The sequence below is a fragment of the Nostoc sp. genome (assembly GCF_036917435.1).
In the GTDB taxonomy this organism is placed as follows: Bacteria; Cyanobacteriota; Cyanobacteriia; order Cyanobacteriales; family Nostocaceae; genus Nostoc.
In genome coordinates this window covers 115,344-173,014 of the sequence record NZ_JBALDM010000018.1, presented here as the reverse complement: position 1 = coordinate 173,014, position 57,671 = coordinate 115,344, and the positions used below count along the sequence as shown (strand labels likewise).

The window sequence follows — 57,671 nt, the reverse complement described above, 5'->3', positions numbered from 1 at the left end:
TCTGTAATATTTGACTCAAAGCTAGGGTCTAGCCGCAAGACAATTTCTCCTTCCAGACTGGGACGATTCTTCTTAATTAACCCTGCACGTCCTGCCCAACTTTTTACTCTTCCTACTTTGACATTACCTAAACTTGTTTTCTCCATCAAATTGGGCAAGCTATCATCTAAGCCTTTATCTTGGGCAGCAGCATGAAGAAGCCTACTTATTTCATCTTTTTTGAGCGCAAAAGAACCATTAAAATGTAATTGTAATTTAGCCATAATATCCTTTTAAAATAAAATTTTATACAGAATAATTCAGTAGGAGTTTTGTATGACTGGGCGTTGATATTTATATGTGTAATTGGATATTATACCAAATTAATTCAGGACTTACCCATGACACGTTTACTAAAGAACGGTGCGTGACGCTATGAGATCCTCATCTATATACAGGGTTTTGCCGCAGCGTCACACACCCTACAAATATCATGTGCCAGTTGCGTAATACCAATTCTCTATGAAGATGCGCCTAATTATTTTGAGACATAGTGAATTATCTTTAAAAAACCTCTGCGTACCTTAGCGCTAACCTCCGCGTACCTTTGCGTTAAAAAAATCTAGTATTTGAAGCAGCTTTATAAAGAGACGGTATCAGTTCTGTAATTAACCATTTGTTATTTCTCGTTACTTATGTGAAAGCATAATGTAAAGTATTTCTTTAACCTTTAATCATGGAATCGCCAATCGAAAGAATAAAACTTTCTCAAACAGCCAAAGACCAACTTACCAAACTTAAGCGCAGCACCAAAATCGACCAATGGAATATCCTATGCCGTTGGGCGTTTTGCCGTTCCCTCGCAGAATCAACCACACCCTCCCCTGTCCCAATTCCTCAAGATAGCAACGTCGAGATGACTTGGCGCGTCTTCGGCGGCGAAATGTCCGATATACTCCTCCTCGCCCTCAAGCAACGCTGTCATAATGACGGCTATCCCACCGACAAAGAAACCCTCGCCACCCAATTCCGTTTGCATTTGCATCGCGGTATTGGCTACTTAGCAGGCGATCCAAATATCAAGAAAATTGAAGATTTAATTGAACTGGCGGTCAAAGATTGAAAGTATATTAGTTGACTGTTAACTGTTCACTGTTAACTGACAACTAATTATTATGCCTGAAGCGCTAGAAATTGAGCGTCATCGAGCTGCGATCGCTCGCCCCGACATCTCTCGCCCTGTACGATTGGCAATGGAATGGGCAATCCTCAATCCAGACACCACTTTTTTTGACTACGGTTGCGGCTATGGTGGTGATGTGCAGCGAGTAGCAAACTTAGGTTACACCAGCGCAGGCTGGGATCCTTACTACCATCCCGATGTCCCACGCACCGCCGCCGATGTGGTCAATTTGGGTTACGTCCTCAACGTTATTGAAGATTCAGAGGAACGCCGTCAAAGCCTTATCCAAGCTTGGGAACTCGCCAGCAAAGTTTTAATTGTCGCTGCTCAAATCCTGATTAACGCACCCAGCAAAACCCAACTTGCTTACAATGATGGCATTGTGACGCGTCGCAACACTTTTCAGAAATATTACGAGCAACAAGAACTTAAAACTTATATTGATGAAGTTCTAAATGTCGATGCAGTACCGATCGCACTAGGCGTATATTTTGTTTTTCGAGATGAAGCCGAAAAAGAAAGCTACAAAGCTATCCGCTTCTTTTCTAAGACTTCTACACCGCGAGTCCGCATCCCCAGTAAGCGGTTTGAAGACTATCAAGAACAGCTGCAACCACTCATGGCGTTTTTTACCAAGCGCGGTAGACTACCCGTGAAAGGCGAATTGGAAAATGAACAAGAATTGCTAAGTGAGTTTGGTAACTTCCGCCGCGCCTTTGGTGTAGTTTTGCAAGCTACTGATGAGGCTGAATGGGATGCGATCGCTTATCGTCGTTCTCTCGATATCCAAGTTTATCTCGCTCTGACTCACTTTGATAAACGTCCCGCATGGCAAAAGCTAGCCCCAGAAATGCGCCACGATATCAAAGCTTTTTTCAGCAGCTATGAGGAAGCTTGTCAAGTAGCCGACCAAAAACTTTTCAGCTTAGGTAAATCTGGAGTAATTCAAGCTGCGTGTGAAAAAAGCAAAATAGGTAAACATACACGCGGTGCCCTTTATGTCCATATTTCGGCACTTGCAGCACTCGATCCCTTGCTGCGAATCTGTGAAGGCTGCGCTAGCCGCACCATTGGGCGTGTAGATGGAGCCACATTGATCAAATATCACACTGATAAGCCGCAAATATCCTATCTGTTTTACCCTGATTTCGACACCGATCCCCATCCGGCGTTAAAAGCCAGCATCGGTATTGACTTAAAAACTCTCTTCATAACTCACCGAGACTATGCAACAAGAGCAAATCCGCCAATTTTGCACCGAAAAGAAACATTTGTTACTAGCGACTACCCACGCTACGAAGAATTTGCTAAACTCACCCAACAAGAACAGGAATTAGGATTGCTCAAAGACAAAAGCGCTATCGGCACTCGTGAAGGTTGGGCAAAATACCTTGCTGCATACGGGGTAGAAATCAAGGGGCATGAGATTTATTCAATTAAGGAAAATTAAGGAATAATCACACTGTTAGAGCAGCATTGATATGTATCTTAAATAAAGAAAATATTAGCAGATTTGTGTGCTTATACGAAATTAGACAGCAGGTATGGCAAGATAACTGCAATTCAACTTAGATAACAAGGAATCTTCAATATTGTGCAAGTAAATAAATCGCTGCTACGAATTTTTGGCAGCCAGAAGATGGGAGCTTTGTTATTTCTTGGCTTCTCATCAGGGTTGCCGTTGTATTTAACCAGTCAGACATTACAAGCGTGGTTGACCAAAGAAGGGATTGGCTTGGCAGCGATCGCCGCTTTTAGTTTAGTTAAGCTACCATATTCTTTAAAATTTCTCTGGTCGCCTTTACTAGATAGATTTGTACCGCCTTTTTTGGGGCGACGTAGAGGTTGGCTGGTAATTACACAAGTAGCATTACTGTTAAGTATAGCTACAATGGCTTTACAACACCCATCCCAAGGGCTACAACCTTTAATAATTGCTGCTGTGGCCGTTGCCTTTTTTAGCGCCAGCCAAGATATTTTAGTTGATGCTTACCGCACTGATGTAGTGGCAGCAGAAGAAAGAGGTGCTGGGGCATCTATTTACTTGTTGGGTTATCGCATTGCCATTCTAGTAACTGGTTATGTCACCCTATTTTTAGCAGATAGGATGCCTTGGCAAACCGTTTACTTGTTGATGTCGCTGTTGATGCTGGTAGGTTTGGTAAGTTCTATTTTTGCACCAGAACCAGTACTGCGCGATCGCCCACCTCAGACTTTATCCGCCGCCGTCAAATTACCCTTCATTGAATTTTTCCAGCGTCATGGCTGGCTACAAGGACTTTTAATTTTGGTATTCATTGTGATCTACAAGCTGGGAGATTCTTTACTAAAGAATGTATCCACCCCATTTTTGTTAGATAAAGGCTTACATTTCACTCAAACCGACATCGCATTTCCTGGTGCATTGGGAATTTTCGCCACTATTGTTGGCACTTTGGCAGCAGGAGCAATAATGACTAAAATTGGTGTTAATCGCTCACTCTGGATATTTGCTATACTCCAAGCTGTCGGTAACTTGGCTTTTTTTGCGTTAGCAGTAGTTGGTAAAAACTTCTATCTCATGTTAGCAGCCGTTAATATCGAACAATTCTGTGCTGGTCTAGAAACTGCTGCTTTTGTAGCATTTTTGATGAGTCTTTGTAACCAAAGCTTTTCAGCTACACAGTACGCCTTACTTTCCAGTTTACAAGCTTTTAGTAGAGATATTGTCACGGCTCCAGCAGGTACATGGGCACAAGCCACCGGTTGGTCTACATTCTTTCTACTGACAGCAATAGCAGCTTTGCCAGGATTACTATTATTGCCATTTTTTGCCCCTTGGAATCCCAAGCCAGTGGTAGTATTATCCAGACCAGGACTTGACGACGAAGAAGAGGATATATGGGGAATCAAGTAGTTATTGCTGTAGGCACATTTATTCTCTTACTTACTGGTTTATTACTTGGCTATGTTCTCTCCCAGTTAGTTCTGGGATTTCTGACATTTAATCTCCTAACTTTTTTTGGAACACTCAGCCTAATTTTAATTTTTGGTACACTTTATTACGTTTTATTTTGGCAGTTACGAAGAGATCAGTCTCGACCATCAACTATAAATCAAGGGATACCAAACCAGGTAGACGATGGTGTATCTGATAGCTATCTCAAAAATAGGCTAATTGCTAAGTTATCTGGTGACACTGCCGCAGCCGAACGGTTAATTGAACAGGCAAAGGAAACTTATCCTGGAATGCCGGAAAATTGGTATTGCGAAAGAGTGCTTGATGACTTAGAACGCGGTCAATAATACTAGGGGAGTAGGGAGTAGGGAGTAGGGAGTAGGGAGTAGAGGGAGATGAGGGAGAATTATTTAACAAGTTTCTTCCCCAATTCCCAATTCCCAATTCCCAATTCCCAATTCCCAATTCCCAATTCCTAAATACAGAAAATTGCTAAAATAAAGAATACTTCACAAATCTTCAGCTAGATTAGCATAAAAGTTTCTAGCTCTCTTTGCAATTAAAATATGGCTATTTTTCGTCAATACATCGCCCCACTGCTTGCAGTTTTGGTATTTCTCTTTGCCCTAGTCGCAGTCAGCGCCCGCATCTTTTTACCATCCGATATGGCAGCACCTGCACCAATTGAAGAGGTAGGGATAAGTTCTCAACCCACTCCTGCTAATTTGCCACCCGCACTTCAAAACTCAGCTAGTTAACTCAATAAATGCCAGAAGTGTCTGAGCAACTACTACCAGGGTATATGATTCGCCGTGGTTCCACATTGGAGCGATCGCTACTGCTTAAATTCATGCACCGAACTTACGAGGATCTCTTTCCCAATGAAGATTTTTCTCACCTAGAACAAACTCTTAAGCAATACTTTTCTAGCGATACGCCTTTGTGGTGGGTAGAAGAAGAGGGGGAGCGCGGGGAGATGAGGGAGACAAGGGGACAAGGGGACAAGGAGAATAATTATACTCAATCCCCAATTCTCAATTCCCAATTCCCAATTCCCAATCCCCAATTCCCAATCCCCAATTCCCAATCCCCAATTGCCTGCCTTTGGGTAGGCAATGCCATAGATCAAGTGCAGGGTAATCGTCATGCTCATATCTTTATCCTCTACGTTGTGCCAGAATATCGGCGACTGGGTATTGGTACAGCTTTGATGCGATATGTGGAGAATTGGGCTATTCAAAGAGGCGATCGCCAAATTGGATTACAAGTGTTTCAATCCAACAAACCAGCATTAAATCTTTACAATCAGTTAGGTTATCAAACCCAATCCCTGTGGATGGTAAAATTCCTGGGTGCAGAAAAATAAACTAGAGGATAGCCATAATATACTTTAGCGTTTGAGTATATAGCGGTTCTCGTTTGGATAAAACTCAACGAGGGGAAAAGAAAGTGTATAATTACGCAACTTATAAAGTTTTAACTTATTGGCACGGGGGATTATATGTTAATCCCTTTTCGGGATTGAAATGAAATTATGTATGACGAAGACGATCTAAGCCTACTCGATATTGAGGAGGAACTAGAAAGCCCCCTAGATAAAATAGAGCCGCTAACTGCCGATTCAGTTGTGGTTAAGCCCGATCCGGAATTGATGCTAGCCCTCCTAGAAAATCCCCAGCCCCAGGAAAGAATGTTAGCGGCGCGTGCTTTTTGTGATGTAGAAGATGCGCGTGCTACACCCCATCTGATTCGCCTGTTAACTGATATCTGTCCCTTAGTCAGGGTGAGTGCATCTTATGCCCTCGGACGCAATCCTAGTTCAGAAGCAGTGACTCCATTAATTGCTCAACTAAACAGTGATTGGAATGGCTATGTGCGTAAAGGCGTTGTTTGGGCTTTAGGAAACTGTCGCGATCGCCGTTCTTTACCACCCCTAGCAGATGCCTTAAGAACTGACATTTCCGCAGTGCGTTTGTGGGCTGCTAGCGCCTTAGCACAGATGGCAGAAGTGGGTTATGAAGCAGTTATAGGGGCAATACCACCATTAATTGAAGCCTTAGTCAACGATCCCGTTGCAGCAGTACGGAGTAACTGTGCTTGGGCAATTGGTCAACTTTGCCGCGAATTACCTTCTAATGTAGTTTATGCCACAGCGATCGATGCTCTAATTCAAGCCTTTGCTGAAGATAAAGATTTGGGAGTCCGAGAAGACGCGAAAGCTTCACTCTTAGGAGTAGGCGATCCCCGTGGCTTACAGCTGATTGAAACCATAGAACAAGAAGGGTGGTTTTGATTTGGGCATTGGGCATTGGGCATTGGGCATTGGGCATTGGGCATTGGGCATTGGGCATTAATCACTTGAATCCCAACTCCTCACTTTTGTACAGACGCGATTAATCGCGTCTCTGACTAACCTTCAGCTACATTTTTGACCAAATTTAAGTCATAAGGACGCTCAGTATCATCCTCGCCCAAATATTCACCATTTTGAATTTCCAGAATAACTAGGGGGATATGTCCAGGATTTTCTACCTTATGTAGGGTTGCTGCGGGAACATAAGTTGATTCGTTTCGATTCAGTAATATTTCTGCATCGCCACAAGTTACCTTGGCTACACCGGAGACTACAACCCAATGTTCATTACGATGATAATGGATTTGTGGTTTAATTCCGTGCCTGGGCTTGATTTCAACACGGCTAATTCTATAAGTATTTCCCTCTTCGATCACCTCCACCTCACCCCAATAGCGTGTACCTGAATGTGGAGGCAATTCGTTGATATTTGACTGAGTATTATTTTCATTGGGAGTCATAATCAATTTCTCAACCAGATGAGTATTAGTATTTTTCTGTAATTTACCGTAAATTTACCGTAAACGGGATAAAAGTTGTTTACCCCCCTTTATACTGAATCCGGTAAATCCGATTATTAGCTTCTTCTGTTAGTAGTAAACTACCATCTGGCAACACGAGTAAACCTACAGGTCGTCCCCAAGTGGTTGGTACAGAAGGATTTAGCAAAAAGCCTGTGAGAAAGTCTTCGTAGTAGCCAAGCGATCGCCCCTTAGCATCAAAGGGAACAAATACAATTTTATAACCAGTGCCGCGATCGCGATTCCAAGAACCACGAAAAGCAACAAAAGCACCGTTCCGGTATTTTTCTGGAAACGTTTTACCATCATAAAACTGCAAACCTAATGCTGCTGAATGCGCTTGGAACAGCACATCTGGCGTTTGGGTACGGGCTGCTAAATCGGGGCGTTTACTTTTGCCATCTGTTTTTTGACGCGGATCGAGGTTGTTTGGTGTCAGATAAGCATAAGGCCAACCATAAAATGCCCCCTGTTTAACCCGTGTCAGATAATCTGGAACCAAATCATCACCAATTCCATCGCGTTCGTTAATAGTGGCGTAAAGTTCCTTAGTTATAGGATGAAAATCTAAACCAACCGGGTTACGCAAGCCAGAAGCGAAAGTTTGCTGCTGGGAACCATCTAAATTCATTACCTGTATCGAAGCGCGTGGTAGGGGTTCTTCATCCACATTACTTCCCGATCCAACGGAGACATATAATTTATTGCGATCGGGCGAGACAACGACATTGCGCGTCCAATGGTTGTTATAACCTTGAGCAGGCAAATCAGCGATTTTTTCCCCTTTACCCGTAATTTTGTTTTGGCCTTGGGTATAGGGAAAACGCACTACAGCATCTGTGTTTCCTAGAAAAAAGAAATTATTTGCAAAAGCCATTCCAAATGGTCTATTGAGTCCGTTGTCACTACTAGCAAAGGTTTCTCGAACGTCGGCTACACCATCACCATTGCTGTCACGTAACAAACGAATGCGGTTTTGCCCCGTTTCAGTCACCAAGACATCGCCACTGGGAGTTAAAGCTAGCCAGCGTGGGGCATCTAAACCTTCGGCAAAGACGTTAACTGTAAAGCCTCGTGGTACGCGCAGCACCGGATTTTGCGGAATAGGTACAACTTCAGGGCGCTTGGAAGCACTTTCTGTTGCGAAGGGTGCTGGTAAATTCTTGAGATTTATCCGAATGGGCGTAGGTGAAAGTGCTTCAGTGCGGACAATATTTTTTGGCTGTGTAGAATTCTGTGTTTGTTGTGTAGAAGATACAGATATTTGTGGTGTGGGATTATCTGAGGAAGCGCGAGTCTGGTTACACGCTGCTGCCAAAGTCAATAAAAAAACTGGTAGCAAGAAACGCGCAAAGACTTTCATGACAGTAGACACCATGACATAATTTTCTTACTTTAGACTTAATACTTGATCATTGCCACCTGTCTAAAGTCCGATTTTTCTTACTTAGTCAACCTATGAGAAGATTAGGTGCTGGGAAAATAATTCCCAATTCCCAATTCCCAACATTCATACATATAAACATTTGTTAGTCAATAAAAGTTTTTCAAATTCTGCTGCTGACAGTGGACGACTAAATAGAAAACCTTGCATAGAATTACAGTTATGTTGGCGCAAAAAATCTAGTTCCGCTTCCGTCTCTACACCTTCAGCGATTACATCTAGATTGAGATTGTGAGCCATTTGAATTAATGCTTTAGTAATGGCTGATTTCTGTGGATCGTTAGCAACATTATGGATAAAATAACGGTCGATTTTTAATGTGTTAATTGGTAAGTTTTTCAGATAAATTAAGGAAGAATAGCCTGTACCAAAATCATCGATCGCAATTTTTATACCCAAGGATTGTAATTTGGTCATAGTAGCGATCGCACTATTTACATCTTGCATAATCATGCTTTCAGTTAGTTCTAGCTCTAAATCATCCGGTTGCAAGTTATTCATTGCTATAAAATTGACTATTTTCGGAATAAAATCTGGTTGATTAAATTCAATTACTGACAGATTCACAGCAATAATCAATGATTTAATTCCGGCATCTTGCCAGATTTTTATTTGCTTACATACATTTTTTAATACCCATCTGCCAATAGGAACAATTAAACCACTAGACTCTGCTAACGGAATAAATTGTGTTGGATAAACCATACCTAATTCTGGACTTCGCCAGCGTAGTAAACTTTCAGCAGCTACTATTTTTCCAGAAGAAATATCGATTATCGGTTGATAATAAATTTCAAATTCCTGAAATTTATGTTGTTTGATAACCCGGTGTAAACTAATTTCTAACAACTGCATTTTAGGAGACAAATTATTAATTATATTCTGAGGAGATAAGTACTTTTTTAAAGTAGCGTACTTTTCCAAACGATTTATAATTGCACTTAATAATTCAGCCCTAGTAAATGGCTTAGTTATATAGTCATCTGCCCCCATGTCCATACCTTGACGGAAGTCAGATTTGGCAGATTTCGCGGTGAGAAAAATGAAGGGAATTGTTGCCGTTGATCGATCTTGGCGTAATGCTGTTAGCACCCCATAACCATCAATTTCTGGCATCATCAAATCGCAGAGAATTAAATCAGGAACTTCGCTAATAGCCAAATGTACACCGATTCTGCCATTAGCCGCAGTAATAGTTTCAAAATCCTCTGCTTCTAGCAAATCTAAAATATTTTCACGGACTGCTTCATCGTCTTCTATTATTAAAATTTTGGGCATAATTTACCTCAATTTATCTTTTATTATTTAATTACAGAATGACAGTAAACTTTGTACCAAATCCCAGCGTAATCGAATGGAGATAGCTAGCCCAAAAGCCAGGACATTCAAGTTTTTCCCAATAACCTGCAATAGCGACAAAATTTTCGCTAAGAAAATATCCTGAACTTTTGGAAGTGTAAATTATTTCTCCGATGGAGAAGAGTATATATCGCAAATGTTGTTGGCTGACAATTAGCGTCCACCATATTTCCCAATATGAACGCCCAATTACGTCTTGTGGTTTTAGTCTGCAAAAGTTGAGTACTGTTTGCTTTACCTCAAGCACGATGCCTTCTGTTATGAGCAATCCGATAAACTGGAAAGTGCCGTTGAATACGGCGTGAAATCGCCTTTCACTCTCATGCAATGATACTTCTGCTACACGGGAGGTACTATCCACACAAACTCCAATGAGGGGAGCCGATTTGTCGTGTCTGTCAGTACTATAGCGTGTGCTAGTAACCATTTCTACTTGGGTAATTGTCTCTCAACAAGAAACCCGAATCGCCCGTCATAGTCATCGCATCTACATCTAACTAGTGGTGTTTTCAGCACAACCAGCGAGCTATAAACAGTCAGCTCTTAATTTTAAACCTTGTAGCTCAATAAGCGAAGGTAAAGTTTGCATAGATTTTTACAATAGTCATTGTCAAAAAATAGCTATATAAAGCTGCTTATCTGAAGTATTCTCCAATATTTTTACCCTAAAGAAGTGATTTTATTTGGTATATAAAGACGACAAAAATTGTGTTAAGAATTACAAAGTAGCTCATACAGCAGATTGCAACTTGGTGAAGTACAGATCATCGTAGGGGCACAACATGTTGTGCCCCTAACCGTGTACTTAATTTACCCGCAATACGCTGTATATAGTTAGTTGGACATAGCGTATAGGGCATTAGACATTTTTTGAACTTACGCAAAACCACACGTAGTAGGGGCAATTTTTTGCGTAAGTCCTGATCTTTATGCTTTCCCTACTCCTCTGCCTCTTGACTAGGGATGCATCTGCACTCGTCGTTCGCCATAACGCAATAGCCTTTCTATAGTTACAAGCCGATTTTCCCAAACTTTGACTTGATAGGAATTCGACTTAATTTCTTGGCTCATCAATACCCGAAATTGAGACTGGAATCGAGTTAGAGATGCTTTTGCCACTAGCAACTTACTAGGAGAAGGGGAAGCAGCAAGCTGATTTAAAGCACTGCGTAAAACTTCTGCCTGGTTGTTAAAATCTGATATTGTCTGGGCAGGTCTTTCTAGTGGGTCATTTTGAAAAACAAATTTCCATTCTCGTTGCAGCGCGGTGTAACGGATGGCGGCAGTTTCAAAAGGTTGGCGGTGAGGAATCGGTTCTCTTTTTGTAGATTGAACTCTACCTTGGGTGCTAATAAAAAGTTTTTGTAGATCGTTGTTAAAATTCTCTGCGGCAAAGAGTGCGTAACCACTAACTGGCAAGTCCCTTACTAACTGGAGTTGATCGAATGTCCCGATTGTTGGTAAAGAAAGTAAGCGAATTCCCGGTACTAACAATGTAGCTCCCAATTGTTTAGAGGCGATCCAGGGTTGGGCTAGTCGTTGGAAGCGAGAAGTATCCAGAGCATAAGTCATGGGAACGATTAAATCCACATCTCCCCGCCTTGCCCAAGTTTCCCAGTTTTGTTGAATTTTCTGAATTCGCTCTTGTTCTGGTAGAGGAAATACTGCAACCGACAAAATCAAATTCGGTCGTTTTTGTCGCAACTGCTCTGAAACTTGGGCAACAAAACTATCAACTTGCTCGGTGCGAAATGTTGTCCACTTTTGCCATAGTTCTGGTTGACTGGGGGAAATATTTATCGGATCTACACCAGTAAGTTGCTGAAACTGCTCTCTTGCAGCTTTGCCATAGCCGTAAGTTCGACCTGCTGATGGATCTTGAAAGGGGTAGCGAATGTAGTCTAGCTGTAAACCATCCACGTCATAGCGAGTAACGATTTCCTCATACAGCTTGAGTAAGTATTGCCGCACTTCGGGGTTGGCTGGGTCAAAGAATGGTTTAGTTTGCCCAACGGGAATCATATTGCCAAGATTATCGTAGTTTGCCCAATCGGGATGAGCCGCCAGCACTGGGCCTGGATAATTTGGATTAAGGTTGAGAATCTGATTGTGCCGTTGATTGCCAGCAGCAAAAGTCCAAACCCAAGCGTGTAATTCCATGTCGCGCTCATGGGCTAATTTCACTGCATCTTCTAGTGGGTTCCATCCATGAATTAATGGGTTTTGCTCTTTTGCAACTTGGCTGGGATAAATTGTATAGCCAGCATTAACAGTTTCAAAGAAGACAGTATTAATCCCAGTTTGGGCTAGGCGATCAAAAATCTGGGCTAGTCCCGCCTTGCTACCAGCACGAACAATTGTCCCTCGATCTAACCAAACTGCCCGAATTTCTGGTTGAGCCAACCTCCGATCGACGGGAAATTGCTGCCACAAAAGTGTCTTTGCTACCAGCCATTGCTGACGAGCCAAAGCATAGTTTTTTTGAGCAATCAATTGGGGTAAGTTCTTGGAAATTACCCTTACTTGTGCCAAGGCTTGGTCTTTGGTTCTAGCTAGCCCACCCAATTTAGTTGAGGCTAATTGTATTGGCTGCTCCTTGACAGATTGGGGGGTGTAGGTGTGCAAATTCCTAGAGGACTGTTTTCCCTCAGATATCCCAACGCCTTCTTTAACTGCATCGGCTGACACCGCTAAATTAGCGCTTTCCACCCGACCAATGAGATTTTCTAGCTCTTGCTGGAGAGCGATCGCTTGATTGCTGTCAATCGGCTCATTGGAGTTAGGTGCAACATCTAGACGCACCGCCTGTTCTAACTGATCGATCGCCTCTTGGGAACTTGGGGGTTTAACTATAGGAAGCGCTCTTGGTGTGGGAGCAGTGGCAGTTTTAGGAGGAAGGGATGAGGGGGATGAGGGGGATGAACTGCTCTGTTGCTCTCTTGGTGCAGAGGCTACTGTTGTAGAGCAGTTTGGCGAACCTCCTGCTACTTTTTTCATCCGATTCGATGGTGCTGGCGCTGTCAAATAATGATTTATAGAAGCTTTTAACCAGGCATTATCTAATTCTGCTGCTGAGGCTGTATCTGTTCCCCAACGCCAGCCCAAAAAGGTGGTACGCTCGGTTGTCACTACGGCGGCTGGATTATCTTTGGAATTCCAAATAGCAGTAGATTGAGCGCCCATATCATTAGGAATCACAACGCCGCCGCGTATTTTGCCAAAGAGTTCAGTTTGATTTGCCCATTCTGAGCTATTGGTTTTTGTGGGTTTGATCTGTTCTATGTCACTGAGGCTGAATCCCCAATAACCTCCCAAGAGCGATCGCAATAACTGCCGCACTCCTGCCGATGACAAACTACCCACAGGGCCACTAGCAATCAAGCGCCCTCCGTTACTCATCCATTCTTCGAGAGCGATCGCTTGGGTTGGCGTTAATGTCTCGACGTTTGGCAAAAATAATACTCTGCGATCGCCCCAGTCTGCACTATTCTTCACATCATCTAGAGAAATTACACAATATTTCATCCCTATTGTCTGCAAGCGGTCAGTTATCCCTGTCCATTGATTCGCATTTTCTTGGCTATGCACTACACTCAATACAGGTTCTTCAGTCGCCGCCGTTACTGGCAAAATACTAAAACTATTTAAAATTAAAAAGTTAAAACTTAAAATGAAGAATCCGGCTTTCTTTATTTGGAAATTTGCCTTTTCATGAAATTCTTTCCGATTCTTCACTACTGACTCCTCAGTGGATTAATTATTAATCATTACTTCTTATTTATCATCCAGCATAACAACAAATTACCTCCGAAAAACAACTGATCTTTGATAACTAAACCTGAGCATAATTAAAAGTACAGTTTTTGATTAAATCTTCTACACCTGCAACTGGGAAAATTTTTGTATTTAGTCTCCTAGCTAATTCCTCAATGCTCATGTCATCTAAAAACACTAATTCACCATTTTTTAACATGACATTCGGTAGCAAAATCCCATCACCTAAATCTTGATTTTCCAAATTTAAAAGCAAATCATGACCAGTTAGTAATCCGGTTACACTGATGGTTTGTCCCCAATAATCACTACATAAAGCACGCATATTCACTTCTAAACCTTCAACACAATTTAAGCGTTTCAAAATAGGTTGAAATGCTTTTTCTACGGCGTTGCCAACTACCCAAGTCAACTTTCTTTGAGGATATACTTTTGACGGAAGTAATTCTGCTGCAACGGTGGCAAATTGCTTGATAAATAGTTGAATCGAACCAACTCCGTTATCAATTTGAGGATATTCTTCATATTCTGACTCGCTGGGTAATTCCTCGCCTGCAATCAAAAACCACTCATCAGCTAACCAAACGACGCTAGAACCAAATTGTTGGCGAAATTGCCGTGAAAGCATTTGCACTTGGGAAATCACCTCTTGGGCTTTTTCTTTAGTTACGGGTATGAGTTCATCTTCTTGAGGGCGAAACCGTGTCAACCCAACTGGCACAACTGCCACCGATACCACTGCAGGGACTTCACCAGTATGAAAAGATGTTAAATCTTTGAGGGTTTTTTCTAAATGATTGCCATCATTTATACCAGGACAAACAACAACTTGAGCGTGAATTTGTAATCGCCTTTTTTGAAACCACTTTAGTTGTTGTAAAATTTGTCCCGCACGCTGATTTTTTAGTAGTCTAATTCTTACATCAGCTTCTGTCGCATGGACAGAAACATACAACGGAGACAAGCGCATTTGTTCAATTCGCTGCCACTCTCTCTCTGTCAAATTGGTTAGGGTAAGATAAGAACCGTACAAAAAGCTCAGACGGTAATCGTCGTCTTTCAAATACAAGCTGGTGCGCTTACCTGGTGGCTGTTGATCGATAAAGCAAAATGGACAGCGATTATTACACTGAATTAAGCCATCAAATAGGGCGGTTTCAAATTCTAGCCCCAAGTCTTGATCGTAATCTTTTTCAATTTCTAGGCTATGAGTTTTACCAGTAGCATCTAAAACTTCTAGTTCTAAAACTTCATCAGCACACAAAAACTGATAATCAATTAAATCGCGGGGACGTGTACCATTGATTGCAACGATCGCATCCCCAGCTTCAAAGCCAATCTCTGCGGCTATTGAGTCTGGGATAACCTTGGTAATTCGGGCAGGATTAATATTCATTGGGAATTGGGAATTGGGCATTGGGCATTGGGCATTGGGAATTGGGACTTCCAAATTAAAAAATATCCAAAAATCTCATACAATAATCCTCTCTCTTCTTCATCTCTCCGTGTCCTCTGCACGGCAGTCGCTCATGGGGGAAACCCCCAAGACTGCGCTGCCTTGTCTCTGTGGTTCGTTTTCTTGGATACTTTATTTCTTGGAAATCCCTTAAACAAATGACAACTATGAAATTATCCTTTCCAGCCTGCTGCGATCGCAGCTAAAATAGCACTACCGAATGCTAATCTGTACCAAACAAAAACCAATGTGTTTTTGGTTGCTAAGTACTTGATTAAAAATGCAATTGATAGGTAGGAAAAAATAAAGGTTGAAATAATCCCTACAATTAACAAGCCCACAATGTTATCGGGCAACTCGTGGGCTTGAAATAATTTGAAGATTTTCAAACTTTTATACAGCGTAGCAATGGTAAGAGTTGGAAATCCTAACAAAAATGAGAATTTCGCTGCTGTATCGCGTTCTAATCCTAAAAATAAGGCAGTTGTCAACGTCGATCCAGAACGAGAAGCGCCGGGGATTAAAGCAAGTGTTTGTCCCAAGCCAACTAAAATCCCATCCCGAATCTGCAATGAATCGAAGCCTCGCTTGCGAGTGCCAATTTTTTCTGCCAACGCTAGTAAAAGTGCCATGATGATTGACATGATGGCAATAATTAAGGCGCTTTCTGGGAGAATGTCTTTCAAAAGAAAGCCAAAAATTAAGGCAGGCAATGTTCCTACTAAAATTCCCACAATAATTTTCCACTCTTCGCGTTGCCAGTCTTTCTCTTTTAGTGCTTCGATTCCACCTCTGATAATACTAGAAATCAGCGACCAGAAATACCCCACAATTGCGATAACGCTGCCAAATTGAATGGCATCCACAAAATCTTTAGAACCTAACTCTTTCCAACCAAATATTTTGGTAAAAATCAGCAAATGTGCAGTGCTACTAATTGGCAAAAACTCTGTAATACCTTGAACAATACCCAAAATAAAAGCTTGAATAAACTCCATAGCAATTAATACCTTTTTCCTTTTATAGACATCATTATGAACATTGATTGTCTAGATGATGTTGCTTTATATACTCTCTACTGCACCTAATCTTATAGAAATTCGATTTTACCGATCGATAACATCATCCAAGACGCTGACTATGTTCTTACACCCACTTGAATAAGTCAACGAAATTTTGGCAATTCATCAAACTTTAATATTTAGCAGGTTGATGCCCTTCACTTTTTAACTGTTAGATTTTACCTTTCATCTCTCTGTAGTCCCCTATATACAAGAAACTACAGAGCAGCTTTGTACATAGTGGAACTTGAATGGATTAGTCTGACGCAGAATGTTTTGTCTGGTTTGCAGCCGCGCTCCCCGAAATTTCAGTATAATTACAATGCCCCAGGGGGGGATTTTAAAATGTGATATCTTAAATAAGATAAAGTTTAGTAACAAATATTAAAAACTTTGATTAATAATACACTGTCGTCCTACACTGCTTCTACCCCTTCGATTGATACTGAGTTGAATTTGGCTGATACTGGGCAGAATGGCATCAGGCAATTGGAATCTGCACTCTCTTTACCTTTATCTATTTCTGCTCGACAAAATTGGTTAGTATTTGCGGCGGCGGTGTTTTTGGTATCAGTGCCAGTATTTGTAGAAGCGCCAATAGTGCGATCGCTACCAACTCTCAGTTTAGCGCTGACAGCATTTTGGGTGTGGCTAAGTTTTACATTAATGTCACGTCCTGCAACTTATGTCTGGGGAGATTTACTATTAGGATTTAGCTGGAGTTGGTTAGCAGGGGCGATTTACTGGGGCTGGTTGCGTTGGGAACCTGTATTGCATCTACCAGTAGAATCTATAGGATTGCCATTTGCTTGCTGGTGTCTGGCGAAGAATTGGGGCAAGGTTGGTAGCTGGTTTTATTTAGGCTCTTTACTCGGTACTGTTTTAACAGACGTGTATTTTTATCTAGCAGACTTGATGCCTTACTGGAGGCAAATTATGAGAGTAGATGCAGATTTAGCACCACAAATTTTACAAAATGCCCTGATGCAAGTACAAACACCTTGGGGACAAAGTTGGGCGATAATTCTCGCCTTAGTGCTGCTAACAGTCGGAATTTTCGCTTTAGGTGGAAAGCAAAGACATTGGTATGCCTTTGGTGGTGCAGTTTTAAGCACAATTTTGGTAGACAGCCTGTTTTTGTTAGCTGCGATCGCCGCATGAAGAAGGTACGCTGAAGAATCGTCTAGGCTTCTCTTAGCAAAACTTTTTCTAGTCAGTCTACGGCACATCAAGAATGATGCTATAGATAATTAATTAGTTAAGAAATATTACATAACAGTCCATCACCCTCAAATTTTCTTGCTAGGGTATTCGGTATTTAGACATCGCACGGTTTTCTGTCTCTTTAGAAGCTAGAATCAGCCACCCCGAAAAGATTTCATCTTGCAGGGAATCCTAGCAGAATCATTGATAGAAGGCTATTACAGCTATTTAGACACTCCGATCCCGATAAAAATTTTGTCAAAACCACAATCAAACCCAGTAACAGTAAATATTGTGGATATTAATACGCTGTATATTAGTTTCTGATGACTGCTGTGTTAATTAAGCTATCAGGTTTTGTCCTTTGTCCTTTGTCCTTTATCCTTAGCACTCTGACTAATGACTAGTGACTAATGACTAATGACCACTGTTAGCTTAAAACTTTTATTTCTGTTTGATGGAAAGAGGTAGAAAATCGTGAAAGGATTGGCGCGTTTATTAACAGTGTTTAGTTTGTTACTTAGTTGCTGGGGATGGTTGGGAACAACTCAGATAGCCCAAGCTGCTAGTTTCAACAGTTTTGCTTTTCCCCAAGTCCCAATTTTGGCAATTGAGCGGCAGAATCGGGCAGATAAGAAGCTAGCAACGGAATTTGGTAAAAAAATTGATTTGAATAATACCAACGTCCGAGCTTTTCAACAGTATCCAGGGCTTTATCCTACCCTGGCTAAAAAAATCATCACAAATGCTCCCTACAAAAATGTAGAGGATGTATTGGATCTTCCAGGATTGAGCGATCGCCAAAAAGCAACCTTGCAAGCCAACTTGGATAAGTTTACCGTCACAGAACTAGAACCTGCCTTCAACGAAGGAGACGATCGCTTTAACAACGGCATCTACAGATAACTGAATTGCAGTTAATGTAGCAAATAAAAGCCCACTCCTGATTCTAGGGAGTGGGATTATTCTATTACAGATGAATGTAAGTAGGGAGTAGAGGGAGAAATAGTAAGTTTTCCCTCCATCCCCTTCCCCCTGTCCCCTTCCCCTTCCCCCATTAACCTTGCCTCAGATAGATATTCCTAGCCAATTTGATGTCTTAGTAGTCGGCGCTGGTGCTGCTGGACTATACACAGCGCTGTGTCTACCAGAGTCGTTGCGAGTCGGCTTGATTACCAAAGAAACTGTTGCTTTGTCCGCTAGCGATTGGGCACAAGGTGGTATTGCCGCAGCCGTTTCCCCGGAAGATTCTCCCACGCTACACATTGAAGATACGATCCTGGCAGGCGCAGGTTTATGCGATCGCACCGCAGTAGAATTTCTCGCCCAACTTGCCCCTAACTGCATTCAATCTCTAGTTGACTTGGGGGTTGCTTTTGACCGTCATGGTCAAGCCTTAGCTTTAACTTTAGAAGCTGCCCATTCTCGAAATCGCGTTCTCCACGCTGCGGACACCACAGGGAGGGAAGTTACAACCACCCTCACCGCCCAAGTATTACGTCGCCCAAATATTCAAGTCATTCAGCAAGCTTTAGCTTTGAGTTTGTGGATTGAACCCGAAACCGGTCGCTGTCAGGGAATAAGCCTGTTTTATCAAGGTGCGATCGCATGGATTAAAGCTGGTGCTGTGATATTGGCAACTGGCGGCGGCGGTCAGGTATTTGCCCAAACTACTAACCCAGCTGTGAGTACTGGTGATGGAGTAGCGATCGCATATCGGGCTGGGGCCATCCTCCGTGATTTGGAATTTGTGCAATTTCACCCCACAGCCCTAACAAAACCTGGTGCCGATCGCTTTCTCATAAGCGAAGCTGTACGCGGCGAGGGCGCACACCTTGTTGATAATGAAGGGCGGCGTTTTGCCTTTGACTACCATCCTGCGGGTGAACTCGCACCCAGAGATGTGGTCAGTAGAGCAATTTTTAGCCATTTACAACTTACCGCCGTTGATTTAGCCACTGCTCATGTGTGGTTGGATATGCGCCCCATCCCCGCCGACAAAATTCGTCACCGCTTTCCCAACATCATTAAAGTTTGTCAGCATTGGGGAATTGATGTCTTCCATGAACCAATTCCTGTAGCGCCTGCTGCCCATTACTGGATGGGTGGAATTGTTGCGGATCTAATGAATCACACAAATATCCCTGGTTTGTACGCGGTGGGTGAAACCGCTAGTACGGGGGTGCATGGAGCAAATCGCCTTGCCAGTAATTCCCTGCTGGAATGTATTGTGTTTGGGGCCCAGATGAGTCAAATTGAGTCGGAAAATATTGGGCTACCGTCAGAAACACCAGTGCTGCCATCACGGAAATTTATTGTTGATGCTAGTGAGTGGCATATCCAGCAAACACAGCTAGAAGCACTCAGAGAGAAGTTACCACGTCTAGTCTGGGAAAGTGCTGGTATTTGTCGAGAACAATCAAAGTTGGAAACTGCGATCGCCACTGTTGAATCTTGGCAGCAAGATTTTGCTGCCTTGCCTTTAAGTCAATTCTTACTTGCTTTACACCCAACAGAACCAGCTAGTTTTGACTTACCAGATGTTGAACGACAATTGCGACTTTGGGCAGAAACCCGCAATTTATTAGATGTGGCTGATTTAATTCTCAAAAGTGCTGCTTTTAGAACCGAAAGCCGAGGCGGACACTACCGTTTAGACTATCCTCAACCAGACCCAAATTGGCAAGTTCACACACTTGTGCAAACACATCATTGGTGGAAATCTTCAATATCATCTTGAATAAAGTACCCTTGCTATCTCCCAAAGGAATAAGACTCACTACTCACTACTCACAACTGGGCACTCCTGAAGCTGCTTTACCAAATCTAAAATCCAAAATTGCCATCAGCGAGTGCCGCTACCATGCTGACTGTCAGGGCCACCATAATTTGGTGGAATATATGTGTCTTTCAAATTTTGAGAATTGACTTTGCGGGCAATTAAAGTATTGCTGCTAGTAGCACCAACAGTATTAGCACTTGCAGGACTGAATATGCTCGTATAAGCCGCAATTTTCGGTATTAATACGTAAGCACTTATACATAAGATCGTAATGTTTGTGATTCGGAAGTTAGTTTTCATAGATTTCAGTAAATTTACTAATTTTTCATTTTAAATGTATTTTTTATTGGACAACGTATATTTACTGATTTTTTTGACAAAATATTTGAACTTTATTAAATTATTGCCAATAAACTACAAGTAACTGTGGTCTTTACTTATGCAGTGACCTCTATCTGCTGGTATTAAATAGTTTGCATACTTAAGTAGTATTCTTAAATAGTCATTTTTACATCAGTCTAAAGTTAGATATGTTGATCGATCGACATCAGCATTTTGCCTAATTCATTATTTATTAATGATATCTTAATACTTTTAAGTATAAACACTATGTTTGATGAATAACAATTTGAAAAAATATAAAAAAATACTTGCTTTTTTGTATATTTACGTTTTAACCAGAGTAAAGATATGTAAAGCTAAAATAACGTAGTTGTTATATTGTAAGGATTTAAAAATAATAAAACTAAAAAATACCGTAATATTTCTACCCAGTAGAAGTATATTTTTATGAGCAAAAATAATTACATAAAAATATAAAATAATTATTTTTCTGATTGATTCTGGTGACTAATTTTTTTCTTACCTATATTCTTAGTTTTAGTCATCAGATCAGAAAGCCCTGCTAAGTCTTCATCTTGACTAAAAAACTACCTCTAGTCATGTACGAAATGCTTTTTCAAGCTAGTGCTTTGCGCGTGTTTAAAGTCCACATTCCTAATTTTAGGGTAAAAATTTTTACTATAGTTAAAAAAACCTGGAGGCTTGACTCTTGACTAATTAAGCAAACTCGTAGCGATTTTTACCCAGGTGCTTGGCACGATACATTGCTGCATCTGCTTGTTTAATCAAAGTTTCACTGTCTTGACTATTGTATGGATAGAGACTTATGCCAATACTGGCAGAGATTCTGATTGCATAGCCATCCAAAACAATTGGCTTGGCAATACTGCTCAAGATTTTTTCGGCAACTTTAGCAGCTATCTGGACATTAGGAATTGCCCGCAAAATTATAGTAAATTCATCGCCACCCAAACGAGAAACTGTATCACTAGTGCGTAAAGAGTTGCTGAGTCTTCCAGCGATAGTCATTAGCAAGCGATCGCCAGTCTCGTGACCCAGACTATCATTGACTTGCTTAAAGCCATCCAGATCGATAAACAGCAGTCCCAGCAACAGGTTATTGTGTTGTGCCCAATGTAATGACTCGTAAAGTTGTTCGGCAAAAAATTTGCGATTGGATAAACCTGTCAGAGGGTCATGATACGCCAAATAACGCAAGTGGTCTTCTTTGCGTTTTAATTCATTGTTAGACCGGAATAGTTCAGCAGCATTACGCTTGAGTTGTTCCTCCATCAGCTTGCGCTGAGTAATATCTCGGATGACCCCAACTAAAAAGAAATTGCCAGCTGAGTCTTTGTGGAGCGATCGCTTAGTGGCAATTTGATGAGTCTGTCCATCTGCATTTGTAAATTCTTCTTCATGTTCCTGGGGTTTTTGAGTTCGGAAGACAAGTTCATCCTGTTGTCGAAACACATCAGCTTCATGCTTAGGGAAAAAGTCATAGTCTGACTTTTCAATCAACAACTTATTCGGATAACCAATAAATCGACAATAAGCTTCATTTAAAACAATCCACTGGTGTTCTTCGTTTTTAACAAAAATGGGATCGGGAATCGTGTTGATTACGTGATGTAAAAATTCTTTAGAACGTTTCCACTCTTCCTGGATATGGGCAATATGACTGATCATCCAAATAGCTGAACTACCAAAGCTAAACAGTGAGGGAAGAAGGGGTATCCACCAACCGTACAAGAAAGCAAGATATGTAGTCAGGATCAATACAAAGCAAGAAACGAGGATACAAAGCAGGCTCCTAGTAGCATGTCGCATCCGCCATGTCGTCATGGCTCCCAGATAAGACCAGATAAAAATCCACAAGTATTCTACCAAGTCAGTCCAGAATTGGAATAATGGTCGTCCATCAACAGCAGCAGAGATTAACTCACTAATAAAATAAGCTTGCAGTTGAATTCCGGGTACAGGCTTTGCCGTACCTATTAGATTGCTTGAGTAGGGAATGAATACAAAATCCTGGATACTGGGTGCAGTAGAGCCAATGAGTATAATCCGATCTTTGATTAAATTTTCTGGGACTTTATCTGCTAATACATCTTTTATCGATACCTGGCGAAAACTACAAAATTCTCTAGATGAATTTTGACATTTAGGTTTGGGAAAATTGGTCAGAATTTGGTATCCTCTATCATCGGCTCTCACATAAGCACCATCATCAGCCTCAAAACGAGTAAATACTGCTTTACCCAATTGCAAATACTTAGGGTTACTTTTTGCTTTTGTGGGGGTAATTCCCTTTGACTTTAAATACAATAAAGCTAACTTCAAAGCAAAACTTTCATGTGGCTGATTATCAATGTACCAATACAACAAACTGCGACGTACTTTACCATCAAGATCGTACAGCAGGTTATTAAAGCCCACTTGATTCTGATTCAGTCCCTGTGGAGGCAAAACACTAAAGTTTTTGTTTTTGTCATTTGTCAATAGTTCAATACCAATCAAGTTTGGCATTGATTTATAAACATTACGCAGTTCTTGGTTCCCTGGCTGTACTGGCAAATTTCTATAGAGATCTAAGCCAATGGCACGGGGTTTGTGGACATTTAGTTTTTGCAACAATTGGGCAATCTTCGTATCTGGAATCGGCCACGAACGTATTTCGTTTAAATAGGATTCATCAATTACTACAATCGTAATCCGCTCTTCTGGCGGTTCATTGGGACGCGAGCGAAACAATTGATCCAAAGCTGCAAACTCCAAAGATTGCAATAATCCAATGGAGTGCAACAGCATGACGCAGACTGCTACACTGACGGCAGTAATCAATTCTCTGTGTCCTCGACTAAGCGATTGTTTTAGTCTAAAGATTAACTTTACAAAACGCTTGTCTAGCTGCTGATTCATTCCCATTACCTAGTGGCGAGAAATATTCTCTATTTCCTATAGCTCTTAACTATCGGACTAACTAACATAGCTCAAAGGAGAGCTAAATACGGGGCTAGCGCATCTCAAAGCCTATTGACAACACTCAGTCGTGAGTGCTGAGTGCTGAGTGCTGAGTGAGTAAAGAAAATACTCAGCACTTATGTACTAGGTACAAGCCCCGCCCTGAAGGTACGGGGATTCTGTAATCTACATCGTCACTTGCTCTAATAGGCTTTCGCCTAAAAGAGTAGAGGCAATGAGTCCTACAGCGTTACTTCGGAGATGCCCTCCCCTAGCAAGTCTAGCAAGATTTAAAATATTGATTGCTGCATTTTCGTCTCTATGCAAATTGCAACCACAAATACAAACATGAGTGCGAGTTGATAGAGATTTTTTAACAATTGCACCACAATTACTATATTTTTGACTCGTGTAATGTGGTGCTACAGCAATAGCTAAACATCCAAATTTACTAGCAAAATACTCAATCTATTGCCGAAACAAATACTAGCTAGCATCAGTTATCGTAAAACCTTGCTATCGCTAACCATGCTCTTTCGGCTGATGATTTTACAGTCATTGAGTTTAAGTTAGCAACAAATTTAAATTCGTTGCGTAGTTCTCTTGAGTATTTATTCAAAGCAAATCTATCAACAGGGTTTGAGACGCGCTAACCCTGCGATAATATCCCCTTAGCAAGTAGCAATGATAGCTATAGCGGTAAACTACTACTACGGATGCCGAAATCTTTACATAGGCGTTTAGCTGAGACTTCTGAACGGGAATGCATTAGTCTCAACCAGTATATTGTATCTTTGCTGAGTGCGGTAGCATTATCAACAGTAAAGCAATCTTAGTTAATTTTCAAATGATTTATAAATACTCAAAAAAACCTTCAGGTACTAACTTGAATTCCCCAGATTTAAAGCGAGAGATATCCATCCATAATGCTTTATGTTTATGAGTTTGTGATTCTGAAAAAACTAAACTTTCTAGTTGATAAAATTTTGAATCAACAAAGTCACATTGGTAAAGTTGAATAATTTCATGACCTTGCCTACCATTAAATATAAATAGGTTCTCTAAACAACCTAGATATTTAATATTCGTTAATTCTGCCTGAATTTCCTCTTGAAACTCTCGTTGTAGTGCGTCGCCACTAGTTTCGCCAAATTCAACTCCACCGCCTAAAGCCCGATAAAATGTTTCGTGCTTTACGGGATCGTAGCCTTCAGAAATAAATATGCGTTCGCCATCCCGAATTAGCCCCAAGGCTATTACCCGAATTTCCCCTGCTTTATTCATTTTTGTAACTAATTATCGTAAATAGACTGAGGACGGCTTTCGCTATCCTCAATAGACCAATCTGAATTTTCGCCACCGATATATAATTCTTCAATGGTCACATATTCCTGACTTAGCTGGGTGAGAGCGTTAATTAAAATATCCAGAGCGATCGCATCACTGGTTCCTAAGTCAAACCAACAACGTCCCCACTGTCCCTCATATTCAAACTCACCGATGTTGTGCATCAGTGCTAACAAGCTTTTGTCATACCCTTGCTCATCATAATTCATGTAGCTGATATCGAGTCCAGTATCCTGCACCTGAAGATTCTCTGCATTAAATGCACCCAATTTACCCAGATAAAACCAGGAATTGAAAACTTCTTCTACATACTGCTTTTCACGTGCAGAAGGATTTGTACTGAATTTCAGCCAAATCCACATATCAAAAGGATTAATTTCGCGGAACTGAATCTCCATTTTGGTCTAATGCCTCAATTACTCTTCTGCAAATAAGCATATCAAAATGGGGAATGGGGAATGGGGAATGGCGCATGGCGCATGGGTGATATAAGGAAGCATGGGAACCAAAGGGGGAGTTCGCTAGATTTTTTCTCACCTCTGCCCAATGCCCAATGCCCAATGCCCAATTCCCAATTCCCCAGCATTATTTAGGCTAGCAGCATTTTTGCGTTCACTTTCAATTTGTTTAACTTGCCTCTGCCTCAACCTAAATTTTCTTATATAAAGGTTAGCTTTGGTAATTTTTCTATGTTTCCAGGCTGGTCATAGCCATTATTTAAAGGTGAGTCTGCCACAATGGAGAAAAATTGGATGATTCTTGCTGCTAGATTAAGCTGTTAATCCAGGTAATGCACTATAAAATTTTCCAGAATTTTCCACGTACTCTCAGTGTAGCTAATCAGTAATTTGCTGACTTTTTGGTAATCTTAACAAATGCTCTATCTCCGAAATGTAAATTATCACCCTACAGCGTGTCCAATAGCGATTCTTAAATCGATCAACTTGGAATTAGCACCGCAGCAGCTAGGTCTAATTATTGGCCCCAGTGGTTCAGGAAAAAGTACCTTACTAGAGATTTTGTCAGGACTAGCCGAACCCACTACTGGCGCACTCTTCTGGCGGGAACAAGAACTTATAGCCGAACAGCTACAACAATTAGCTGGGTTAGTATTTCAGTTTCCAGAACGGCACTTTTGCGGTGGTTCAATTTTAGAAGAATTGCGTTTAGGACATCCTGAGTTAGGGTCAGAACGAGTTAGAGAGGCCCTAACGGAGGTGGGATTAGAGCATTTATCGCTTTCTGCTGCCCCCCATGCTTTAAGTGGTGGTCAGCAAAGACGTTTAGCTTTAGCAGTACAATTGATTCGCCAGCCAAATTTACTATTATTGGATGAACCCACTGCCGGGTTAGATTGGTCAATGCGTCGGCAACTGGTAAATTTATTAGCAAAGCTGAAACAAGATTGGACACTATTGATAGTTACACACGATGCCGGCGATCTGTTAGCGATCGCAGATCGTTGCTGGACACTCAATCACGGTGAACTACAATCAGTAGACCCAAAGACACTAGAATCGAAAGTCAAAGAACCCCTACCATCGGGATGAAGGGGGAGATGAGGGAGATAAGGGAGCAGAATTAATAACTCAATTCCCAATGCCCCATGCCCCATGCCCAATGCCCCATGCCCAATGCCCAATTCCCAATTCCCAATGACAAACTTATTGCCTGAGATGGCAGAAATCTGGCAGAAAACTCTGAATTGGCAACCAACTGTCCAACAGCAAGCGCAATTCCAAAGGCTTTATGAATTAATCCTAGAAGGTAATCGCCAACTAAATTTAACTCGCATTACTGACCCCCAAGAGTTTTGGGAAAAACATCTCTGGGATTCTCTACGAGGAATTGTACCCCTGTTATCAGGAAATTTATCTTTGGCTTCCCCTACTATTATTGATATCGGTACAGGTGCAGGTTTTCCGGGTGTTCCAGTGACAATTACAGTGCCTAATTGCACAATTACCCTTGTCGATTCCACTCGAAAAAAAATTACTTTTCTCGACGATATATTAACCGAGTTTGCCCTTAACAATGCTAAAACTTTTGTTGGTAGGGCTGAAGAAATTGGTCATCACCCACAGCATCGACGAGCTTATGATATTGCATTGATCCGTGCTGTAGGGTCAGTCTCTGTTTGTGCAGAATATACTCTACCACTGCTCAAACATGGAGGTTTAGCCATAATTTATCGTGGTAATTGGACAGAGGATGAAAGCACAACTTTGCAGAATGCGGTGAAGCAGTTGGGTGGTGTTATTGAATCAATCGAACAATTTACAACACCCTTGAGCCACAGCATCCGGCACTGTGTGTATTTGCGTAAGTTAGCCACCACACCAATTCAGTTTCCCCGTGCTATTGGTGTACCTACTCAAAAGCCTCTTTGAATAATTCGTAATTCGTAATTAGAAAGAGTACAAGCTTCGACTGGTTATAATTACGAATTACTTTGATAGGAGCGGAAGATCAGTTTTTATTTTTTCTATCTCTCCATTTATCCCAACGTTTAAGCTAATTTACTGGCTACTGCAAACCGCTTATTGATCTCATCCCAATTAACCACGTTCCACCAAGCATCTAAATAATCAGGGCGACGATTCTGGTAATTGAGATAATATGCATGTTCCCATACATCGTTACCCAGGATGGGATATTTGCCTGCGCTTAAGGGACTATCTTGGTTAGCTGTAGTTGTCACTTCCAATTTGCCACCTTTATTACGCACTAGCCAAACCCAACCACTACCAAAACGACCAGCACCAGCTTCGTTAAACTGTTTTTTGAAAGCTGCAAAACTGCCAAAACTTTGATTAATTGCGGAGGCTATATTTCCTGTTGGTTCTCCCCCACCTTTTGGCTTCATAATTTCCCAGAACATTGAGTGGTTCACATGACCACCGCCATTATTGCGTACTATTTTGCGAATATCTTGTGGTACACTGTCAAGCTTTTGTAACAGTTCTTCAATAGTTTTGCCTTTAAGTTCTGGATGTTTATCTAAAGCTGTATTCAGGTTTTTTACATAAGTTGCGTGGTGTTTGTCGTGATGAAATTGCATCGTTTTGGCATCGATGTGTGGTTCCAGGGCTTCGTAGGCGTAAGGTAAAGGCGGTAGTTGGATGGTACCTGCCTTATTTAGTGTTGCATTTCCTTTTGTATTTGGTGTTGATTCAGGAGTTGCAGCGTTTCCATCAGGAGATTTCTCTGCCAATGCACAAGCATCTAATACAAAAGCACCCGCACCGGATGTTAGTAAAAACAAGAAATTGCGTCGATTAATAGCCATATAAGTTTTTGCAGCTAATCCATTAAGTCTCTATTGCCGTTTTTATTTTCTTAGATTTTGGCTACAAAAAATTGGGAATTGGCGATTATTTCTGGCAGTTTAAGAAACTTTTTATAAGCGCTTCGGAGTATAAAATATAATTGTTTTGTGTGCGATCGCTGTAATTGGTGGCGAGGGATAGGTTAGCGATGGCTACGCCCGCCGCAGGCATCGCATCCAGAATCATTACCACACCGCCGTTAATCCAATTTTTTCACAAGCTCACCAGCGATAACTCGCCGCACCACCTCATCAGTTCGTTCGCTAACGTTACCACCACGCGCTAGCCATTCCTTAGTCTGTGGAAGTATCGTTACCGTAATTCTGACCTTACCCTTGCATCGTGCCGCTCCTAATTTCAAATTTTCGAGAGATGCTGGGGAAACTTCTCGTCCTGTCATTTTCCGATTATGTGCATGATTGGATATTGGAAAATTCTTAGATGTTGGGGTGCGATCGCCGCGTGGTCATCTTACGAATTGGGCGCGGTGGCTTGACTGGCAACTACGTTGCTGACGATGACGGCGTTGCCGCGTCTCCCTTGCTAGCGACTGCGATCGCACAACAGGGAATTTTTAGATATGGTTGCAACGGCTTTTGGCTAGTCATCACTATCGACTTCGGAATTGTTCATCAACTCGTGGAGGCGACGTATGTTTTCTGGCTTGACAGATAGTAACATATAAGTTACTATATAGGGGTGTGTAGTATGAAAGTTCAAGAATACATTAAAGAAGATGGTTCTAGTCCTTATAAAGAATGGTTCGATAGCTTAGATACTTTTCCTGCGGTTAAAGTGACAGTGGCTAAGTCACGACTTGAGTTGGGCAATACATCGAATGTAAAATGGTTTGACGGAATTGGCGAGTATAAAATTAATTGGGGGCCTGGATATCGAATTTATCTTGCTCAAGAAGGCAAGCAACTTATAGTCTTATTTGGTGGCGGAACAAAGAAAACTCAGGAAGCTGATATTGATCGGGCTAAAGAATTGTACGAAGAGTACAAAAACAGAAAAAAAGAAGCTAGTGAAGAGAAAGGCAAAGGGTCTAAGAAGAGGTAGCTAATATGGAACTTACTAGAGACTTTAAAGAAACAGTTAACTTAAGAGTTAAACATGATCCTGAATTTGCAACAGCTTTATTTAAGGAAGCAATTACCCTTTTCGTTAATGGTGAACCAGACACTGCAAGACTTATATTGAAAGAACTTGTGAATGGGACTGTAGGTTTTGAAGAACTTGCAATTGAAACTTCTAAACCAAGTAAAAGTCTTCATAGGATGCTTTCTGCAAAAGGAAATCCTACTATGGATAATTTAACAGCAATTTTTAACGTTCTTCGTAAAAAATTAAATGTTGATATTGTTGATATCAAGGTTAGTACAATAGTTGGTTGCAATTAAAAACTTGATAATGGCAATTCCTTATTTTAAGGTTTATCTATTATCAAATTTTCGTATTATGATGCTAACCTTACACTGCCTCTTCACTAAGTTGGGTCAAGCAATTCTGACTAATCGGTGTCAAATCGTTATAGGCTGTGGATCACAGGTTCTACAGTCTGACTATGAAAATCAATCGGCATGGATGCGCCAAAGTTCTAACGCAGTCAGAGATACAGCTAATCTTCAGTCACGGCTTAGACAACAACCGCGATCGCACAACAGGGAATTTTTAGATATGGTAACAACGGCTTTTAGCTAGTCATCGCTATCGGCTTCGGAATTGTTCATCAACTCACGTAGGCGGCGGATGTTTTCTGGCTTGACTGTTAGCAGCGTGGGTTCACTCGCACTGTTCTCTAGCAGCGATCGCATGGCGGTAGCGGTGGTAGCGTGTGGCAGCATTGCTTTATAAAATCTACCGGTGGGAATAATTTTTACAAGATAAGGTAGTACCGAGTTGAAACAAACGACGCTTAACTCATTGAAACGACTGTATGAAAAACTCGAAGTGATAACAAGAGAATTATACGACCTTGCCGAAATTGAGTTAGAGTTAGAAGATTTTGATGACGCTAGTTTACTCCAAACTAGAGCGGATATGCTGTATGAACAAATGGAAAATTTGGATGCTGTAATCTCAGAGCTAGAGGGTTAAAAGATGATGCAAGAACTCAAAGCCAAAATCAAGGAATTGGGTAAACAAGCAGCCGAGTTAAGCCGTCAATCCGTAGAAGTATCAAAAGTAAACCGGAAACAAGGACTTGATTTAATGCGACAAGCCAGAGATGCTAGTAAGCAATGTCAAGCATTGATACAAGAGTTGAAAAAACAAGAACCCGCTTAATTATCGCTCTAAGCCTTGCAATTAAAGCGTTTCAGGCATTTATATAACGCTCCTCCTTATAAAGAAATAACTTCCCATGTAGAGGGGCGTTATGTAATATTAAACCCCGATAGCCCTATCAACTTTGTGTATCTTGGGTATTGGGCTTTGGTTAGCGATCACAATTCTATGGTGGTACGATTTTGGCTAGTCATAGCTTTCGCATTCAGAATTGCTCAACAAAATGTCATTTGATAAGACTTCTAAAAAACCTTTTGATTTACTGATTTTATTTCTTTAAGAGGGATTTTTACTATAATACAAGTTGCTTTTTCCGTAAATTCATATTCTTTAAGTTTAGCCAGATCATATTGCGTACCACCATCATAAGTTTTTGTGCATGATGGGAAGATTATTTTTGTTCGATAAGGTTCAATAGCAATTTTTTCGTTATCAGTATCATCTAACAATGGGTATTGATAATCTATTAATTGTCCCAGTTCTTTATGAGATTTTAAATAATTTTTTATTAGAATTTCTAATTCTTTTTTGTCAGAATATGATTCATAATTAAACCAATGCTTGTCTATAATTTGACCTGTTTCTGTTTGCCAGATAGTCAATTTAGGGTCTTCATCTGATGTTTCATTATATCCATCATTAATCCTAGCACTATTATTACAGTATAAAACTATTTTTTCATTTTCATAAAAAATAAAGCCTTTTAAATAAGCAGAACGTGATATGAAACTAAATACTAAGCTAGATGTATGAATATTCCACATTTGAGTTAGAACGTTCGGATATCCCTTGTGTAAAATACGTTTCTGTGTCAAAATAAATTTGTTTAAAGGACTAAGTAATATTGCGTCTGCTTCTTCGTTGAGATTAACAATAATATTTCCTGATTTAAGATCGTAAATCTCAATATTATTCTCGTTTACCATAATCAAGTAGCGATGTGAATTTTTAAAATAAAATTCCGCATATTTGGTGTGATCATAAACATTGAAACTTCGCTCTATAAAAAGTCGAGTCGCTATAATTGGCTCAATCCACTCTTGTAAAAAACTTACAACAAAAACACCAACTAAAAAAACTATAATTATCAAACCTGCAAGACCTATTGTAGATGTTTTTCCAAAGCAAATCATTAAACTGCTCATCATCAAGGTCACTATTATGCCTATTGTAGCTGTTCCATTAGCAGCTTCTATAGATGATTTTGTTGGTTTTTGTCTAGGTATCTTAGTAGTTAAATTCAGTTCCATAATAAAAAGATTTTATTGTTAACAATCTGTAACTTTTATCAAAAAAGAATTGGTTATTCTTTCTTAATCTCTAGTGTTCCCTATTTTGATAAAAAAGTAATTAATTTATCTAGCTAATAGTGACCGCTAATCGCGAACTGTTACCAGGAGTTCCTAATGGTGTAGCAAACGGGAAACTGTTTTGACTTCAAGAGGGTTTGCTCAAACGATGGTTAGAGTTCTTGTGATGATTGATATACCGTTTAAATGTAAAACTTTAAGCGCATCTTTCACTTTTAGCAGCTGGCTTTAATGTGATTACTGGTAATAGTATCAGTAATCACATCTCTAATAATTTCGCCAATTGCAAGTCAGATAATTTGTTGAGATAAGCATTTAATCCACTAATATACAAAAGTTCATATATAGTAAATTGAAATTCTGTTTTACACTCTTTCTTAATTAAATCTATTGGCAGAAATCCTGCTGATATAATTTTATATTCAGTTTTCTCATTATTTTTGATTTCTTCAATTTGTACATTTTTCTCAATTAACATACAAACTACAAAGGTATTTGCTTCAATCTCTTTTTCAGTTATTGACCACTTAACAGTATCATAAGTGCCATTACGTGTTTTAACCTGAATTCCTCCTGTGTTTGAATCAAAAGCAAACTTAAAATCAACTTTACCGTCCCCCTCATTTTTGATTGTATAGTCAACTTCAGCAATAAAATTAGTTAAGCGGCTTTTGACAGCCTCCTCTCCCAACTTGCCTATAAAATTATTTAAAAAAACTTTTTTCTGGTCTTCAGAGGGATATTTATTACACATTGAAAGACAAAAACTAACTATTTGCTTTATTTTGCTTTCTCCTGAAATGAAGGTTGTTTCACTATTTTTACCTGGTATTTGACAATCCAATAGACAAGAATATTTAAGCCTGTGTATAAAGTCCAATTGTTGTTCTTGTAGTAATTCAATCGCATTTATACCATCCATAATTTCCATTTTTATAAAAATATTTATGAATATATCAAATAAAATTGAAACCTTAATTGAGTAAAGTATCAAAGTAATAATATTTTGATATCCAGTATGCCATTCAATATTAATTGCTCAATGTTCAGGTGTCAAAAAATAGTAGGCTATGGATCGTAGGGTCAACAGTCTACTGATGAAAATCAATCGGCACGGACGCGCCAAGGTTCTAACGCAGTCAGAAATACAGCTAATTTTCAGTCACGGTTTAGAAAATGACCGTGATCGCACCTTGTTCAGTGCGTGTAGAATACGTGAATGCTCTACCCTGTTGACTCAAGACATTTACACATCCAAGGGTATCGTTAGACCCAGGCTGATTAGGGAGCAATGCGATTTTGTGAGGTGCTTAAAATTCGGGTGCTAAATCGCCCATTTAGGGCTGCGATCGCAGCCAAATAACTGTTTTTATTGAGAATCTAGCTCTATAAATGAGAATTAAAGTCTGATCTAACAAAATCGCATTGCTCCCGCTGATTATTAGGAAAGCAAACACCAAAGGTAAGCTGGCTACACGGTCAATCCCAGTGATTGAAGACCTACGACGGTTATTGAGCGAATACTACCCACAGGCTGGAGAGATTTATGACTTTGACAACATTGACTGAAAAGTTGATTTTGCTGAAAAATAACCTAGCATCGCCAATTTAACAAACCTACCTCAAACTATTGGTAGAAGTCGCTTGTGAAGCTTTTAAACCTCTGACATTTATTTAAAACTACTCCCACTATTATCTAGCAGTGATCGCAAATCATCCTCAGCATTCTTTTTGGCGATTATCAGCGCGGCGAATAGGTTTTTATCAATAACGCACTGAAAAAATTTGTTCAACGGTTAGATTTAAATCTGGAAATGTTGGCGACTCTATACGGTCGTCTACTCTAAACTGTTTACCACGATATTCACCCTCATCACTTAAAGAGTAAATTGTGATTGTTGGTTGTTTGGGATCGCCTATCAATTCCTTGCTACCCAAAGCAGCATAATCCACAATCCAATATTCTTGAATACCCATTTCTTCATAGTCAGCAAACTTTTTATGATAATCATCTCTCCAGTTAGTACTGATTACTTCAATCACTAATGGAATTGAATCTGGTTTACTAAGGATAGATTGTTTCTCCCATAATGGTTCATTACCCAAATTAGAAAAATTCATTAATAAAACATCAGGATAGTACCCTGACATTTTATTTTCTGGCTTCACTGTGGCGGTTTTAGGTATGCCGTAATAAAGTTTAAGACGAAGACACTCATACCCTAACATCATTGTTAAAAAAGCTACTATTTGCTCGTGTTTCCCTGATGGTGGCGGCATTTGAATAATATTTCCATCGTGTAATTCATAATGAATCTTTTCCGGTTGTGTTTCTAAAAATCCTAAATATTCATCAAAGGTAAATAGTTTTTGTAGTGATTGAATCATTATTTCATCCTGATTATGGATATAAACACTTCTCACTGCTGTAAGCTGAAAATTAAGAGTTAATGGGGTGTATGGTGAGTAGGTACTGAACCCCACCCCCAACCCCCTCCCCGCAAGCGAGGAGGGGGCTATGATGTAACTTATGTGATTGGGAAACGCTATAGCGACTGAATCTATGGGGTTCTACTTCGTAGTTCTAGTATTACCTGGAAGTAGGTAAAATGATTTATAGGTACTAGACGAACAGCATTAAACTGCAAACAAATTTTGCAATACAAGCAACTATGGTCGGGCAGACCAAAAGTTAACGCTTGGGGAGAGAACCACCTCTAGTCTAGATACCGCAAGGAGTCTAGGCTAAGTGGACTCGTTGAACCAAGAATCCTCATGCCTTTAGGCTGAGGAGTGTCAAAATATTCTGTCCCCAGTTTTGGGATCAAATACAAATAAGTGATTCAAATCAAGTTGTAGAGAAAGGCGATCGCCTGAACGCAGCCGCATATCCCCACCTACCTGAATATTTAACACCACCGCCGAACCAGGTAAGCCAGCACGAATCAAAGTTTCCCTTCCCAAAGGTTCCACCACCTTAACTTCCACAATCAGCCGACTCTCATTTCCTTCTTCGCGTCCTTGGCGACTTGGCGGTTCGTCAATAAAAATATGCTCTGGACGAATCCCCAAATCATAACTGTATCCCTGACGCAACCGTAATTTTTCATTCACCTCTGCCGAAACCGTTAATAACTGTCCACTCACATCAAAACCGTTATCTTGATAAATTGCAGGTAAGATATTCATTGGCGGACTACCTAAAAAACTTGCCACCATCTGATTAGCAGGACTTGCATAAATACTTTGGGGATCGCCGATTTGTTGAATTCGCCCGCGATTTAGCACAACAATTTTATCAGCTAAAGTCATGGCTTCAACTTGATCGTGGGTGACATAAATTGTTGTAATGCCTAACTCTTGATGTAACTGTTTCAATTCTGCCCTGGTATCATCGCGCAATTGGGCATCTAAATTAGATAAAGGTTCATCAAGTAAAAACACTTGGGGCTCACGAGCGATCGCTCTTCCTAATGCTACCCGTTGTTGCTGTCCACCCGAAAGTTGTTTGGGTTTCCGATCCAGCAGGTGATCGAGAGAAAGCGATCGCGCCACATTCATCACCCGTTCTTTAATTATTTTTCGGTCAACCTTCCGCATCTGCAAGCCAAAGCCGATATTTTCTGCCACGCTCATGTGAGGATAGAGGGCGTAGTTTTGGAATACCATCGCCACATCTCGCTGTCTGGCGGGGATATTATTCACCAAGCGATCGCCAATAAAGAGTTTACCAGAGGTGGCAGTTTCTAAACCTGCGATCGTTCGCAAAATTGTCGATTTACCACAACCCGATGGCCCAACTAAAACCCAAAATTCGCCATCGGGAATTTCAAAGGTAATATCCTCAATCGCGGTGACGTTATTGAATCTACGCTTAATATCTTCTAGACGAACGTTTGCCATTATCTGATTTGAGATTGTGCATTTGGAATTGGTAGAAAATTTCCCAACTCTATGATTCCAGTAGTGCGATAAACTCTTCCCTCGTCAGTTCAGCATCGCGTAGTATTTTGCGTAGTAATCCTTTACCTATTGTTTTACCAGCATGAACAGGAATAGTTACTAAGCGCCCATTTTCACGTTCCATTTGTACATGAGAGCCTTTTTGACGCACCGCCTGAAATCCTATTTTCTCAAGGGCGTTAATAACTGTTTTACCTGTTATAACTGGTAGTTTTGGCATTAAATTACTACCTTTTGAATACCGATAAATTCTGGTATTTCTTCATCACTTTTTGTTTCTAAACAAAGTTCAATTACTTCTTTCATATTAGCCATCAACTCATCAATTGTTTCTCCCTGACTGTAACAGGCTTTTAGCTGAGGGACTTCTCCGACATAGTAGCCATCTTCATCCCGTTCAATGATTACGTAGAATTCTCTGTTGGTGGGATTGATCATAATCTGTGTGTCCGTAAGCTCAAAATCATTTTTCTGGATTCTTCGACCAAGCAGGGTGAGAGAGTAAAGAAGCAAAGACTCTTACCCCCCGGAGTTGATTAGAAAGGGGTAAATGACCTCTAGGCGCACTCAAATCCCAGGTAAAGCTGTTAGGGTATCGCGTCCAGTTATTACCTTCTTTCCAGCCAATCTTTGGCCAGAAATTCTCCCAATTTTTACCTAAACTCAACCAGATTTCTCGCTGCACCGAAAAGCCAAATTTCCCTTCGGAGTGGACTAACCAGAGGTTGTTAATGGTTTGCAAGTCAACAGCCGAGGTATTTTCTACCTCAGTAAAGTACAACCATTTGCGTTGTACAGCCCTTGTCCCTGATAGTTCACACATTTTTTCGATGGTGACGCGATCGGCTGCTTGGAAATCTTGAGCAGCAAGTAGCTGTTGCAAAGAATTGTAGTTAATCCCGCACTCTGATTTTAGAGGTACAATTCCTTCAGGAAAACAAGAGCGCAAAAATTCTTTGGCAAGAGGAGCATCAGAGTTGTAAAGGACTTGGTAAGCTTTGCCATCAATCCAAGTTGCTGGGTTCTCACGTCGTTTCAGTAAAAATTCCATCAACACGTCTAATCCCTCATTACCCAACTCAGCTAACTGTGGGATTATCTGCTGTTGGACTTTTTCAGACCCAGCAATTAACGGTCGTCGGAGGGAGTCGATGTCATTAGCAGGGCCTGATAAAATCATTGGGTCTGTCATGCCATTCTCGTTTTAGCGGTCAGTGAAAGAGTGGTAAGCTATCTGGCATTCTCGAAAGTGAAGCATTGATAGCGAAAAGTAGTTTACTATTTTTGATCGTACAAAATTGCGATCGCTTCACTGAAATCTCACACTTAATCCCCAAATAATGTACAAGGGAAATAGGGGGAAAATCTTTGCCTTATGGCTTGGTGAACAAAAGACATAGCAAAATATACAAGCCTGCCACATAAGGATTTTTTGACTAGCAGCGTATCGATTAGGAGTGTGTGAAAGATGTACGACAAGATTACCCCCCCAGCAGCCGGAGCAAAAATCACCTTCAAAAATGGTGAACCAATCATACCGGACAATCCAATTATCCCCTTTATTCGTGGCGATGGTACAGGTATAGACATCTGGCCTGCTACCCAAAAAGTTCTCGATGCTGCGGTAGCTAAAGCATACAAGGGTCAGCGTCAAATTAGTTGGTTCAAGGTTTACGCTGGTGACGAAGCTTGCGATTTATACGGCACTTATCAGTATTTGCCTCAAGATACTCTCACGGCAATTGAAGAGTATGGTGTCGCTATTAAAGGGCCTTTGACTACTCCCATTGGGGGAGGAATTCGTTCTTTAAATGTGGCATTACGGCAAATTTTTGACCTGTATGCCTGCGTGCGTCCTTGCCGTTACTATGCAGGTACGCCCTCTCCCCACAAAAATCCCGAAAAGCTGGATGTAATTGTTTATCGAGAGAATACGGAAGATATTTATTTAGGCATTGAGTGGCGACAAGGTAGCGAAATTGGCGATCGCTTAATTAAATTTCTCAATGAAGAATTAATTCCCGCCACCCCAGAACATGGTAAAAAACGGATTCCTCTTGATTCTGGTATTGGCATCAAACCCATCAGCAAAACTGGTTCTCAGCGCCTAGTCAGACGTGCCATCAAACACGCCTTGCTATTGCCCAAAAAGAAGCAACAAGTCACTTTGGTGCATAAAGGGAACATCATGAAGTATACCGAAGGCGCTTTCCGCGATTGGGGTTATGAACTAGCAACCAGTGAATTTCGTCAAGAAACTGTCACTGAACAGGAATCTTGGATTTTGAGTAACAAGGAAAAAAATCCGAATCTTTCTTTGGAAGAAAACGCCCGTCAGATTGAGCCTGGGTTTGATAATCTCACCCCAGACAAGAAAGCGCAAGTTGTCAAGGAAGTTGAAACTGTTCTTAACACAATTTGGGCAACCCACGGCGAGGGCAAATGGAAAGAGAAAGTTTTGGTGAATGACCGGATTGCTGACAGTATTTTTCAACAAATCCAAACCAGACCGGATGAGTATTCGATTTTGGCGACGATGAACTTGAACGGCGATTATTTGTCTGATGCTGCTGCCGCCATTGTTGGTGGATTAGGAATGGGGCCAGGGGCAAATATTGGGGATTCTAGTGCCATATTTGAAGCTACCCACGGTACTGCACCCAAACACGCCGGCTTAGATCGGATTAATCCTGGTTCAGTGATTTTGTCTGGCGTGATGATGCTGGAATTTATGGGTTGGCAAGAAGCCGCAGACTTAGTTAAGAAAGGTTTAAGCGATGCGATCGCAAATAGTCAAGTCACCTATGATTTAGCCCGGTTGCTAGAACCGCCAGTTGAACCTTTGAAATGTTCTGAATTTGCCGACGCAATTATTCAGCATTTTGGTTAAGTTTACTAGGGGTAATTAGTCGAATAAAAAGACCTCTCTCTGGTTTTACTAAGCAAAACCTATCCCTAAAAATCTCTTTTTTCTCTCTGCGCTCTCTGTGCCTCTGCGGTTTAAAAGCAATTTTTCTAACCACACAGGCGCAGAGAACACAGAGGTAAAAGGGCTAGTCCTCGCATCATTAATTTCTGGAGATGTCTACTTGCTTTAACTGAAATTTCACTAATTCATGAGGTGCGATCGCTCCATTTTCTGTGATGATGGCTGTAATCAATTCAGCCGGAGTCACATCAAAAGCTGGGTTGTAAAAATCTACACCTTCAGGTGTGAGAATAGTATCACCAACTTGATAAATTTCTGTTGGATCGCGTTCTTCAATGGGGATTTTGCTGCCGTCGGCTAATTCAAAATCAACGGTGGAAAGGGGTGCAGCCACAAAGAAAGGTATATTATGAGCTTTAGCTGCGATCGCAACCCCATAAGTACCAATTTTATTAGCAGTGTCACCATTAGCAGCAATGCGATCGGCACCCACAACTACAGCATGGATTAAACCCTGTTTCATACAATGGGCTGCCATATTATCAGTAATTAATGTGACTGGAATACCTTCTTGCACACACTCCCAAGTCGTAAGTTTTGCGCCTTGTAAGCGGGGACGGGTTTCGTCGGCAAATAAGCGTTCTAAACGTCCTTCCCTCCAAGCGGAACGCACAACGCCTAAAGCAGTGCCATAACCAGCCGTAGCTAATGCCCCAGCATTGCAGTGAGTAAGTAGCGTCAGCCTTTCGGGGGTAGTGGGCAAAACTGCCAAACCATTGTCGCCGATCGCCTGACAGGTTTGCAAATCTTCAACGTTGATTGCTTGGGCTGTTTGGAAAAGGGTTTGCTTAATGTCTTCTACAGTTCCCGGCGTTTCCTTGGCAAGTTTCATCATCCGGCTAATTGCCCAAAATAAATTTACCGCCGTCGGACGAGTAGAACGCAATAACTGGGCGACTTTATCTAAGTTTTGCAAAAATTCGGTGCGATCGCTAGTTTCAATTTCCCTTGCACCAAGATACATTCCATAAGCCGCAGCTACACCAATTGCCGGCGCACCTCGCACAATCATTGTTTTAATCGCCCGCGCCATATCTTCACTGCGGTGGATTTCCACAAATGTATATTCGTTTGGTAAGCGTGTTTGATCGATTAGTGACACTGAATCGTTGTGCCAAATAACGGGATAAACATGGTTTGTGGAAAGTGTCATAGGAAAAGGTAGTTAGTGGATAAGCAATATTTTTTACTTTAATTCACCTTGATGACTTCATTTGCAACCCGCAGATCCCCGACTTCTCTGAGAAGTCGGGGATCTTGTTGATAGCGAATGATTCAGGATTGCTATAGTTAGTCAAAACTCATTGAATAAACTTAAATTTTATTTAAAGTTTTATAAGCGATCGCCCACACCTGAGTCACAAATGTGGGCGATTCATTCTACAAAGAATTAACTAGACGACAGCAGCTACTTGCTGCTTAAAGAAAGCTTGCAACACTCTCTCTGCTATTTGATGGCTAGTTAAACCCAGTTCTGTTTTAGATTCATCGGGTTCAGCATGATCTACTAATACATCTGGGACACCAAATCGCTTGACAGGAACGAGAATATCTGAATCCATTAAAGCTTCAGCGATCGCACTACCAAAGCCACCCATCAGACAACCTTCCTCTAAGGTGACGACGCGGCCGATTTTCTTAGCCAAAGGCAAAATCAATTCGGTATCCAAAGGCTTAACGAAACGGGCATTAATCACAGTCGCTTCAATACCGTGTTCGCTGAGAATTTCGGCAGCTTGCATTCCTGGGTAGACCATTGTGCCATAAGCGACAATTAACACGTCATCGCCAGTGCGGAGAATTTCGCTTTTACCAATTTCCAAAGGTTCCCAACCTTCCTCCATTAAAGGAACACCGTAGCCATTGCCACGAGGGTAGCGCATAGCGATCGGGCCACTGGTATGGTTAATGCCAGTTACTACCATGCGTTGCAGTTCTGCTTCGTCTTTGGGTGCCATTATTACAATGTTGGGAATGCAACGCAGATAAGCAATGTCATACATACCTTGGTGAGTGGGGCCATCAGCACCGACAATTCCTGCCCGATCTAAACAAAAGAATACTGGCAGGTTTTGGATGCAGACATCGTGAATTATCTGGTCATAAGCGCGTTGCAGGAAGGTAGAATAAATAACGGCTACGGGACGCATCCCTTGAGTTGCAAGTCCTGCGGCTAGGGTGATTGCGTGTTGTTCAGCAATGCCGACATCAACATATTGATTGGGCAGTTTGGCTTGAAGTTTATCTAAACCTGTTCCCGTTGCCATAGCCGCAGTAATCCCAACGATTTTGGGGTTTTGTTCGGCAAGTTTCACCAGAGTGTGAGAAAAGACTTTGGCATAAGCCGGGGGTTTCGGTTTACTAGAAGGAATAGCTTTGCCAGTGGCAACGTTGAAAGGACTTTGGGCGTGGTAGCCAACTTGATCTAGTTCGGCAATTTCATAACCTTTGCCCTTGGTTGTGGCTACATGTACCAGAACTGGGCCTTGTATTTGATGTGCTTGTTGGAAGGTAGCAATCAATTCTTCGAGATTATGCCCATCCACTGGGCCAATGTAGGTAAAGCCAAGTTCTTCAAAAACTGCCCCTACCTTGGGAACAGCCAAACGTTTCATGCTTTCTTTAATGCGTCCAAGTTCGGGAGAGAGAGATTCACCCACGAAGGGAATTTGCTTAAATTGTTCCTCAAGATTATCTTTAATAAATTGCACCGGCTGGCTGAGGCGCATTTTGTTAAGATACCGGGGAATCGCGCCGACATTGCGAGATATGGACATGTCGTTGTCGTTGAGAACAACCAATAGGTTAGTTTTCGGCATGTGTCCCGCATGGTTGATGGCTTCTAAAGCCATACCGCCAGTCAGCGCCCCATCACCAATTACAGCAACGGCTTTAAATTTTTCGCCTTTTAAATCTCGCGCTAAAGCCATGCCTAATGCTGCTGAAATACTTGTGGAAGCATGTCCAGCCCCGAAATGGTCAAACTTGTTTTCACCAAGTTTGAGATAACCTGCAACTCCGTCCTTTTGTCTGAGGGTGTGGAAGCGATCGTAACGTCCTGTAAGGAGTTTGTGGGGATAAGCCTGGTGTCCGACATCCCAAATCACTTTATCTCGATCTAAGTCTAGTGTCTGGTAAAGTCCTAGTGTTAATTCTACAACACCCAACCCTGGCCCCAAGTGTCCACCATTAACTGCTACGGTTTGGAGATGCTTATCTCGAATCTGACGGGCAATCTGTTGCAGTTGGCGAACAGATAAACCGTGCAACTGATTAGGATGGGTGATTTCGCTCAGATGCATATTATAGTGTTTTCCTCTCTAATTCCACGTTTTCAGTATTTTGATTTTCCCACGGTGGGGTTGTCCAGATAATCACACTCTTACATTGTTACTAAGTTGTAGCGGAAAGTATAACTTCGTAATTAATAATGGTGAAAAATTTGTTAACCATTAACAATTTGTCAAAATGGGGTTGCAATTACATAAAGTCACAGCATATTTGTCAATAAGTAATGCCACTTAAATAAACTCTAGTATTTGTATATAAAAATTTCATTTATAGCTAGATGTTCAGGATAATTGCTGGCAAATATTTTTGTTAATTTTCTCTGCGATCGCTAGTTATTATAGATGCTAATAATCTTTGTAAACACAAGATCCCCGACTTCGTAAAAGTTGTCGGGGATCTAAGCCTTTAGATTTGAACGAAATCAAATAGGATTACTATTTACCAAAAGCATCCTTGATGCTATCAACAGTACGTTCAACAGCGTTCTTTGTTTTGTCTACTGCTTTTTGTGTGCGAGCTGCATCTTCGTTTGCTCTTTTCTGAATTGTAGCGGCATCTTTCTTGGCTTTGCGTTCAGCAAAACTACCACTCTCTGTTGCTTGATCAACTTTACTGGCGTTGCTCTTAGCAGCTTCCTTAACTTTATCTGCCGTATCTTGGATGAAATTCTTGGCTCGTCCAGCATCTTCACTGGCTTTATCTTGAACTTTGTCGCCCGCGTCCTTTGATGCGATTAAGGTTCCGGCAGGATCGGCCATTGCTGAGGTGTTCGAGAAAAATGCACCTTGCCAAACAAAAGCGATCGCTAACATACAAAGCAGTGTTGTAGCCATCCAGCTTTTGATGTTGGAAAGCTGTTTTGTCAAATAATTTAATTTCATGCAATACAATCTCATGTGATTTAGCATACTATTTTTACTTTATTTAGGTGATTCACTATATCGATCTCTAGATAGAATTTTTTGCGTCATTAGTTATGAAACAAGTTCACTATTTTGATAGATTGAATTTTGAGTAAAGATTTTTTTGCTAGGAATTAAGATTGAATTCAATAGGTTACAGATTTTAGACATGGGCGATCGCGTAGCGGCTTGTTGTTAGACATCGCGTTGAGGAAAAGTCAGCGATCGCTTCCATCGGGCTGTTACGCCATTGCAACTGACTTTTTACGACTGGGACGCTTGCGTTCTGATTTCTTCTTCAATCCAATTGCTTGGGCTTGATCGCTATCCGATCCATATTGTCCACGCACGACTTCTTTCATGGCCAATACAGCGTTATGAAATTCCCATTCTGCTAATCGCGCAGCATCAGCCGCAGCACGGTATAAAGCGAGTTTTTCTGTTTCGGCTTGTTGCTGCGCCAACATCGTCTGATAAGCTTGCTGTAAATTTGCTAAAGACGCATCAGTACGGGTTGTAGTGTATGTGGTGATGGTTTGCAAGCCGTGCAATGAGGTTATATCTTGACTAATTGATTGAGAAGGCAAGCGGCGTGTTTTATCCTGGGCGGGCATATATATACTGCTAGAAGGGACATTGTTAGTCTGCCCATTAAAACAATATAACTAACAGTTGCACAGACGTACGCCCTGACGATGGACAGATTTTTAGATAAAACAAAGTTAAAAAAATCGTAAGTTAATTTTTGCAAGCCGAAACAATGGCATTGCAGGTCAAAACAATCCTATTGCAAGGCGAAACAATGCCATTGCAAGCCGAAACAATGGCATTGCAAGTCAAAACAATCCTATTGCAAGCCGAAACAATGGCATTGCAAGTCGAAACAATCGCATTGTTAGTCAAAACAATCGCATTGCAGGAGGTTGCATTAGATAGCGTGGCTATCGAAATTACAGTCTTAGATGTTTACAATAAATTTTGGGAATCATTAAAACAATAGAATCCTACACACATTTGGAGTTTTAATGAATCCTCATAAGCTGTTACCTACTTTGTCTTCAATCACAACATCTGATGAGTGGTACACCTACTACAAAGCCAATGCTGAGTTTCAATTAGAAATTCCTTGGAAGCGGGGTGCAGAAATTACAGAGGATGAACAAAATATTATAGCAGATTCTTTAGCAGCTTGGCAGTTAGGTGAGACATCAGATGGGTTGCACTTACTGGCTACTGCTAAAAACTATGCACAGCAAATCAAAGATCCTAGATATGTTGATGTGATTGAACTATTCATCAAAGAAGAACAACGTCACGGAGGCGACTTAGGACGGTTTCTTGACCTTGCCAAAATCCCTCGGTTGCAGAAGAACTGGGGTGATACACTATTTCGGAAAATACGCTATGCAATTCCAACGATGGAGATTTGGACAACTCCCGTCATCATGGTTGAAACTCTAGCATTGGTGTATTACAAAGCAATTCAAAACGCAACAAATTCCCCAGTTCTAAAGCAGTTGTGTCAGCAAATATTAAGAGACGAAGTAAAGCATATTCGTTTTCAATACGAGCGTTTGGCAGTTCTACACAGAAACCGCCCTGCATGGTTACGGAAGCTGACTTATCTTATGCAGCGATTTCTTTACTATGTACCAGTGATTCTAGTCTGGATTGGTCATCATCGCGCACTCAGAGCCGGAGGACATAGTTTTAAAAGTTACTGGCGGGATGCTTGGGTAAAAATGAATTTTGCTTGGGAGCGAATGAAACCAGAAAGATATCAGTGGTAGCATAGTCGATGTGTGAACCTCCTGCACAGACGACACTAAGAAAGCATTACGCTGACATCAATTGTTGGATGCGCTGTGGTTCCTCTCCCAGCCAGTCTGGGTTTTGAGCAGTACTGTCAAAGATTGATGAGGTTTTGAAAGGCTCAAACTCGCCGCGTGATGCTGCTTCTGACGTTTTTGCTAAGAGCGATCGCACTTGTTCGTCATTCATTGGCTGGAAAGTCCGCACGGCTTCAAAGGCTTGGTCTAAAATCTCCATGCTGTCAATTCCGGTAATCACAACTGATGTGGGCAGATTCAAAGCATAGTGTAAACACTGTATTGGTGTTACAGTCTTTGACCGTAAAAGAATACCGTTTGCCAAGCTTTTCATTCCCAGAACGCCGATGTTTTGTTTTACTAGTTCTGGTACAACCAGCTTTGCAAAGCTTCGGTAGTGGGCATCCATGACATTGAGCGGCATCTGTACTGTATCAAATTTAAACCCTTGAGCGGCGGCAACTTCCAACATATGGAGATGAACATGGGGATCTTTATGCCCAGTAAAACCGATGTATCGGAGTTTGCCAGCTTTGCGTGCTTCAATTAAGGCAGCATTCGCCCCTTCTTCATCAAAAACTCGATGCGGATCTTCGTACCGAATAATTTCGTGGTGCTGAACCAGATCGATGCAATCCACTTGCAGACGTTGAAGTGATTCGTCTAGCTGTTTTGCTGCTGCTTTTTTTGAGCGTCCATCGATTTTCGTCATCAAGAAAACTTTATCGCGGTAGCGATCGCGCAGAGCTTTTCCCATCCGAATCTCGCTAACTCCATCGTTGTAATCCCAACTGTTATCCATAAAATTGATGCCGCGATCGATTGCTGTTCTAACAATTCGGATCGCCAGTTGCTCATCAACGTGTTTTAAAGCAATGTGCCAACCACCCAATCCAATCGCAGAAACTCTCTCTCCTGTACTACCAAGAACTCGGTATGACATTTCTGAATTTGGCGTAGTTCCTGACATCTGTTCTCCAAGTCTTTCAGCTATTACCTAAGTACATATAGCTGTGTGCCAATTCAAAATGCAAGGGGAAGTTGACAATATCTTGCTGAAGATATAGTTTTGAACCGATTGGGAAAAGACTCAAGAAGCCAAAATACGGATGGCAATTTGGAATGTGTGAGGTAAGGATAAGACTTAGGCTAATACCGTGTCGAATTACCCCCCTTAGAAAGGGGGGAAACCGGAAAATCCAGTTCCCTCCCCTTTATAAGGGGAGGGTTAGGTGGGCTAAAACCTTGGTTAGTCAGCTATTTTCAGACTTGTGTATACACCGTAGCCCCTTGTAGGGGAAAAGAATGGAAGAGAGGTCAAAGTGTATTGCTTCCATTCGAGAAGGGCTATAGATTACGGAGAGGGAACCGCTACTCGATTACCGGGAACAATCTGTGGCTGATAAGAAAACACTTCTCGGCTACGGGGATTTACGGTCACTTTGAGCCAATTCACATCGTTAGTGCCGTTCGCCGCATTGTCACCAAATGTTTCGACACGAGTGAAGTTCTCAATGCGTCTACCTTGAGCATCCAGAAATGGTTTGTCAAGGCGGTAGTAGTGTGAATCGCCGTGTACATAGGCAATGGGTTTACGAAAAGCGATCGCCTCATCGCGGAACGCTAGTAAAAAGTCCTGGAAGCCGTCAGGCTGACCATCGGTTTGCGCGAGTGTCTTTGGATCGCGTAAAGGCGCTCTGGTTCCGTCGGTCAGATCCCACCCCGGATCGCCTTGGGAAATAAACATAACTGCCACTGAATTGCGTACCTTTGCCACTTGAAAGGTCTTTTTCATCCATGCAATATTAGCCCTGTTTCTTGCTTCGTACTCCTCTGGATCTGGTGCAGTGTCGCATAGGTTGTTGCAAGAACCCTGGATATTCAGTGTCGCATAAGTAACCTTCCCGACTGTCCATCGGCGGTTCTCAACACATGGTGTCGCACCAGTTGCACCAAGACACAGTGGTCTTGTCTGTACCTCTTGGGCTAGCCGATGCTGCCCAAGGGAAAAATTCGTGTTAAAGAATACCTGACGCTCGTAGTCGAGGCGATCGCGTGAGTTGAATCCACCGTTTGAGGGGCGATCGCAGTCAGTCCAATCATTGTCGCCTGGGGTAAAGGCTGCTGGTGCTTTCAGGGCGTTGAAGTAGCCGAGCGCCTGGGTGTAGAGTTCATTACTGCACGTGGTAGGTGTTACCGAACCAGGCGTAGAGTTGCCGCCCTTCAAGTCGCCGTCGTGGACAGTGAAAGCCAGGTTTTGCGAGTTCATATCAGCGATGAGATTCGGGACTCCCTTTGTCGCCTGGATATCTGAGTAGGGTAGATCCCCCCAAAGTCCGATAGCGTATGTCTCGTTTTCGCCCTCGTATTCGTACTCGTACTTCCTCTCGCCAGCAGTCGCTAAACCGATTGTAGAACTTGCCAGAAAGGGCACAGTCAGCGCCAGTAAACATATTTTACGCAGCAAACGCGCAGTGCTGATGCGTTGAAACACTGAGTACCCAAACTTTGCCATTATCTATATCCTCAATTATTCTTTGGCTTCAGGAGCGTATTTTGGTAAATTAGCCCCTGCTCACGCCATTTCAGTTAGAAAATTAGATTAGCGGATTGCTGATGACAGATAGGTTATGGATGGGTTAATAGTTCGCTTTTTTACATGTTTCTGTTGCCGCGAATTATATGAATTCTGGCTATGCTAGATTTATTTGCCGCTATAAAAAAAGGCAATTTCTTTTTCTTTTAAGGGTGCAAAATCAGCATCTACAAGTAATTGGTCGAGTTCTGGTTGGGGAATGTGTTTTGCACCAATTCGCACAATCCGCGATCGCATAGTATTAGATACGCCACTGCGCTGTCTATTACCTTCTAGCGCCATGACTTTACCATAAAGTTCTAGCTTGGCAGGCGGAATGGGAGAACCATCAAAATCAATTCCCTGTGCGATCGCTTCATCAATAGCATCAGCACCCGTGGTAGTTTGATTCCCTGGGTTAGTTTCAGTAGGCATAGTGATTTGCTCTTAAGGCTATGGGTAGATTTTACCAGCCTTACTGACACCTTTTTCCTGCCGAGTACTAGAGGTAAGGGCAATTCATGAATTACCACTATGAGGAGTCAAGGTTTTAATTACCTTTTTAGAATTAATCACGAACTTGCCGCGTCACCAAACCCCCAACAAACGCCCCTAAAATAGTTCCCGTCCATAATCCTGCTGTGCTACCTTGCCATATTGCTCCTGGTGTCATCCAAGCGTTGCATATCTCTTGTAAACCCCAAGGTTGATTTTGGCACTTTTGACTATGCAGCATTATGGTGATTTGCCCACTGGCGTAAGCACCAAAAAAACCTGCTGATAGCGCCAAAAAAGTGCAAATTAAAATTCTATTTTTAATCATTGGGCATTGGGCATTGGGCATTGGGCATTGGGCATTGGGCATTGGGCATTGGGGATAAGAAGTAGAGGTGCAGAAGGGAAAAACTTACTGTAACTTCACTCTAGGGAACTCCAAGAAATAAATTATCCAATTTCATCGAATCAAAACAACTTTCTCTCCCCATGCCCCATGCCCCATGCCCCATGCCCCATGCCCAATTCCCAATCACCCTGTATTTCTCATCCCAGCGGCAATCCCATTAATAGTTAACAATGCTCCTCGGAGTAACTCGCCTTTGCTGTAACGAGAATGGATGACTCCAGAAGTAGCATTACTATTCATAGATTGGCGTAAACGTTTGAGCAGGGAAACTTGGATAAATCCCAAGGGGACAATTGTGCCATTACGTAACTGTACAGATCGCTGCAAAACAGGATCGCCATCTAACAAGCGATTGTGATCGGTGATTTTCAACACCAAATCTCTTGTGAGATAGAATTCGCTGGCAATTTGGTCAAAAACCTTGGCAAAACGAAGTTGATCTTCTGGTTTTGACAATTCCTGAACGTAGTGATGTGCCATTTGCATATCTACTTTTGCCAAAGTCATCTCGGCTTTAGAAATTACCATTTTGAAAAATGGCCATTTCACGTAAAAGTAGCGGAGTAATTTCAAGTGTTCTTCTGGTTCTGCGTTCAAGAATTCTTGGACAGCTGTGCCAACGCCATACCACGAAGGAAGCAAAAAGCGGGTTTGTGTCCAGCTAAATACCCAAGGAATAGCTCTCAGACTGCTTAAATCTTTCTTACCAGATGGACGGCGGGCTGGACGGGAACTAATTTGTAGCTGGCTAATTTCTTCAATGGGAGTTACTTGATGGAAGAAGTCAACAAAATCAGGTTGTTCGTAGATTAAAGCCCGATAATGTTGACGCGATCGCGCTGCTAATTCTTCCATAATCTCATTCCAGGGTTCAATATCATCAAACCCTGTCCGCAGTAGGCTAGCTTGAATTACGGCAGTGGTAATGGTTTCCATGTGGTATAATGCCAAGTCCAACAAGGAATATTTGGAAGCCAAAACTTCTCCTTGTTCGGTAATCTTGATTCGCCCATTGATACTATGACCGGGTTGAGCTAAAATCGCCTCGTAAGCTGGGCCACCACCCCGCCCCACAGAACCGCCGCGTCCGTGGAAAATCCGCAAACTTATATCATAGTTTTCTGCTATTTCTTGCAGTGATTTTTGGGCTTTATGAATTTCCCAATTGCTGCTTAAAAAACCAGAATCTTTGTTGCTGTCAGAATACCCCAACATTACTTCTTGTAAGTTCACCGGGAGGGGGGCAGGGGGGGATGAATTTTTATCGGCATCTTCTGCCTTTATCTGTTCGTAGCCGCCGGCTAATAAAGCGCGATATAAGGGGAGTTCAAACAGTTTTCGCATGACGCTTCGGGAGCGTTGTAAATCTTCTACTGTTTCAAATAGGGGGACAACTTGAATGGTTCCCACGGCTATGGCGGGATCAAAAAGTCTGGCTTCTTTGGCTAACAGTAGTACTTCTAGCACGTCGCTGACATCGCGGCACATGCTGATAATGTAAGTTTGGCAGATGTTGAGGCCAAATTCTTGTTGGAGCGATCGCACGACGCGAAAAGTCTCAATTACATCGTTGGTTTTTTCCGAAAATGGCAATTCTGCCGGAATTAACGGCCGACGAGTTTGTAGTTCTCCTGTAAGCCAAGCAACTCTTTGCTCCTCAGAGAGTTCGTTGTAAGGCTGAGGTAATATTTGCAGGTATTGTAGTATCTCATCCAGCGCATCGGCGTGGCGGGATGATTCTTGACGAATATCTAACTGTGTCAAGTTAAAACCAAAAATTTCTACTTGACAGATGAGATTTTCTAATTCTCGACAGCTTAAACCTGTTTCTGTCAAGTTGCGCTGAATCATTCGCAGTTCTGCTAAAAAATCGTCTCCCGAACTATACAGGGGACTATCTTGATTTTTTGGCGTTTCTCGATTGTATAAAGCGAGATTGCGATCGCGGGTATTTTCTAACCGTCTCAGTACATAAGCCAGTTTCAGCCGATAAGGTTCTTGTCGATAACGCAAGGCCAGTGCATCGTACACTTCACTCAACTGGGATTGATCTAACTCTAGAGATTCCAGTAAATCTGGCAAGACATCACTCCAGTGCATCGACACACTCAATAATTCAATCAGATTTTTCACTGACTGAATATATCTCCCCAGCACCATTTTGCGTTGATAGCAAGCTGTTTGCCAGGTAATCTCTGGTGTAACTGATGGGTTCCCATCCCTATCTGAGCCTACCCAGGAGCCGAAAGAGCAAAAGTTTTTACTTGGTGGTTCTAGCCAAGGAAAGGTACTAGATAGGGTGTGTTTGAAACGTTTATAAAGTTGGGGAATGCCATCAAATAAAACTTCTTGGAAGTAGTGCAGGGCATAATCTACTTCATCTAACACTGTAGGTTTAAACTGGTGAAGTTCGTCGGTGCGCCACCAGAGGCGAATTTCTTCGAGCAATTGTTCGCGGACATCTGCTGCTTCCCAAGGATATGCTCCCGGTGTAGTACCAGAATGGTTTTCCAAAGCATCCAGCTTTTGTAAAAGTTGCACCACCTGGCGCTGCTTATCACGGATGGTATGACGAACAATTTCCGTCGGGTGCGCTGTGAAAACTAAGCGCACATCGAGATGGGCAATTAGACGTTGAATTTGCTGGGGTGGTACATTCAGTTTGAATAAATAGGGAAACAAAGCAGCGAAAGTCCCTTGTGGTTTGACTTGCGCTTTTTCTAGATAATTTTTTTTCAGGAAGACTGTTGCTATTCCCTTACTAACCGGCGCATCATCTTCCCTTTGATTAGACGAATAGTTGGCGTTGGATGGTGTTACTGGCTCTATAGCTTCTGTATCTGCCTCATAGCGACTCAGCTGCTGCCGTTGTTCGTATTCTTGCTCGATGATGTTAATCAGCTGAAAATACAGAGCGAAAGCACGAGCGGCGCGGATTGCTTCGTTGATATTTAGTTGTTCAATTAATTTGACGGCTGAAGATGCTTGGTCATTTCTTGCCTGTCCTTCTGGCGAACACAAATCGCGCAGTTGCCGCAATAAGTCTACCATATTTTGACCGCATTCTTGCCGGAGAACTGACTCCCACAATTCTTCCACCACCTGGAGACGATGACGCAAAAATAATTCCGACACCGGGTATATATCCGTAGTTTGAGACGAAGAGTATAAAAGGGAACCCATATTCTCTATCTTGTAAAGCTAATAACTGTTTACGCTTCTAGGTTTTCTACTGAATGCTCATCGGGTTATTCCTGAGCAAATAATTTTTTGGTGTATATTTTCTAAGTTTGATCGGTTTCGCTATCCTCTGGGAAGTCGAGAATGGGTAGGCGATCGCCTCGAAACAATTCTTCACTGGCTTCCCCGATGCTTTCTAGCGCCTTTACCGTGGTTTTTCCGGTAATGAGCAGCAGTAATATAGACGCTGTACCTACTTGTAAAAGGAACGATTTAGGAATGGTAAATAAATCGAGATGGGATGGCGGGTTAGTTGCGGGTTCTTGGTTGGCAGGAGTCATTGCTAATTTTTGGTTATGGGAATTATGAGTCAAAAGCAGTTTGTAGAGACGCGATCAATCGCGTCTGTCAGGAGTAGAGACGCGATGAATCGCGTCTGTACAAGAGTGAGGAGTTAAGATGACTCCAAGCATAAAAGGATGGAGTTGAAATGAGATAAGCTTGTTGTCTATTTCGTCCATCAGGCGCATTAGACACGATTCCGGGATTAAAGGACAAGTCATCAGCTAGTCATATAGAATTATTCTGACTTCTGACTTCTAAATTCTGACTCCCTATTAGTAAAATAAACGCAAAACTCAATATTAGTCAGACTTGCAACCTGTACAAGACTATCTTGGCCGATTTTGTGAGCTACGAAGGTAACAAAATTGTTAAAAAAAAACGTCAGAGTATGATAAACAGATGGTTCTAGTTTACAAGTGCAGGCACTATCCCCCAACAATCGCTGACTGTAAAGTTAAGTTCCCATGAAAACAGTATTACCAGATCGCCAGCAATCCTTAGTCCAATGGGTAAGCCAAGCCACAGGGATTAACACTTTCGGGGTGAAAGTCCGGTTACGGGGAAATGACCTTCATATTCTTTGTGAAGGTACTGAATGTCCAAAGCGTTGGCGTACTTTGTCTGATTTGCTGCAAGCACTACAGCAAACAAACTTAGATACTCTCACAAGCAGCGAACAAACCTCAATATATCAAGTATTTGTCTATGGCCGAAGAAAAGGGGAGCAACGCCCCTTATGGTGCCATCGGGTTTACTTGAATCAAATAGATAAGCATCTGGAGCAAGTGGAGCAAGCCTTGCTAGCAGACTCGGAAAAATTAAAACAATCGGCTGGGGCGCTAATTGTCTCTAACGAAAGTTTGGCACGTCAAGGGAATCCAGAGGCGATCGCCAGATATCTCAGCGAAACTTTGAGTAGTTTGGGTGTATCGGTACAGGCAAAGATTAAGCCATATAAATCAAATAATTCTCAGCCGGAAGAAAATCGCCTGTGGATATTTTGCCAATCAAGCTATAGTCCTGATGCTTCATTGCTTGCTGAACCCATAGCAGAGAAGTTGCGTTATCTCAAACTTTCCGGCTACCAAGATGCCGTAATTGTTTCTCAGGTAAGGGGCGAGAGTGCCCCTGATTGGCTGCTGCGGGTGGATTTGACACCAGCAGAGGTAATGCTGAAAGAATGGGCGCGTTGGGGAGATATCCAAGCGATCGCGCGATTATTAACTGAGGTATTGTCAGGGTTAAAAGTTGCCGTCCAAATTTCTCTGAAAGAATCAACTCTACATATCTTTTGTACGCCAGCTTTTGACCCTTTAGGAACTGCCCCAATCCCCGACAAAGTAGTGTGTTTAGAGGCGATTGTACCGCAGTTAGAAGCGATCGCACCTCAAGGCATTCTCGCCGCCACCATATACGGACAAAAACCAGGCGACACACAACCCACTTGGATTGATTGGCTAGCTTTACCCGCCACAACCCATCCCGCCTTTGCCCCGTCACCCTTGGATTTGGCAAATACTGGCGATGAACCAGCGATCGTATTTTTACTGGAGCGTATACTCAATCCTGATTTGGATTGGCGTTTATTGACAGGTGGAATTCGCGTCCTTTTGCTGAACAAAAATGATTTACTGCATATCTTATGTGATGCGCCTGTTTGTCCAGCGCGTCAACAAGTAGCAAGTAAAATTACGCAGTTTATCCGCCATTTGAAAATTCCCGGTATTATGGGAATACGTGTATACGGTCGCCGGGCTGGGAACAAAGAACCTTTTTGGAACTATGGCGTTGATCTCGAACATCGCCAACGTTTAGTACCAGAAGCAATCCCAGAATTCGCTGCTACTTCTAAATACATTGACGATCTCGTAACCTCTGAGACTAGTGAGCCAATTTTGCGCCCCGATTTAACCACAGAAGAAGTTCAAAATTTTGTAACCGAAGTAGCGCGAGATTGGATAGCAACGACTAGTGCAACCGCGAAAAAATTCTTGTTAAAAAGCCAGGTATTTACCGAAAGCCACCAGTCAGCAGAACAAAATCCTGACGATCAAGGACTTAAGATTGCTCTAGTTTGGGGGACGCTCGGATTATTACTCACTCTCCAAACTGATTGGGTATTGGGTCGAATTATTGCACAGACTAAACCGAGCTTGCCCAAAGCGGCCAGTGTTTTACCTTCACCACCTGGACAAAAGGCATCTTTAACATCTGGGAAAACTCAGAGTGAGAAAACGGCACTTTTTAGCAGCACTTCCAAGAGAAAATCTCCTGCAAATCAGAGTTCTGTATTTAATGCCTCTGAGTTTACGCAAAGTGATGAGACACCGACAAATAATTTGGCAGCCGCACCACTGAAGGAAAAAGCAACCGCAACAGCTATTCTTTTAGCAGCGCGATCGCAGATGCCAAGTTTCAATGTTAGGCAGTTAGATGAGCAACTAGCACTGTATAAACAGCGTTTGGCTATAAATGGTACACCGCCAGATATATTGGTTATTGGTTCCTCCCGCGCCCTCAGAGGAGTAGATCCAGGAGAACTTTCTAAAGCTTTAGCTACTCAAGGTTATCCAAATATTGACGTATTTAACTTTGGAATCAACGGTGCTACTGCACAAGTTGTAGACTTTCTGCTTCGCCACGTACTAGAACCATCAGAACTGCCTAAAATAATTGTTTGGGCAGATGGTTCCCGTGCTTTCAATGGTGGACGCGAGGATATTACCTTTAAATCCATTGCTGCATCAGCTGGTTATAAACAAGCATTCCAAAAAGCGCCAACAACTGCAAATAGCAGTGATTCAACCGAAAACAAGGAAATTTCCGGCGAACAGAAAGTAAAAGAAGAAAAACAGGAGATTAGCCCATATCAAGCTGTCAATGATTCATTAAATCAGGCTCTAGCATCCCTTTCTGGTAGCTATGCAAACCGCGACCAAATAAAAAGTTTATTGCAAAAACAACTGCTTGTATTTGGTAACAATCAGACAGTTGCATCACAAAAACAGCAAACAGACGGAACTTCAGACGAGAGTACTTCCCAGCAAGCAGTTGATTTTGATGGCTTTCTAGCTTTGTCAATCCGCTTCAATCCTGCTAGATACTATCAAAAACATTCTAGAGTTCCCGGAAATTACGACAACGACTATAAATCTTTCCAATTAGAAGGACAGCAAGATACTGCTTTCCAAGAAGTGCTTCAGTTTACCCAATCTCAAAAAATTTCCTTAGTGTTTGTTAACATGCCTCTCACGGCAGATTATTTAGATCCAGTGCGTAGAGGATATGAGCAAGAATTTCAGCAATATATGTTGCGTCAAGCGACTAATCCCAACTTTATCTATCGAGATTTGAGCCAAAGGTGGCCAAAAGCCAATGACTACTTTTCCGATCCCAGCCACCTCAACCGCTTTGGAGCATACGAAGTTTCCAAAAAGCTGGCTAACGATCCCATGATTCCTTGGCCAGTGAAGTAAGGATAGGGAGGCAGCAGAGCAGGGGAAGATGAAGGAAATAAGAGAAAAGAGGTAATTTTAATTCTGTCCAATACCCCATGCCCCATGCCCAATGCCCCATGCCCAATGCCCAATAACAAATGACAAATGATAAATGACAAATAAATGAACTTTATATCAATTTTCTATGGACTATTCTTGCTGAGTGTTTTAGGGATTTACTGGTCTTTAGCACAAGAAAAATTACGATTGTGGACGCTGCTAATTGCTAGTTTAGTTTTCTATTCATCTTTGCACATCCAGTACATACCATTGCTATTAGCATTGACGTTTATCAATTTCCGTGTGGGGCTGGAGATTGGTAAAAATACATCACCAGGTAAACATTCTCTTGACTGGCAAATCTCTAATGAAGAGTGGCAATTTGCTCAAGGTGACTGGAATCGTCGTCGTCTAAAAGTGTTGTGGCTAGGTATAACTCTCAATGTTTTACTATTATTAGCTTTTAAGTATCTAACCCCTTTATTTAAGTTTGTTTTCAATATCCAAACAAACTCACTAGATAGCTCTTTTAAATTGATTGCACCCTTGGGTATTTCATTTTTTACCTTTGAATGCATTGCTTATTTAATAGATGTTTATCGCGGTGCGCCTGCTGCGGATCAGTTTCTCAAATTTGCCACCTACAAATTATTCTTTGCAAAACTGATTTCCGGCCCAATTACGCGCTACCACAACTTAGCAAATCAATTCAATACGCTAGACTTTCCCAGTGCCGATAGAGTAGCACAGGCGCTATGGTTAATTGCTAGAGGCGCAGTCAAGAAAGGTATTTTTGCAGATCATCTGGGAATTTTTGTCGATTTATGTTTTGGTAACTTACAACGGGCGGGTAGTACCGATCTCTGGTTAGCGACATTCGCCTACGGCTTGCAGTTATATCTAGATTTCAACGGTTACGTAGATATTGCCCGTGGCAGTGCCTTACTTTTCGGCTTAGTTTTACCTGAAAATTTTGACTTTCCCTACTTTAGCACCAGTATTGGAGAATTTTGGCGGCGCTGGCATATCACTCTAGGAGATTGGCTACGAAACTATGTCTACTTTCCTTTGGGTGGTTCGCGTCAGGGTTTAGTCCGTACCTGCTGGAATTTATTTACTGTGATGTTAATCGCTGGTATCTGGCACGGCGCTGCTTTGGGTTATGTAGTTTGGGGCATATTCCACGGGTTAGCCTTGGTGGTTCATCGACTTACAGATGCGATGAGCGATCGCTATGCAGAACTAGAGCAATTCTGGCAAAATCCTTTAGGTATCCTCGTTGCTTGGTTCTTAACCCAATTGATGGTTTTTACCTCTTGGATTTGGTTCCGCCTACCGAATCTCGAAGACTCTTCTTTGGTAATTCGACACCTTTGGGGTTATCCTGCTGATGCTCAGTTTGCTCAAAAGGTCTATGTGGATGCCTTAAATATCAGCCAATACCAACTCACTTGGGTACTTCTAACTTTAGCTGCTCTTATGGCTGTACTCTATGCCTTCAACCGAATGCTGAAGTTAGAGTTTAACTGGCCTATTAAGCTTGTCTTTGTTCCCATCTGTTTCTATGCAGTTTGGTTATTAGCTCCTGAAGGCAGTTTACCCTACATCTACTTTGATTTTTAACAGGACTGACACAAAAAATAGCCCAAACCTTTATTTACCGGTAGGGGGAATTCATGAATTCCCCCTACCGCATGTAGTCTTGCATACAGCAGATTGCAACAGACGTGAGGTACAGATCATCGTAGGGGCACAACATGTTGTGCCCCTACCCGTGTACTTCATTTACCCGCAATACGCTGTAAGTCCTAATTTAAGTTTCTACAAACTTCTAAAAACAATCAACAGCAACATCTAGCGCTTCTCGCTTGGATGCAATACACTTTCACCTCACTTCCATTCCTCTCTCCTAATATCATTTCGTTACAAATTAACCCGGCTTGAAATTTTTTGAAGAGATTATTTGTTAAGGAATGTAAAGACAATTAAATAGGCGATCGCGTCGTTAAAAATTATGACTTTAAATCGCTGAAAAAGGCTCAATCAATTACTTTTATCACTATGAGCAACAGTAGAAAAACTATATATTTCGATTAACTTGCTAAAGAATTTTATTACAAAATATTAAGTCAAAACTCCTGTCCAAATAATTTCATGTAGACTCTAACTCAATAGGCAAGAACAATATTTGCTTGTTCCATTTTTAACAAAATATTAGCACTTATAAAACAATGACCACAACCTTACAACGGCGCTCCGACGCTAACGTATGGGATCGCTTTTGCGAGTGGATTACCAGCACTGACAACCGGATCTACATCGGTTGGTTTGGTGTCCTAATGATCCCAACCCTAATAGCTGCTACTACTTGCTTCGTAATCGCATTTATCGCAGCGCCTCCAGTAGACATTGATGGTATCCGCGAACCAGTTGCAGGTTCTTTAATCTACGGAAATAACATTATTTCTGGTGCAGTTGTTCCTTCCTCCAACGCTATTGGCTTGCACTTCTACCCAATTTGGGAAGCTGCTTCCTTAGATGAGTGGTTGTACAACGGTGGCC

60 protein-coding genes (2 of these 60 cut by a window edge) are annotated in these 57,671 nt (G+C 41.7%); 26 read left to right on the top strand and 34 right to left on the bottom strand.

Features of this window, described 5'->3' with window-relative positions:
• On the bottom strand, window positions 1–263 hold the 5' portion of the coding sequence (locus V7K98_RS08090) for a DUF4007 family protein (protein WP_335020523.1). Its footprint begins 562 nt before the window's first position; the window shows 263 of its 825 coding nt (coding positions 1–263); it begins with the start codon at window positions 261–263; its stop codon lies off the left edge, out of view.
• Between the two features lie 452 nt (window positions 264–715).
• Between V7K98_RS08090 and dndE the strand changes: the two genes are divergently transcribed.
• The 7 genes from dndE to V7K98_RS08055 all read left to right on the top strand — a co-directional run bounded on the left by dndE (window position 716) and on the right by V7K98_RS08055 (window position 6,393).
• Complete coding sequence (gene dndE, locus V7K98_RS08085) at window positions 716–1,102, top strand: DNA sulfur modification protein DndE (RefSeq protein WP_335020521.1); 387 nt, start codon at window positions 716–718, stop codon at window positions 1,100–1,102.
• 52 nt (window positions 1,103–1,154) lie between these two features.
• Window positions 1,155–2,612: a DNA phosphorothioation-associated putative methyltransferase gene (locus V7K98_RS08080; RefSeq protein ID WP_335020519.1), complete on the top strand. Its 1,458-nt coding sequence runs from the start codon at window positions 1,155–1,157 to the stop codon at window positions 2,610–2,612.
• Between the two features lie 144 nt (window positions 2,613–2,756).
• Entirely contained in the window at window positions 2,757–4,058 is a 1,302-nt protein-coding gene (locus tag V7K98_RS08075; protein WP_335020517.1) for an AmpG family muropeptide MFS transporter, read from the top strand.
• Window positions 4,043–4,447 (top strand): ABC transporter permease, encoded by a 405-nt coding sequence (locus tag V7K98_RS08070; RefSeq protein WP_335020515.1) that lies wholly within the window; start codon window positions 4,043–4,045, stop codon window positions 4,445–4,447. Before V7K98_RS08075 ends, V7K98_RS08070 begins: the two co-directional genes overlap by 16 nt.
• A gap of 219 nt (window positions 4,448–4,666) precedes the next feature.
• On the top strand, window positions 4,667–4,858 hold the full coding sequence (locus V7K98_RS08065; RefSeq protein WP_335020513.1) for a hypothetical protein: 192 nt from the start codon (window positions 4,667–4,669) through the stop codon (window positions 4,856–4,858).
• 8 nt (window positions 4,859–4,866) lie between these two features.
• Entirely contained in the window at window positions 4,867–5,466 is a 600-nt protein-coding gene (locus V7K98_RS08060) for a GNAT family N-acetyltransferase (RefSeq protein WP_335020511.1), read from the top strand.
• A gap of 168 nt (window positions 5,467–5,634) precedes the next feature.
• Window positions 5,635–6,393, top strand: coding sequence for a HEAT repeat domain-containing protein (locus tag V7K98_RS08055; RefSeq protein ID WP_335020509.1), 759 nt, complete (start codon window positions 5,635–5,637; stop codon window positions 6,391–6,393).
• A 116-nt stretch (window positions 6,394–6,509) separates the two neighbouring features.
• Here V7K98_RS08055 and V7K98_RS08050 read toward each other — a convergent pair whose 3' ends face one another.
• The 8 genes from V7K98_RS08050 to V7K98_RS08015 all read right to left on the bottom strand — a co-directional run bounded on the left by V7K98_RS08050 (window position 6,510) and on the right by V7K98_RS08015 (window position 16,005).
• Window positions 6,510–6,914, bottom strand: a complete 405-nt coding sequence (locus tag V7K98_RS08050; RefSeq protein ID WP_335020507.1) for a phosphomannose isomerase type II C-terminal cupin domain — start codon at window positions 6,912–6,914, stop codon at window positions 6,510–6,512.
• Window positions 6,915–6,993: 79 nt separating this feature from the next.
• On the bottom strand, window positions 6,994–8,337 hold the full coding sequence (locus V7K98_RS08045) for a PQQ-dependent sugar dehydrogenase (protein WP_335020590.1): 1,344 nt from the start codon (window positions 8,335–8,337) through the stop codon (window positions 6,994–6,996).
• Window positions 8,338–8,484: 147 nt separating this feature from the next.
• Entirely contained in the window at window positions 8,485–9,696 is a 1,212-nt protein-coding gene (locus tag V7K98_RS08040) for an EAL domain-containing response regulator (protein WP_335020505.1), read from the bottom strand.
• A gap of 31 nt (window positions 9,697–9,727) precedes the next feature.
• A complete protein-coding gene (locus V7K98_RS08035; RefSeq protein WP_335020503.1) occupies window positions 9,728–10,204 on the bottom strand; it encodes a hypothetical protein in 477 nt (158 codons plus the stop codon).
• 530 nt (window positions 10,205–10,734) lie between these two features.
• Window positions 10,735–13,512 carry a family 10 glycosylhydrolase gene (locus V7K98_RS08030; RefSeq protein ID WP_335020501.1) on the bottom strand — a complete coding sequence of 926 codons (2,778 nt, stop codon included), beginning with the start codon at window positions 13,510–13,512 and terminating at the stop codon, window positions 10,735–10,737.
• A gap of 97 nt (window positions 13,513–13,609) precedes the next feature.
• On the bottom strand, window positions 13,610–14,968 hold the full coding sequence (locus tag V7K98_RS08025; RefSeq protein ID WP_335020499.1) for a TIGR03279 family radical SAM protein: 1,359 nt from the start codon (window positions 14,966–14,968) through the stop codon (window positions 13,610–13,612).
• On the bottom strand, window positions 14,944–15,069 hold the full coding sequence (locus V7K98_RS08020) for a hypothetical protein (protein WP_335020497.1): 126 nt from the start codon (window positions 15,067–15,069) through the stop codon (window positions 14,944–14,946). Before V7K98_RS08020 ends, V7K98_RS08025 begins: the two co-directional genes overlap by 25 nt.
• Before the next feature lie 111 nt (window positions 15,070–15,180).
• Window positions 15,181–16,005 (bottom strand): undecaprenyl-diphosphate phosphatase, encoded by an 825-nt coding sequence (locus V7K98_RS08015; RefSeq protein WP_335020495.1) that lies wholly within the window; start codon window positions 16,003–16,005, stop codon window positions 15,181–15,183.
• A gap of 456 nt (window positions 16,006–16,461) precedes the next feature.
• Between V7K98_RS08015 and V7K98_RS08010 the strand changes: the two genes are divergently transcribed.
• From V7K98_RS08010 to nadB, 3 genes are all read left to right on the top strand, one after another.
• Window positions 16,462–17,229 carry a DUF3120 domain-containing protein gene (locus V7K98_RS08010; RefSeq protein ID WP_335020493.1) on the top strand — a complete coding sequence of 256 codons (768 nt, stop codon included), beginning with the start codon at window positions 16,462–16,464 and terminating at the stop codon, window positions 17,227–17,229.
• Between the two features lie 519 nt (window positions 17,230–17,748).
• Window positions 17,749–18,177, top strand: coding sequence for a photosystem II complex extrinsic protein PsbU (psbU, locus tag V7K98_RS08005; protein WP_335020492.1), 429 nt, complete (start codon window positions 17,749–17,751; stop codon window positions 18,175–18,177).
• A gap of 157 nt (window positions 18,178–18,334) precedes the next feature.
• Window positions 18,335–20,011, top strand: coding sequence for an L-aspartate oxidase (gene nadB, locus V7K98_RS08000; RefSeq protein WP_335020490.1), 1,677 nt, complete (start codon window positions 18,335–18,337; stop codon window positions 20,009–20,011).
• A gap of 105 nt (window positions 20,012–20,116) precedes the next feature.
• Here the strand turns inward: nadB and V7K98_RS07995 are convergent, their stop codons facing one another.
• The 3 genes from V7K98_RS07995 to V7K98_RS07985 all read right to left on the bottom strand — a co-directional run bounded on the left by V7K98_RS07995 (window position 20,117) and on the right by V7K98_RS07985 (window position 23,791).
• The gene (locus V7K98_RS07995; protein ID WP_335020488.1) at window positions 20,117–20,353 is read right to left on the bottom strand and encodes a hypothetical protein; all 237 of its coding nucleotides are present in this window, start codon (window positions 20,351–20,353) and stop codon (window positions 20,117–20,119) included.
• 759 nt (window positions 20,354–21,112) lie between these two features.
• Window positions 21,113–23,317, bottom strand: coding sequence for a CHASE2 domain-containing protein (locus tag V7K98_RS07990; protein ID WP_335020486.1), 2,205 nt, complete (start codon window positions 23,315–23,317; stop codon window positions 21,113–21,115).
• A gap of 228 nt (window positions 23,318–23,545) precedes the next feature.
• Window positions 23,546–23,791: a zinc ribbon domain-containing protein gene (locus tag V7K98_RS07985; RefSeq protein ID WP_442940404.1), complete on the bottom strand. Its 246-nt coding sequence runs from the start codon at window positions 23,789–23,791 to the stop codon at window positions 23,546–23,548.
• A 233-nt stretch (window positions 23,792–24,024) separates the two neighbouring features.
• On the opposite strand from V7K98_RS07985, the gene V7K98_RS07980 reads away from it, so the two are divergent.
• Window positions 24,025–24,195 carry a toxin-antitoxin system HicB family antitoxin gene (locus tag V7K98_RS07980; protein WP_335020588.1) on the top strand — a complete coding sequence of 57 codons (171 nt, stop codon included), beginning with the start codon at window positions 24,025–24,027 and terminating at the stop codon, window positions 24,193–24,195.
• 16 nt (window positions 24,196–24,211) lie between these two features.
• On the opposite strand, the gene V7K98_RS07975 is transcribed toward V7K98_RS07980, so the two are convergent.
• Window positions 24,212–24,643 (bottom strand): NUDIX hydrolase, encoded by a 432-nt coding sequence (locus tag V7K98_RS07975; protein WP_335020484.1) that lies wholly within the window; start codon window positions 24,641–24,643, stop codon window positions 24,212–24,214.
• 8 nt (window positions 24,644–24,651) lie between these two features.
• The gene (locus tag V7K98_RS07970; RefSeq protein ID WP_335020482.1) at window positions 24,652–25,104 is read right to left on the bottom strand and encodes a DUF3531 family protein; all 453 of its coding nucleotides are present in this window, start codon (window positions 25,102–25,104) and stop codon (window positions 24,652–24,654) included.
• 60 nt (window positions 25,105–25,164) lie between these two features.
• Here V7K98_RS07970 and V7K98_RS07965 point away from each other — a divergent pair, with 60 nt between their 5' ends.
• From V7K98_RS07965 to rsmG, 3 genes are all read left to right on the top strand, one after another.
• Window positions 25,165–25,299: a hypothetical protein gene (locus tag V7K98_RS07965; protein WP_335020480.1), complete on the top strand. Its 135-nt coding sequence runs from the start codon at window positions 25,165–25,167 to the stop codon at window positions 25,297–25,299.
• A gap of 282 nt (window positions 25,300–25,581) precedes the next feature.
• On the top strand, window positions 25,582–26,256 hold the full coding sequence (locus tag V7K98_RS07960; protein ID WP_335020478.1) for an ABC transporter ATP-binding protein: 675 nt from the start codon (window positions 25,582–25,584) through the stop codon (window positions 26,254–26,256).
• A gap of 105 nt (window positions 26,257–26,361) precedes the next feature.
• Window positions 26,362–27,096 carry a 16S rRNA (guanine(527)-N(7))-methyltransferase RsmG gene (gene rsmG / locus V7K98_RS07955; protein WP_335020586.1) on the top strand — a complete coding sequence of 245 codons (735 nt, stop codon included), beginning with the start codon at window positions 26,362–26,364 and terminating at the stop codon, window positions 27,094–27,096.
• Between the two features lie 119 nt (window positions 27,097–27,215).
• On the opposite strand, the gene V7K98_RS07950 is transcribed toward rsmG, so the two are convergent.
• Window positions 27,216–27,995, bottom strand: coding sequence for a superoxide dismutase (locus V7K98_RS07950; RefSeq protein WP_335020476.1), 780 nt, complete (start codon window positions 27,993–27,995; stop codon window positions 27,216–27,218).
• 239 nt (window positions 27,996–28,234) lie between these two features.
• A complete protein-coding gene (locus V7K98_RS07945; RefSeq protein WP_335020475.1) occupies window positions 28,235–28,435 on the bottom strand; it encodes a hypothetical protein in 201 nt (66 codons plus the stop codon).
• 41 nt (window positions 28,436–28,476) lie between these two features.
• Here V7K98_RS07945 and V7K98_RS07940 point away from each other — a divergent pair, with 41 nt between their 5' ends.
• The 4 genes from V7K98_RS07940 to V7K98_RS28885 are packed head-to-tail and all read left to right on the top strand — an operon-like array spanning window position 28,477 to window position 29,739.
• On the top strand, window positions 28,477–28,710 hold the full coding sequence (locus V7K98_RS07940) for a hypothetical protein (protein WP_335020473.1): 234 nt from the start codon (window positions 28,477–28,479) through the stop codon (window positions 28,708–28,710).
• A 33-nt stretch (window positions 28,711–28,743) separates the two neighbouring features.
• Window positions 28,744–29,097: a type II toxin-antitoxin system RelE/ParE family toxin gene (locus V7K98_RS07935; RefSeq protein ID WP_335020471.1), complete on the top strand. Its 354-nt coding sequence runs from the start codon at window positions 28,744–28,746 to the stop codon at window positions 29,095–29,097.
• Window positions 29,098–29,102: 5 nt separating this feature from the next.
• Window positions 29,103–29,438 carry a helix-turn-helix domain-containing transcriptional regulator gene (locus tag V7K98_RS07930; protein ID WP_334864743.1) on the top strand — a complete coding sequence of 112 codons (336 nt, stop codon included), beginning with the start codon at window positions 29,103–29,105 and terminating at the stop codon, window positions 29,436–29,438.
• 58 nt (window positions 29,439–29,496) lie between these two features.
• Window positions 29,497–29,739: a hypothetical protein gene (locus V7K98_RS28885; protein ID WP_442940402.1), complete on the top strand. Its 243-nt coding sequence runs from the start codon at window positions 29,497–29,499 to the stop codon at window positions 29,737–29,739.
• Here V7K98_RS28885 and V7K98_RS07920 read toward each other — a convergent pair.
• Window positions 29,736–29,882, bottom strand: a complete 147-nt coding sequence (locus V7K98_RS07920) for a hypothetical protein (RefSeq protein ID WP_335020469.1) — start codon at window positions 29,880–29,882, stop codon at window positions 29,736–29,738. The genes V7K98_RS28885 and V7K98_RS07920 overlap by 4 nt on opposite strands.
• Before the next feature lie 55 nt (window positions 29,883–29,937).
• Between V7K98_RS07920 and V7K98_RS07915 the strand changes: the two genes are divergently transcribed.
• Together V7K98_RS07915 and V7K98_RS07910 are read left to right on the top strand one after the other, a co-directional pair.
• Window positions 29,938–30,135, top strand: coding sequence for a hypothetical protein (locus V7K98_RS07915; RefSeq protein WP_335020467.1), 198 nt, complete (start codon window positions 29,938–29,940; stop codon window positions 30,133–30,135).
• Between the two features lie 3 nt (window positions 30,136–30,138).
• Entirely contained in the window at window positions 30,139–30,324 is a 186-nt protein-coding gene (locus V7K98_RS07910) for a hypothetical protein (RefSeq protein WP_335020465.1), read from the top strand.
• A 242-nt stretch (window positions 30,325–30,566) separates the two neighbouring features.
• Here V7K98_RS07910 and V7K98_RS07905 read toward each other — a convergent pair whose 3' ends face one another.
• From V7K98_RS07905 to V7K98_RS07875, 7 genes are all read right to left on the bottom strand, one after another.
• Complete coding sequence (locus tag V7K98_RS07905) at window positions 30,567–31,574, bottom strand: hypothetical protein (protein WP_335020463.1); 1,008 nt, start codon at window positions 31,572–31,574, stop codon at window positions 30,567–30,569.
• 319 nt (window positions 31,575–31,893) lie between these two features.
• Window positions 31,894–32,565 (bottom strand): hypothetical protein, encoded by a 672-nt coding sequence (locus V7K98_RS07900; protein WP_335020461.1) that lies wholly within the window; start codon window positions 32,563–32,565, stop codon window positions 31,894–31,896.
• An 833-nt stretch (window positions 32,566–33,398) separates the two neighbouring features.
• Window positions 33,399–34,022, bottom strand: coding sequence for a Uma2 family endonuclease (locus V7K98_RS07895; protein ID WP_335020459.1), 624 nt, complete (start codon window positions 34,020–34,022; stop codon window positions 33,399–33,401).
• A 408-nt stretch (window positions 34,023–34,430) separates the two neighbouring features.
• Window positions 34,431–35,537 (bottom strand): ABC transporter ATP-binding protein, encoded by a 1,107-nt coding sequence (locus tag V7K98_RS07890; RefSeq protein ID WP_335020457.1) that lies wholly within the window; start codon window positions 35,535–35,537, stop codon window positions 34,431–34,433.
• 49 nt (window positions 35,538–35,586) lie between these two features.
• Window positions 35,587–35,817 (bottom strand): type II toxin-antitoxin system HicA family toxin, encoded by a 231-nt coding sequence (locus V7K98_RS07885; protein WP_335020455.1) that lies wholly within the window; start codon window positions 35,815–35,817, stop codon window positions 35,587–35,589.
• Window positions 35,817–36,035: a type II toxin-antitoxin system HicB family antitoxin gene (locus V7K98_RS07880; RefSeq protein ID WP_335020453.1), complete on the bottom strand. Its 219-nt coding sequence runs from the start codon at window positions 36,033–36,035 to the stop codon at window positions 35,817–35,819. Before V7K98_RS07880 ends, V7K98_RS07885 begins: the two co-directional genes overlap by 1 nt.
• A 25-nt stretch (window positions 36,036–36,060) precedes the next feature.
• Window positions 36,061–36,789: a GUN4 domain-containing protein gene (locus tag V7K98_RS07875; protein ID WP_335020451.1), complete on the bottom strand. Its 729-nt coding sequence runs from the start codon at window positions 36,787–36,789 to the stop codon at window positions 36,061–36,063.
• A gap of 276 nt (window positions 36,790–37,065) precedes the next feature.
• Here V7K98_RS07875 and V7K98_RS07870 point away from each other — a divergent pair, with 276 nt between their 5' ends.
• Complete coding sequence (locus V7K98_RS07870; RefSeq protein WP_335020449.1) at window positions 37,066–38,487, top strand: NADP-dependent isocitrate dehydrogenase; 1,422 nt, start codon at window positions 37,066–37,068, stop codon at window positions 38,485–38,487.
• Window positions 38,488–38,665: 178 nt separating this feature from the next.
• On the opposite strand, the gene mtnA is transcribed toward V7K98_RS07870, so the two are convergent.
• The 4 genes from mtnA to V7K98_RS07850 form a co-directional block, all read right to left on the bottom strand.
• Window positions 38,666–39,739, bottom strand: coding sequence for an S-methyl-5-thioribose-1-phosphate isomerase (gene mtnA / locus V7K98_RS07865; RefSeq protein WP_335020447.1), 1,074 nt, complete (start codon window positions 39,737–39,739; stop codon window positions 38,666–38,668).
• A 241-nt stretch (window positions 39,740–39,980) separates the two neighbouring features.
• Entirely contained in the window at window positions 39,981–41,888 is a 1,908-nt protein-coding gene (gene dxs, locus V7K98_RS07860) for a 1-deoxy-D-xylulose-5-phosphate synthase (RefSeq protein WP_335020445.1), read from the bottom strand.
• A gap of 423 nt (window positions 41,889–42,311) precedes the next feature.
• Window positions 42,312–42,758: a hypothetical protein gene (locus tag V7K98_RS07855; RefSeq protein WP_335020443.1), complete on the bottom strand. Its 447-nt coding sequence runs from the start codon at window positions 42,756–42,758 to the stop codon at window positions 42,312–42,314.
• 263 nt (window positions 42,759–43,021) lie between these two features.
• Entirely contained in the window at window positions 43,022–43,393 is a 372-nt protein-coding gene (locus V7K98_RS07850) for a hypothetical protein (RefSeq protein ID WP_335020441.1), read from the bottom strand.
• 131 nt (window positions 43,394–43,524) lie between these two features.
• Here V7K98_RS07850 and V7K98_RS07845 point away from each other — a divergent pair, with 131 nt between their 5' ends.
• Together V7K98_RS07845 and V7K98_RS07840 are read left to right on the top strand one after the other, a co-directional pair.
• A complete protein-coding gene (locus tag V7K98_RS07845) occupies window positions 43,525–43,779 on the top strand; it encodes a hypothetical protein (RefSeq protein ID WP_335020439.1) in 255 nt (84 codons plus the stop codon).
• 25 nt (window positions 43,780–43,804) lie between these two features.
• Window positions 43,805–44,569, top strand: a complete 765-nt coding sequence (locus V7K98_RS07840) for a ferritin-like domain-containing protein (RefSeq protein ID WP_335020437.1) — start codon at window positions 43,805–43,807, stop codon at window positions 44,567–44,569.
• A 46-nt stretch (window positions 44,570–44,615) separates the two neighbouring features.
• On the opposite strand, the gene V7K98_RS07835 is transcribed toward V7K98_RS07840, so the two are convergent.
• The 6 genes from V7K98_RS07835 to V7K98_RS07810 form a co-directional block, all read right to left on the bottom strand.
• Window positions 44,616–45,578, bottom strand: a complete 963-nt coding sequence (locus V7K98_RS07835; RefSeq protein ID WP_335020435.1) for an aldo/keto reductase — start codon at window positions 45,576–45,578, stop codon at window positions 44,616–44,618.
• Window positions 45,579–45,962: 384 nt separating this feature from the next.
• Window positions 45,963–47,123 (bottom strand): hypothetical protein, encoded by a 1,161-nt coding sequence (locus V7K98_RS07830; protein WP_335020433.1) that lies wholly within the window; start codon window positions 47,121–47,123, stop codon window positions 45,963–45,965.
• Window positions 47,124–47,312: 189 nt separating this feature from the next.
• A complete protein-coding gene (locus V7K98_RS07825) occupies window positions 47,313–47,618 on the bottom strand; it encodes a small RNA NsiR4-regulated ssr1528 family protein (protein ID WP_335020431.1) in 306 nt (101 codons plus the stop codon).
• A gap of 133 nt (window positions 47,619–47,751) precedes the next feature.
• Entirely contained in the window at window positions 47,752–48,006 is a 255-nt protein-coding gene (locus V7K98_RS07820) for a hypothetical protein (protein WP_335020584.1), read from the bottom strand.
• A gap of 204 nt (window positions 48,007–48,210) precedes the next feature.
• Entirely contained in the window at window positions 48,211–51,270 is a 3,060-nt protein-coding gene (ppc, locus tag V7K98_RS07815; protein WP_335020429.1) for a phosphoenolpyruvate carboxylase, read from the bottom strand.
• A 101-nt stretch (window positions 51,271–51,371) separates the two neighbouring features.
• Entirely contained in the window at window positions 51,372–51,608 is a 237-nt protein-coding gene (locus V7K98_RS07810) for a hypothetical protein (RefSeq protein WP_334857928.1), read from the bottom strand.
• A gap of 468 nt (window positions 51,609–52,076) precedes the next feature.
• Here V7K98_RS07810 and V7K98_RS07805 point away from each other — a divergent pair, with 468 nt between their 5' ends.
• The 3 genes from V7K98_RS07805 to psbA all read left to right on the top strand — a co-directional run.
• Complete coding sequence (locus V7K98_RS07805; protein ID WP_335020427.1) at window positions 52,077–55,088, top strand: DUF1574 domain-containing protein; 3,012 nt, start codon at window positions 52,077–52,079, stop codon at window positions 55,086–55,088.
• Between the two features lie 144 nt (window positions 55,089–55,232).
• Window positions 55,233–56,732: an MBOAT family O-acyltransferase gene (locus V7K98_RS07800; protein WP_335020425.1), complete on the top strand. Its 1,500-nt coding sequence runs from the start codon at window positions 55,233–55,235 to the stop codon at window positions 56,730–56,732.
• Between the two features lie 608 nt (window positions 56,733–57,340).
• Window positions 57,341–57,671 carry the 5' portion of a photosystem II q(b) protein gene (gene psbA / locus V7K98_RS07795; RefSeq protein WP_335020423.1) on the top strand. It continues 752 nt past the right edge of the window, so 331 of the gene's 1,083 nt are visible here — the first part of the coding sequence; it begins with the start codon at window positions 57,341–57,343; the stop codon falls past the right edge of the window.

Coding starts and splice junctions, on each gene's coding strand:
- dndE (WP_335020521.1), top strand. CDS start 716: ATGGAATCGCCAATCGAAAGAATAAAACTTTCTCAAACAGCCAAAGAC.
- V7K98_RS08080 (WP_335020519.1), top strand. CDS start 1,155: ATGCCTGAAGCGCTAGAAATTGAGCGTCATCGAGCTGCGATCGCTCGC.
- V7K98_RS08070 (WP_335020515.1), top strand. CDS start 4,043: ATGGGGAATCAAGTAGTTATTGCTGTAGGCACATTTATTCTCTTACTT.
- V7K98_RS08065 (WP_335020513.1), top strand. CDS start 4,667: ATGGCTATTTTTCGTCAATACATCGCCCCACTGCTTGCAGTTTTGGTA.
- V7K98_RS08060 (WP_335020511.1), top strand. CDS start 4,867: ATGCCAGAAGTGTCTGAGCAACTACTACCAGGGTATATGATTCGCCGT.
- V7K98_RS08055 (WP_335020509.1), top strand. CDS start 5,635: ATGTATGACGAAGACGATCTAAGCCTACTCGATATTGAGGAGGAACTA.
- V7K98_RS08050 (WP_335020507.1), bottom strand. CDS start 6,914: ATGACTCCCAATGAAAATAATACTCAGTCAAATATCAACGAATTGCCT.
- V7K98_RS08045 (WP_335020590.1), bottom strand. CDS start 8,337: ATGAAAGTCTTTGCGCGTTTCTTGCTACCAGTTTTTTTATTGACTTTG.
- V7K98_RS08040 (WP_335020505.1), bottom strand. CDS start 9,696: ATGCCCAAAATTTTAATAATAGAAGACGATGAAGCAGTCCGTGAAAAT.
- V7K98_RS08035 (WP_335020503.1), bottom strand. CDS start 10,204: ATGGTTACTAGCACACGCTATAGTACTGACAGACACGACAAATCGGCT.
- V7K98_RS08025 (WP_335020499.1), bottom strand. CDS start 14,968: ATGCCCAATTCCCAATTCCCAATGAATATTAATCCTGCCCGAATTACC.
- V7K98_RS08015 (WP_335020495.1), bottom strand. CDS start 16,005: ATGGAGTTTATTCAAGCTTTTATTTTGGGTATTGTTCAAGGTATTACA.
- V7K98_RS07995 (WP_335020488.1), bottom strand. CDS start 20,353: ATGAAAACTAACTTCCGAATCACAAACATTACGATCTTATGTATAAGT.
- V7K98_RS07990 (WP_335020486.1), bottom strand. CDS start 23,317: ATGAATCAGCAGCTAGACAAGCGTTTTGTAAAGTTAATCTTTAGACTA.
- V7K98_RS07975 (WP_335020484.1), bottom strand. CDS start 24,643: ATGAATAAAGCAGGGGAAATTCGGGTAATAGCCTTGGGGCTAATTCGG.
- V7K98_RS07970 (WP_335020482.1), bottom strand. CDS start 25,104: ATGGAGATTCAGTTCCGCGAAATTAATCCTTTTGATATGTGGATTTGG.
- V7K98_RS07965 (WP_335020480.1), top strand. CDS start 25,165: ATGGGGAATGGCGCATGGCGCATGGGTGATATAAGGAAGCATGGGAAC.
- V7K98_RS07960 (WP_335020478.1), top strand. CDS start 25,582: ATGCTCTATCTCCGAAATGTAAATTATCACCCTACAGCGTGTCCAATA.
- rsmG (WP_335020586.1), top strand. CDS start 26,362: ATGACAAACTTATTGCCTGAGATGGCAGAAATCTGGCAGAAAACTCTG.
- V7K98_RS07950 (WP_335020476.1), bottom strand. CDS start 27,995: ATGGCTATTAATCGACGCAATTTCTTGTTTTTACTAACATCCGGTGCG.
- V7K98_RS07945 (WP_335020475.1), bottom strand. CDS start 28,435: ATGACAGGACGAGAAGTTTCCCCAGCATCTCTCGAAAATTTGAAATTA.
- V7K98_RS07940 (WP_335020473.1), top strand. CDS start 28,477: ATGTTGGGGTGCGATCGCCGCGTGGTCATCTTACGAATTGGGCGCGGT.
- V7K98_RS07935 (WP_335020471.1), top strand. CDS start 28,744: ATGAAAGTTCAAGAATACATTAAAGAAGATGGTTCTAGTCCTTATAAA.
- V7K98_RS07930 (WP_334864743.1), top strand. CDS start 29,103: ATGGAACTTACTAGAGACTTTAAAGAAACAGTTAACTTAAGAGTTAAA.
- V7K98_RS28885 (WP_442940402.1), top strand. CDS start 29,497: ATGATGCTAACCTTACACTGCCTCTTCACTAAGTTGGGTCAAGCAATT.
- V7K98_RS07920 (WP_335020469.1), bottom strand. CDS start 29,882: ATGCTGCCACACGCTACCACCGCTACCGCCATGCGATCGCTGCTAGAG.
- V7K98_RS07910 (WP_335020465.1), top strand. CDS start 30,139: ATGATGCAAGAACTCAAAGCCAAAATCAAGGAATTGGGTAAACAAGCA.
- V7K98_RS07905 (WP_335020463.1), bottom strand. CDS start 31,574: ATGGAACTGAATTTAACTACTAAGATACCTAGACAAAAACCAACAAAA.
- V7K98_RS07900 (WP_335020461.1), bottom strand. CDS start 32,565: ATGGAAATTATGGATGGTATAAATGCGATTGAATTACTACAAGAACAA.
- V7K98_RS07895 (WP_335020459.1), bottom strand. CDS start 34,022: ATGATTCAATCACTACAAAAACTATTTACCTTTGATGAATATTTAGGA.
- V7K98_RS07890 (WP_335020457.1), bottom strand. CDS start 35,537: ATGGCAAACGTTCGTCTAGAAGATATTAAGCGTAGATTCAATAACGTC.
- V7K98_RS07885 (WP_335020455.1), bottom strand. CDS start 35,817: ATGCCAAAACTACCAGTTATAACAGGTAAAACAGTTATTAACGCCCTT.
- V7K98_RS07880 (WP_335020453.1), bottom strand. CDS start 36,035: ATGATCAATCCCACCAACAGAGAATTCTACGTAATCATTGAACGGGAT.
- V7K98_RS07875 (WP_335020451.1), bottom strand. CDS start 36,789: ATGACAGACCCAATGATTTTATCAGGCCCTGCTAATGACATCGACTCC.
- V7K98_RS07870 (WP_335020449.1), top strand. CDS start 37,066: ATGTACGACAAGATTACCCCCCCAGCAGCCGGAGCAAAAATCACCTTC.
- mtnA (WP_335020447.1), bottom strand. CDS start 39,739: ATGACACTTTCCACAAACCATGTTTATCCCGTTATTTGGCACAACGAT.
- dxs (WP_335020445.1), bottom strand. CDS start 41,888: ATGCATCTGAGCGAAATCACCCATCCTAATCAGTTGCACGGTTTATCT.
- V7K98_RS07855 (WP_335020443.1), bottom strand. CDS start 42,758: ATGAAATTAAATTATTTGACAAAACAGCTTTCCAACATCAAAAGCTGG.
- V7K98_RS07850 (WP_335020441.1), bottom strand. CDS start 43,393: ATGCCCGCCCAGGATAAAACACGCCGCTTGCCTTCTCAATCAATTAGT.
- V7K98_RS07840 (WP_335020437.1), top strand. CDS start 43,805: ATGAATCCTCATAAGCTGTTACCTACTTTGTCTTCAATCACAACATCT.
- V7K98_RS07835 (WP_335020435.1), bottom strand. CDS start 45,578: ATGTCAGGAACTACGCCAAATTCAGAAATGTCATACCGAGTTCTTGGT.
- V7K98_RS07830 (WP_335020433.1), bottom strand. CDS start 47,123: ATGGCAAAGTTTGGGTACTCAGTGTTTCAACGCATCAGCACTGCGCGT.
- V7K98_RS07825 (WP_335020431.1), bottom strand. CDS start 47,618: ATGCCTACTGAAACTAACCCAGGGAATCAAACTACCACGGGTGCTGAT.
- V7K98_RS07820 (WP_335020584.1), bottom strand. CDS start 48,006: ATGATTAAAAATAGAATTTTAATTTGCACTTTTTTGGCGCTATCAGCA.
- ppc (WP_335020429.1), bottom strand. CDS start 51,270: ATGGGTTCCCTTTTATACTCTTCGTCTCAAACTACGGATATATACCCG.
- V7K98_RS07810 (WP_334857928.1), bottom strand. CDS start 51,608: ATGACTCCTGCCAACCAAGAACCCGCAACTAACCCGCCATCCCATCTC.
- V7K98_RS07805 (WP_335020427.1), top strand. CDS start 52,077: ATGAAAACAGTATTACCAGATCGCCAGCAATCCTTAGTCCAATGGGTA.
- V7K98_RS07800 (WP_335020425.1), top strand. CDS start 55,233: ATGAACTTTATATCAATTTTCTATGGACTATTCTTGCTGAGTGTTTTA.